Genomic DNA, 56,838 nt, shown 5'->3' with positions numbered 1-56,838 from the left:
TTCTGGCACATCACCCTGCCGCAGGCGATGCGCACGATCATCCCACCGAGCGCCAACCAGTTCATCTCGATGCTCAAGGATTCGTCACTGATCTCGGTGATGGGGGTCTGGGAAGTGATGTTCCTGGCCCAGTCGTATGGGCGCTCGAGCTATCGCTACCTGGAAATGTTGACCACAGCGGCGGTGATCTACTGGGTGCTGTCGATCATGCTCGAACTGATGCAGGCTCGGCTTGAGCGGCATTTTGGCAAGGGTTATCAGCGTTAGGCCCAGCCCTTTCAAGGTATTTTGAATTTGCGCATGGCTTGAGCTCGCTGGGGCCGCTGCGCAGCGGCCCCAGCGAGTTCAAGCCAAGGATAAATTCAGGAGCACTGCGAAGACCTTGAAAGGGCTGAGCGAAGGCTGGATTGCTCTGAGGCTGGCGAGGGCAAAAAAAAGGGGAGCTTATCGCTCCCCAATGAGGTTAACCGCTTGCAGATGAGGGCTTAGCTCAGCCCTCGATCTCGATCAGGATCTCGCCCGGGGTCACTCGGTCGCCCTTGGCCACATGAATGGCCACGACCTTGCCGGCAATGGCCGCCTGGACTTCGGTTTCCATCTTCATGGCTTCGGTGATCAGCACCGCCTGGCCGGCCTTGACCACGTCACCTTCCTTGACCAGCACATCGACGATGTTGCCCGGCATGGTGGTGCTGACATGGCCCGGCGCGCTGGCTTGCTTGCGCTTGCTGCCGCCACCGCCGACGAAGTCGTTGAGCGGCTCGAACACCACTTCTTCCGGCATGCCGTCGATCGACAGGTAGAAGTGACGCTTGCCTTCCGCCTTGACGCCGACACCGGTGATGTCGACCCGGTAGGTCTCGCCGTGCACGTCGATGACGAACTCGGTGGGTACGCCTTCGCCGCCAGGGGCTGCCACAGCACCGGCTTCGGGGATCGGCAGGAGCACTTCAGGGGTCAGGGTGCCGGCTTCGCGTTCTTCGAGGAACTTGCGGCCAATGTCCGGGAACATGGCATAGGTCAGCACGTCTTCTTCGCTGTGCGCCAGCGCGCCGATGTCGCCACGCAGCTTGGTCATCTCGGGCTTGAGCAGGTCGGCCGGGCGGACGTCGATCACCTCTTCGCTGCCGATCGCCTGACGGCGCAGTTGCTCGTTGACCACGCCCGGCGCCTTGCCGTAACCGCCTTGCAGGTAGAGTTTGACCTCGTTGGTGATGGTCTTGTAACGCTCGCCGGCGAGCACGTTGAAGAACGCCTGGGTGCCGACGATCTGCGAGGTCGGGGTGACCAGCGGCGGGAAGCCGAGGTCTTCGCGCACCCGTGGGATCTCCGCCAGCACTTCGCTCATGCGGTTGAGCGCGCCCTGCTCCTTGAGCTGGTTGGCCAGGTTGGAAATCATCCCGCCCGGCACCTGATTGACCTGCACGCGGGTGTCCACCGCGGTGAACTCGCTCTCGAACTGGTGGTACTTCTTGCGCACGGCGTAGAAGTACAGGCCGATCTCCTGCAGCAGCTGCAGGTCCAGGCCGGTGTCGAACTCGCTGCCCTTGAGCGCGGCGACCATCGACTCGGTGCCCGGGTGGCTGGTGCCCCAGGCAAAGCTGGAGATGGCGGTGTCGATGTGGTCGGCACCGTTTTCAACGGCCTTGAGCTGGCACATCGCGGCCAGGCCGGCGGTGTCGTGGGAGTGGATGAACACCGGCAGCGACTGCTCGGCCTTCAGCGCCTTGACCAGCTCGCCGGTGGCAAACGGGGTGAGCAGGCCGGCCATGTCCTTGATCGCCACCGAGTCGCAACCCATGGCTTCCATCTGCTTGGCCTGGGCCACGAACGCGTCGATGGTGTGCACCGGGCTGGTGGTGTAGGCGATGGTGCCCTGGGCATGCTTGCCCGCGGCCTTGACCGCCTCGATCGCCACGCGCAGGTTACGCACGTCGTTCATGGCATCGAAGATGCGGAACACGTCGATGCCATTGACCGCGGCCTTGGCGACGAAGGCTTTGACCACGTCATCGCTGTAGTGGCGGTAGCCGAGCAGGTTCTGCCCGCGCAGGAGCATCTGCAGGCGGGTGTTGGGCAAGGCGGCGCGCAGCTTGCGCAGACGCTCCCACGGGTCTTCCTTGAGGAAGCGCACGCAGGCGTCGAAGGTCGCGCCACCCCAGACTTCCAGCGACCAGTAGCCGACCTTGTCGAGCTTTTCGCAGATCGGCAGCATGTCTTCGGTGCGCATGCGGGTGGCCAGCAGGGACTGGTGGGCGTCGCGCAGGATCGTGTCGGTTACGTGAATTTTCTTGGACATTATGGGGTTCCTCACAGGCCTGCGTGGGCGGCGATGGCGGCGGCGATGGCCAGGGCCAGCTCTTCGGGTTTGCGCTTGATCGAGTAGTTGGTCAGTTCAGGGTGGCTTTCGACAAAGCTGGTATTGAACTGGCCGCTACGGAATTCCGGATTGCGCAGGATCTCCTGGTAATACGCGGCGGTGGTCTTCACCCCTTGCAGGCGCATGTCGTCCAGGGCCCGCAGGCCGCGGTCCATGGCTTCTTCCCAGGTCAACGCCCAGACCACCAGTTTCAGGCACATGGAGTCATAGAACGGTGGAATGGTGTAGCCGGTGTAGATCGCGGTGTCGGTGCGCACGCCCGGGCCGCCCGGGGCGTAGTAACGGGTGATCTTGCCGAAGCTGGGCAGGAAGTTGTTTTTCGGGTCTTCGGCGTTGATCCGGAACTGCAACGCGAAACCGCGGTGCTGGATGTCTTCCTGCTTGACCGACAGTGGCAGGCCGGAGGCGATGCGGATCTGCTCGCGGACGATGTCGATGCCGGTGATTTCCTCGGTGATGGTGTGTTCCACCTGGACCCGGGTGTTCATCTCCATGAAGTACACCTCGCCATCGGCGAGCAGGAACTCCACGGTACCGGCGTTCTCGTAGTTCACCGCCTTGGCCGCACGCACCGACAGGTCGCCGATGTAGGCGCGCTGCTCAGGGGTCAGCTGCGGGCTGGGGGCGATCTCGATGAGCTTCTGGTTGCGGCGCTGGATCGAGCAGTCGCGCTCGAACAGGTGCACCACGTTGCCAAAGCTGTCACCGAGGATCTGCGCCTCGATATGCTTGGGATTGACGATGCACTTTTCCAGGAACACTTCGGCCGAGCCAAAGGCTTTGGTGGCCTCGGAAATCACCCGCGGGAAGGCCTGTTCCAGCTCCTCGCGGCTGTTGCAGCGGCGAATACCTCGGCCGCCGCCACCGGACGTTGCCTTGAGCATCACCGGGTAGCCGATACGCTCGCCTTCGACGAGCGCCTCGTGGATATCCGCCACGTTGCCTTCGGTGCCTGGGGTCACGGGGACCCCGGCCTGGATCATGGTCCGGCGCGCTTCGGTCTTGTCGCCCATGCGGCGAATGACCTCGGCGGACGGGCCGATGAACTTGACCCCGCGCTCGGCGCAGATTTCTGCCAGTTCGGCGTTTTCCGAAAGGAACCCGTAACCGGGATGCAGCGCATCACAGCCGGTTTCCACAGCGAGGTTGACCAGCTTGCGCGGGTTCAGGTACCCGGCCAGTGGCTCGGCACCAATGCTGTAGGCCTCGTCGGCGCGCTTGACGTGCAAGGCATGCCGGTCGGCGTCGGAATAGATCGCCACCGAGCGAATACCCATCTCGGCGCAGGCACGCACGATGCGGACTGCGATTTCACCCCGGTTGGCGATCAGGATTTTTTTTATCACTGGAGTCTTCCCAAAGCCGATGGATCATACGAGCCGGTTCTACCGGTCGGCGCGTGACCCGATGCTGCTGGCCAGTCGCACATCCACCCTAGCGCCAGAGGACGATAAACAAAAATCAATATTTGTTAGAGGCAGCATTAGCAAAAGCTTATAGTTCAGTAACAAGGTTTTGCCGGAGCCCGGAAAATAATGCGTAAGTCATTGATGCGTATGACATTGCGTCAATTGCAGATCTTCAATGAGGTGTGCGATTTACGCTCCTACAGCCGGGCCGCCGAAGAAATGGCGCTGACCCAACCGGCCGTCAGTCTACAGATTCGCCAGCTCGAAGAGCTGGTCGGCCAGCCGCTGTTCGAATACATCGGCAAGAAGCTCTACCTCACCGAGGCGGCCGAAGCCTTGCAGCGCGCCAGCCGCGACATCTTTGGCCGGCTGGAAAACCTCGACATGCAATTGTCGGACATGCAGGGTTCACTGCAAGGTCAGCTGAAGCTGGCGATCGAGTCCAGTGCCAAGTACTTCGTGCCACACCTGTTCGCTGCCTTCAAGCAGCGACACCCGGAGGTCAACCTGACCCTCACGGTGGTCAACCGCGCCCAGGCGATCCGGCGGCTGTCGGATAACCGCGACGACCTGATCATCATGTCCATGGTGCCGCAGGACATGGGCCTGGAGTTCCTGCCGTTTCTGAACAACCCGATCGTCGCCGTGGCGCCGCCGGACCACCCGCTGTGCAAGCTGGAGAAGCTGCGCCTGCAGGACCTCGAGCCTCATACCCTGCTGGTCCGCGAGCAAGGCTCGGGGACGCGCAAGGCCTGCGAGGAGTACTTCAAGGAAAAGCGCGTGCACTTCACCCAGACCCTCGAAGTGGCCTCCGCCGATGCCCAGCGCGAGTGCGTGATCGCCGGCCTGGGGATCGCCCTGCTGACGCGCCATGCGCTGAACCTGGAGCTGGCCACGGGCATGCTCAAGGAGCTGCCGGTCGAGGAGCTGCCGCTGTACCGCAGCTGGTGTGTGGTGCAGGCCAAGGCCAAACGGCAGTCGCCGGTGGCCCTGGCGTTTCTGGCGTTCATCCGCAGCGAACGTGCGATGATCAGCGCGATTGTGGAGCGTTTTTCGGGGAAGCTGCCGCCGATACCTGCCACACCGTGATGTCTCTCAGCTCGGGGTAGTCGACGATATCGCGGAGCAATTGACGTTGCTCGGAGTAGCTTTCGATCGCGCGGCGAAACTCCATCCGGCGCAGATCCTTCTCCTGCTGTTTGCGAGCCTTGGCGTTGGGTTGATACGAGCCATCGAGGTCACGAGCCATGCCTGTCTCCCTGATCGAGTGCGGGGAGTTTCAGACTGGCTCGGGGACTTTACCGTTTCGCTGCCGATGGGTGACAGATCGATGAAACTTGCTATTAGTCGTCCATGGCCTTGATCGACTTGGGCGACAGACGCAGGCTGCGCAAGCTGCGCTTGACGCTCTTCAGGTGGTTGACCAGGCTCGGCCCACGGGCCATGGCCACGCCCATCGCCAGCACGTCGATCACCACCAGGTGAGCGATCCGCGAGGTCAGCGGGGTGTAGATCTCGGTGTCTTCGTGTACATCGATGGCCAGGTTGACCGTGGACAGCTCGGCCAGCGGGGTCTGGCTCGGGCACAGGGTGATCAGGCTGGCGCCACTCTCGCGCACCAGGTTGGCAGTGATCAACAGGTCCTTGGAGCGGCCCGACTGCGAGATGCACACGGCCACGTCGCCTGGCTTCAGGGTCACCGCCGACATCGCCTGCATGTGCGGGTCGGAGTACGCCGCCGCGCTGAGCAGCAGGCGGAAGAACTTGTGCTGGGCATCGGCCGCCACCGCCCCCGAGGCGCCAAACCCATAGAACTCCACCCGCTGGGCCGTGGCCATGGCCGCAACGGCCTGCTGCAAGGCATGCGGATCGAGGTGCTCGCGCACTTCCATCAGGGTATGCAGGGTGGTGTCGAAGATCTTCAGGCTGTAGTCGGCAACCGAGTCATCCTCGTGAATCGCGAACTGGCCGAAACTGGCGCCCGCCGCCAGGCTCTGCGCCAGCTTGAGCTTGAGGTCCTGGAACCCGGAGCAGCCGATCGCCCGGCAGAAGCGCACGATGGTCGGCTCGCTGATACCGACGTTGTGGGCAAGGTCGGCCATGGAGCTGTGCATGACGGCAGCCGGATCAAGCAGCACATGGTCAGCCACCTTCAGTTCCGATTTACGCAGCAGGTGGCGCGATTGGGCGATATGTTGCAACAGATTCACGGGCTGGACTCGGTTATGATCGGCTGGCCGGGGATGTAGCTTTCTTGTAGTTATACTACATGACCGGCGACCCGCCCAGTTAAACGAACGTTGGAGAGTGGTGGCTTGACGATTCCTTGCGACATTCTGGTCTTCGGCGGCACCGGCGACCTGGCCTTGCACAAGCTGCTGCCGGCGCTCTACCACCTGTATCGCGAGGCTCGCCTGCACAACGCCGTGCGGATCATTGCGCTGGCCCGGCGCACCCTGCACCGTGACGACTACCTCAAGCTGGCCGAGCGCCACTGCCGGGTGCAGATCGCCCGCGACGATTTTGACGAGGAGGTCTGGCGACGGTTTTGCGCGCGGCTCGACTACTTCGCCATGGACGCCGCGCAGAGTGCCGATTTCGGTCGCCTGGCACGCTACCTGGGCGAGCCTGGAGGGCTGTCGCGGATCTACTACCTGGCGACCGCGCCCAACCTGTTCGTGCCGATTGCCAACCACCTGCGGATCGCCGGCCTGGCCGACCCCGAGGCGCGCATCGTGCTGGAAAAACCGATCGGCCATTCGCTGGAGTCGGCCACCGCGATCAACCAGGCGATCGGCGCGGTCTTCGACGAGTCGCAGGTGTTTCGCATCGACCACTACCTGGGCAAGGAAACCGTGCAGAACCTGATGGCCCTGCGCTTCGCCAACGCCCTGCTGGAACCGGTGTGGCGCAACGGCCAGGTCGACCATGTGCAGATCAGCGTCTGCGAAACCCTCGGGGTCGAGAACCGTGGTGGATACTATGACCGCGCCGGCGCCACCCGCGACATGCTGCAGAACCACCTGCTGCAGTTGCTGTGCCTGGTGGCCATGGAGCCCCCCGCGCAGTTCGAGGCCGAGGCGGTGCGCGATGAAAAGGTGAAAATACTCCGCGCGCTGAAACCGATCACTGGCCAGGACGTGCAGGACAAGACCGTACGCGGGCAGTACAGCGCCGGGCACATCGGTGGCCAGGAAGTACCGGCCTACTACTTCGAGAAAGACGTCGACAATGACAGCGATACCGAGACCTTCGTCGCCGTCCAGGCACAGGTCGACAACTGGCGCTGGGCCGGGGTGCCGTTCTACCTGCGCACGGGCAAGCGCATGGCGCGGCGCTCATCGCAGATCGTCATCCAGTTCAAGCCGGTGCCCCACGAGTTGTTCAGCGGTGGCCAGGTCAACCAGTTGCTGATCCAGCTGCAACCCGATGAGCGCATCAGCCTGCGCATGATGACCAAGAGCCCGGGCAAGGGCATGCGCCTGGAGCCGGTCGAGCTCAACCTCAACCTGGCCCAGGTGTTCGGCCAGACGCGCCGCTGGGAGGCCTACGAACGCCTGCTGCTGGATGTCCTCGAAGGTGATTCGACGCTGTTCATGCGCCGCGACGAAGTGGAAGCGGCCTGGGCCTGGATCGATCCGATCCTCAATGGCTGGGAGGAACACTTCCAGGCCCCGCGCCCCTATCACGCGGGCAGCAACGGCCCGGAGCAGGCCAACAGCCTGCTGACGCGACAGGGAAGGCATTGGTATAGCTGAAGGCTTTCTGGCTGCGCTGCGACGCGCGCCCAGCGCACTGTGGCGACCCCGGCAACATGACGTTGCCGTTCGCCACCGGAGTCAACCAACATGACCATCGAAACCAAGGGCTGGACTGCGCAAAACGACAAGCTGCCAGGTTCGCCGACCTTCCGTGTACAGGGCACGGTAACCGTCGCACATGGCGGCCTGCAGCCCGTTCTGCAGGTCCGGGCGATGCAGGACAAGTCCATGGCGCTGGCCCTGGAGCTCACCCTGGAAAACCTCGGCGGCATGCATACCCAGGCCGTCTGCGACAAACCTGTGTCCTTCGTGCTGGCGGGTGGCCATGACGGCATCCCCAAAGTGGATATCTTCCATGAGGGTGGGCTGATCGCCCGCATCACCCAGATCAACGTGACCCATTGATCTGAACGGAGCGGGCCAGCCCGCTCCGCTAGGTCATCCGTTGACCCATGGCCGCATCGACCCGTCCAACAAGCCCTTGAAGGTCAGCGCATCGACCGGCCGGCTGATCAGGTAGCCCTGGGCCTCATCGCAGCCCTGCGCCTTGAGGAAGTCGAGCTGCGCCTGGGTTTCTACCCCTTCCGCCACGACCTTGAGGTCGAGGCTCTTGGCCATGGCGATGATGGCCCGCGTGATCGCGGCGTCCTGATTGCCCTCGTGCAGCCCGCGGATGAACGCCTGGTCGATCTTCACGTAGTCCACCGGGAAGCGTTTCAGGTAGCTCAACGACGAATAGCCGGTGCCGAAATCATCGATCGCCAACTTGACCCCCAGCGCGTGCAACTGCTGGAAGGTCGAGATGATGTGTTCGACGCTGTCGAGCAGCTGGCTTTCGGTCAGTTCCAACTCCAGCATTTCCGGCGCCAGGCCAGTCTCCTCGAGCACCTGGCGCACCAGGCTGACCAGCTTGCCCTGGCGCAACTGATACACCGACAGGTTGACCGAAACGCGGATCTGCAAGCCCTCGCGCCGCCATTCACAGGCCTGCCAGCAGGCTTGGCGCAGGACGAATTCGCCCATCGGCGCGATCAGCCCGGTTTCTTCGGCCAGGCCGATGAACTCGCTGGGCGGCACCATGCCCCATTGCGGGTGCTGCCAGCGCACCAGGGCCTCGGCGGCATGCAGCCGGCCGCTTTGCAGGCACAGCTTGGGCTGGTAGTAGACCAACAGCTGGCCCTCGTCGACCGCCTTGCGCAGGTGGTTTTCCAGCTGCAGGCGCTCAAGGGTGCTGGCCCGCAGGCTTTCGGTGTAGAACTGGAAGTTGTCCCCGCCCAGGTGCTTGGCGTGCTGCTTGGCCATGTCGGCCTGGCTGATCAGGGCATTGGCGTCGAACGCGGCATCCGACAACAGGCTGATGCCGACCGACGCGCTGATCACCACTTCATGGCCATCCAGGCGCTGCGGCACGCGCAGTTTGTCCAGCAGCCGAGTGGTCACTCGCACCAGGCTCGAGAGGTTGCTGTAGCCATCGAACAGCACGGCGAATTCATCGCCGGAGAGCCGCGCCACGGTGTCGGCCTCGGGCACGGCGTTGGCGATACGTTTGGCGATCTTCTTCAGCAACTGGTCGGCCAACTCATGGCCCAGGCTTTCATTGAGCAGCTTGAAGCGGTCGAGGTCGATGTGCAGCAACGCCAGGCTGCGGCCATTGAGGCGCACGCGCTGGCCGGCCTCGTGCAGGCGCAGGCGGAACAGCGCGCGGTTGGCCAGGCCGCTCAGTTCGTCATAGTGGGCCAGGTAGCGCAGGCGCTCCTCGGAGGCCCGGCGTGCCGACAGGTCAGTGAAGAAGCCGACCACATTACTCAGGTTACCGTCGCTGTCACGCACCCCGGTGAGCTGCAGCCACTGCGGGTACAGCTCGCCATTCCTGCGCGCCTCGACCAGCTCGCCCTGCCAGTGTCCGTGCTGGTTGAGGGCGTGCTCCATCGACTGGTTGTAGCGCTGCGCATCACTGCTACAAGGCAATTCCAGCAGCGCTTGGGCGATCAGCTCGGCACGCGAGTAGCCGGTCATCTGGCAGTACGCCTGGTTGACGGCCAGCAGGACAAAGTCGGCAGTCAGAATGACGATGCCTTCGTTGCACGCCTCGAACACCGTCGACGCCAGCCGCTCCTGCTCTTCGAGCGCCTTCTGCGCATAGACCCGCTGCAGGTCCTCGCTCAGCGCCTGATTGTGGAAGCGCCGCAGCAGGCTGCGGTCGATCAGCCGGTTGACCTGCCAGGCCACCACCATCAGCGCCCCCAGCAGGATCAGGCCGAGCCAGCCCCAGCCGCGCTGATGGCCGGCCTCGAAGTAGAACAGGAAGGCGATCGGCGGCAGCAGGCAGGGCAAGGCGAAGCTGAGAAACGCCGGCAGGCTCACCGCATAGGCGACGCTGGCGGACAACGCCGCCATCCCCAGCAAGCCGAACACCCACGCCTGCTGGACGAAGTTGTCCACCGGCACCAGGGCAATTGCCGCACAGGCCAGGGTCAGGCCGCTGAAGGCCGAGCCGCCGAGGAACATCCGCCACCAGCTCGGGCTGGCCTGGCGCTGCGCCGGCGCCGCCTCGAACGCCGCGACCTGGATCACCCGCGACGCCACCAGCGCCAGCAGCCAGACCAGCCACACGCTGACCAGCAGGTAGCGCGCAGGGCTCCACAGCAGCCAGGCGCAGAGCAGGCCGTTGAGCAGCATGAACACGGTGGGCAGCAGCGAGCCCTGGTACAACAGGCGGGTACGCTCGATGAAGAGCTGGGTGGCGAATTGCCTGCGCAGATTCCTTGTCGTCTGCGACGATATTCCGATCGCCGTGCAATCCTGGGTCATAGTGCTGATTCTGTTGGTCTTCTTGTTATGGATGAGCGCAATGTTGCGCGGATCTTACACAAGCGGCGGCGTTGGCCAAACTGCTCTGCGTCATGTCGGTGCGTGTGACCCGGATTAACGGGGTCGGACTGATGAACGGCGAGCCTCCAAGGTGAATATTTATACAGTAGAGGTTTGCCCCTCGCCCCCGCGTCGCCCTAGAATGGCCGGATGCACACAGACGACCTCTCCCTCCTGCTGAACTCCCTCAATGATGCCCAACGCCAGGCCGTAGCTGCCAAGGCCGGGCGTCAACTGGTGCTTGCTGGCGCCGGTTCCGGTAAAACCCGCGTGCTGGTGCACCGTATCGCCTGGCTGATCCAGGTCGAACAGGCGTCGCCGCACTCGATCCTGTCGGTGACCTTCACCAACAAGGCGGCGGCAGAAATGCGCCAACGGATCGAGCAGCTGATGGGCATCAACCCGGCCGGCATGTGGGTGGGCACCTTCCACGGCCTGGCCCATCGCCTGCTGCGGGCGCACTGGCAGGAAGCGCGGCTGGCGCAGAACTTCCAGATCCTCGACAGTGACGACCAAGGACGCCTGGTCAAGCGGGTGATCCGCGAACTCGGCCTCGACGAGCAGCGCTGGCCGGTGCGCCAGGCCCAGTGGTTCATCAACGGGCAAAAGGATGAAGGCCTGCGCCCGCAGCACATCCAGCCGGGTGGCGACCTGTTCCTGGCGACCATGCGCAGCATCTATGAAGCCTACGAGCAGGCCTGCGAGCGGGCCGGGGTCATCGACTTCTCCGAACTGCTGCTGCGCGCGCTCGACCTGTGGCGCGACAACCCTGGCCTGCTGCAGCACTACCAGCGGCGCTTCCGCCACCTGCTGGTGGACGAGTTCCAGGACACCAACGCCGTGCAGTACGCCTGGTTGCGCTTGCTCGCCCAGGGCGGCGACAGCCTGATGGCGGTGGGCGACGACGACCAGTCGATCTACGGCTGGCGGGGCGCCAAGATCGAGAACATTCATCAGTACACCGCCGACTTCCCCGACGCCGAGATGATCCGCCTGGAGCAGAACTACCGCTCCACCGGCGGCATCCTCAAGGCCGCCAACGCCCTGATCGCCAACAACACCGATCGGCTGGGCAAGGAGCTGTGGACCGACGTCGGCGAAGGCGAGCCACTGACCCTCTACGCCGCCTACAACGAGCATGACGAAGCGCGTTACGTGGTCGAGTCGATCGAGAGCGTGATCAAGCAGGGCAATGCGCGCAGCGACATTGCCATCCTGTACCGCTCCAACGCCCAGTCGCGGGTGCTCGAAGAAGCCCTGCTGCGCGAACGCATTCCTTACCGCATCTATGGCGGCCAGCGCTTCTTCGAACGCGCCGAGATCAAGAACGCCATGGCCTACCTGCGCCTGCTCGAAGGCCGCGGCAACGATGCGGCGCTGGAGCGGGTGATCAACGTGCCGCCGCGTGGCATCGGTGAAAAGACCGTCGAGGCGATTCGCGACCACGCCCGCCACGCGCAGCTGTCGATGTGGGAGGCCATGTGCCAACTGCTCGCCGCCAAGGCCCTCAAGGGCCGCGCCGCGAGCGCGCTGGGCGCGTTCATCGAGTTGCTCGAGAACCTTGCCGCCAAGGTCTCGGAAATGCCCCTGCACCTGATGACCCAGACGGTCATCGAGCAGTCCGGCCTGATCCTCTATCACCAGGAAGAAAAAGGTGAGAAGGGCCAGGCACGGGTAGAAAACCTTGAGGAACTGGTCAGCGCCGCGCGCAACTTCGAAAGCAGTGAAGAAGACGCCGACCTGTCGCCGTTGTCGGCCTTCCTCGGCCATGCCTCGCTGGAAGCCGGCGACGCCCAGGCCGACGAGCACGAAGACAGCGTGCAGCTGATGACCCTGCACAGCGCCAAGGGCCTGGAGTTCCCGTACGTGTTCCTGGTGGGCATGGAAGAGGGGCTGTTCCCGCACAAGATGAGCCTGGAAGAACCCGGGCGCCTGGCCGAGGAACGCCGCCTCGCCTATGTCGGCATCACCCGGGCCATGCGCCAGCTGTACATGACCTACGCCGAGACCCGGCGTCTGTATGGCAGCGAAACCTATAACAAGGTGTCGCGTTTCGTCCGTGAAATCCCGGCCGGCCTGGTCCAGGAAGTGCGCCTGTCCAACTCGGTCAGCCGCCCGTTCGGCGGCGCGCAGGCACCGGCCAGCAGCCTGTTCGCCAACGCCAGCATTCCGCAGACCGCCTTCTCGCTCGGCCAGCGCGTGCAGCATTCGGTGTTTGGCGAAGGGGTAATCCTCAACTTCGAGGGCTCCGGTGCACAGGCTCGCGTGCAGGTGAACTTCGACGAAGGCAGCAAGTGGCTGATGCTCGGGTATGCCAAACTCGAGGCGATCTGAAGCAGCGCCGGCCTCTTCGCTGAAGCGCGAAGAGGTCGGGCGACTTTTCCTACAGCATTAAATCCAATGCCCTACCGCCCGCCTCGTGTCTTCCTCAGACCGTTCAGGCAAAAGCTGGAAACATTATGGCGCTAGCCATGTCTCCTACAACATGTGCACCATGACGCGCGTGCAATCCACAATTAGGGGATATCCCACTTATGCAACGTTTTCTTAGCATCGCCCTGGCGCTGTGCGTCGGTCTGACGCTGAGCCTGGACGCCAACGCCAAACGCTTCGGCGGCGGCAAGAGCTCGGGCTCCGCGCCTATCCACCAGACTCGCCAGGCCACGCCAACCACGCCTGCCGCCGCAGCGACCACGCCAGGTCGCGCACCGGCTGCCGCCAGCGGTGCTTCGCGCTGGCTGGGCCCACTCGCCGGCCTGGCCGCCGGTGGCCTGCTGGCGTCCATGTTCATGGGTGACGGCTTCCAGGGCATGCAGATCATGGACTTCCTGATCATGGGCCTGATCGCCTTCCTGGTGTTCCGCTTCATCGCCGCGCGCCGTCGTCAGCAACAGCCGCAAGCGGCCGCTGCCGGTCACGCGCCGTTCCAGCGCGAAGCGCACACCCAGCAACCGGCCCAGCCGTCGGTGTTCGGCGGTTCCGCCGGCGCTGCCGCCGCGCCAGCGATCAACGCCCCTGCCTGGTTCAACGAGCAGAGCTTCCTTGCCGCCGCCCGCAGCCACTTCCAGTCGCTGCAGCAGCACTGGGACGCCAACGAGATGGACAAGATCGCCGAGTTCGTCACCCCGCAACTGCTCGAGTTCCTCAAGCGTGAGCGTGCCGACCTGGGTGATGGCTTCCAGTCCACCTACATCGACAACCTCGACGTACAGCTGGAAGGCGTAGACGACCGCGCCGACAAGACCATCGCCACCCTGACCTTCAGCGGTCAGTCGAAGACCTCGCGCTTCGACCAGGGCGAAGTGTTCAGCGAAAGCTGGCACATGGAACGCGCCCAAGGCGAAAACCAGCCTTGGATGCTCGCCGGTATCCGCCAAAACGGCTGATCCTGACGCGCTGCTACAAAAAAACCCCGGGCTTGCCCGGGGTTTTTGCTTTTGCCGCAGTGCCCTACTAGGGTATAACGCGCAGCGTTGTCATCAAGGTAGAGGATCTGAACCGTGGAAGAAGTGATCGAACAACTGCGTGAAGCCAATGAGCCGGTGCCGGTGCCCCTGGAGCTTCCTGACGAAGATCAGCTGGTCGAGATCGAGGAGCAGCTGTTCATCAATATTCCTTTCGTGTTCAAGGAATACCTGCTGACCGTCAGCGATGTGATCTATGGCAGCCTCGAGCCCGTCACCGTCACCGATCCGCAATCGCATACGTACCTGCCAGAAGTGGCCGCCAACGCCTGGGATGCGGGGGTGCCGCGCGAGCTGATCCCGATCTGCCAGAGCGGTGACGACTACTACTGCGTCGAGGAAGACGGCACTGTGGTGCTGTGGTCCGGCGACGAAGAACTGGTCACCGAAGAGAGCTGGGAGTCGGTCTGGCACTGGGTGCGCGACGTCTGGCTGGAAAGCTGAACGCGAACTGCTCTCATAAAGTAATGGCCATTGGCTAGCAATAGCCTTAACATCGCCAGGCTTTCTGCGCCTGGCGACTTCGCTACCGTGTCATCCCCTCGGACTTCGATGAAGGCTCGCGCAGGGAGCATCCCTCTCAATGCGAGGCGTCACGGTTGTTGTCCAGGGTCTCCAGCAACGCGATCTGCATGCGCGTGTGCACCCGGATGAACCAGCGCCAGAGCAGCGCCACCACCACCGCCGCCACTACCACGATCACCAGCAGCAGCTCGTTGGTCGGCAGGATGCTCGCCGACAAGGCCGACAGCAGCAGGAAGATCACCAGCAGCGACAGCAGCGGGATCACCTCGGCAATCACGCGACGCACGCGCTGGGTATGCCGCCCGGCCATCTCCGGCTTGACCCCCATCTCCGCCAGCAGCATCGACAGCGCCTTGAGCTTGCGGTACGCGGCGATCAGGAACGGCAGCGACAACAGCAGCGCCGCACCCCAGATCAGCGCCTTCTGCTGGCTGACATCGCCTACCCACTCGCTGAGCCACGCGCCAATGCGCTCGGCAAAGTAGCCGCCACTGAAGAAGATCGCGATCACCAGCGCCAGGTTGACCCCGACCTGCAGCAGGATCCGCCGGATCATCGCCGCCAGCATCGCACCCTCGCCTTGCGGCTGGATGCTGCGCAGCCATTCGCCGTACAGCGACAACACCCGCGACAGGCGGCTGGGCATGACCTGGCCAAGCTTGATCGACAGCGGATCGGCCGCGCGAATCAGGTACGGCGTGAGCAGCGTGGTGATCGCCGAGACCGCCACGGCGACCGGATAGAGAAAGTCGCTGGTGACCTGCAGGGTCATGCCCAGCGCCGCGATGATGAACGAGAACTCGCCAATCTGCGAAAGCCCCATGCCCACCCGCAGCGAGGTGCGCCCGTCGTTGCCGGCGATAAAGGCGCCCATGCCGCACGAGAGCATCTTGCCCAACACCACCGCCAGGGTGATCACCACGATCGGCCAGGCGTAGTCGATCAGCACCTGCGGGTCGATCATCAGGCCGATGGCCACGAAGAAAATCGCGCTGAACAGGTCGCGGACCGGTTCGATCAGGCGCTCGATCTTCAGCAACTGGCGTGACTCGGCCATGATCGCGCCGATCAGGAAGGCGCCAAGGACCATGCTGTACTCGAGCTTGACCACCAGCAGGCAGAAGCCGAAGCACAGCCCGAGCACGGTGATCAGGAGCATCTCGTTGCTTTCGAACTTGGCCACGTAGGCCAGCAGCCGCGGCACCAGCAGAATGCCGATGACCAGCGCGACGATCATGAACAGCGACAGCTTGCCGACCGTCGAGAACACCTCGCCAGAGCTGACCGAGCCACTCACGGCGATGCCCGACAGCAGGGCGATGATGCCAATGCCGAGGATGTCCTCGACGATCAGCACGCCGAAGATCAGCTGGGCGAAGCGCTCGTTCTTCATCTTCAGGTCGTTGAGCGCCTTGACGATGATGGTGGTCGAGGAGATCGCCAGGATCGCGCCGAGGAACAGCGAGTCCATGGTGCTCCAGCCAAACCAGCGGCCGATCTCGAAGCCGATCCAGATCATCAGGACGATTTCCAGGAACGCCGCGATAAACGCCGTGGCACCGACCTTGAACAACTTGCGCAGGCTGAATTCCAGGCCCAGGCAGAACATCAGAAAGATTACCCCCAGTTCGGCGAGGATCTTGATGGTGTCTTCGTCATGAATAAGGCCGAATGGCGGCGTGTGCGGGCCGATGATGAAGCCGGCGACGATATAGCCGAGCACCACCGGCTGTTTGAGGCGATGAAAAAGGATGGTCACCACCCCCGCCACCAGCATGATCACTGCCAGGTCCTGGATAAAGCTGATCGCATGCATGGCGTGGTACTCCTTTTCACGTGGCCAACGCAGACCGCTCCTCAGCCAGGGGAAACCCGAGCGAACAGCCGGTACATACTGTGTTTGATGCAGGAAAGCCCATGTTGCATGGGCTCGCTCAGGTTAACATCGCGCCTCGGCGCAAAAGCGTTGGTGCAATATGCAGAAACAGATCGGCCATTGTCGGCGCGGCTGTTTTGCTGTGACAGGCTTGGCCGGTGCCCCGGGCAAGCAAAACCACGTGACGATGGAACGCCACGCGACGTCCCGTACCAGGATGGGAAATTTCAACAGGGGAACAAAGAAGTGTCTGCAGATACCGGCCCCGATTCAGCGCAACCTCACCGTGAGCACACTATGGAACCTGGAAACGCCCAGCTGACTATGACCGTCCTGATGACCCCGGACATGGCCAACTTCTCCGGCAACGTACATGGCGGCACCTTGCTCAAGTACCTCGACGAAGTGGCGTATGCGTGCGCCAGCCGCTATGCCGGCACCTACGTGGTGACCCTGTCGGTCGACCAGGTGGTGTTCCGTGAGCCGGTTCATGTCGGCGAGCTGGTGACCTTCCTGGCCTCGGTCAACTTCACCGGCAATACCTCGATGGAAGTCGGCATCAAGGTGGTCACCGAGAACATTCGCGAGCGCTCGGTGCGCCACTCCAACAGCTGCTTCTTCACCATGGTCGCGGTCGACGACAACCGTCGCCCGGTACCGGTACCGGCGCGCCTGCCGCAGAGCAGCGAAGAGAAACGCCGCTTCCTGCAGGGCAAGCAGCGCCGGCAGATCCGCCAGGAGCTGGAAAAGCGCTACCAGGACCTGAAGACCGACGCCATCTAGTCCGCCAGGCGTTGCGCCTCGAAGCGCACGCGGGGGTGAGCGATGCGATCCTGGGCCCGCACCAGCTGCAACTCGTAGCTGGCGCTGGCCTGGGTTTCCAGCAACACCTCATGCACCGCCGCGGCGGTGTACTCGAAGGCCTGCAGCCAGCTGTCGCCGAGCAGCACTCGCGCCAGGAACAGGCCCGAGGTCAGGTCGCCGACGCCGACCGGCTGGCGCGGGAAGCACAGCAGCGGGCGGCGCAGGTGCCAGCTGCCCTCGCGGGTCACCAGGAGCATCTCAAAGGCATCTTCGGCACGCCCGGGATAGCTCAGGTGCTTGACCAGCACCACCTGCGGCCCACGCTCGAGCAGGCCGCGCGCCATCGCCACGCAATCATCGAGCGACTGCGCCCGACGCCCGCTGAAGCTGTCCAGCTCGAGTTGGTTGGGGCAGAGGATGTCGGCCTTGGCGGCTGCCTGCTGGAGCAGGAACTGGCTGACCTCTTCCGGCACGCTGCAGCCCTTTTCGGCGTGGCCCATGACCGGATCGCAGAGGTACAGCGCCTTGGGGTTGACCGCCTTGATCCGCTCGACGCCGGCGAGAATCGCCCGGCCTTGTGCGGCGCTGCCCAGGTAACCGGAGAGCACCGCGTCGCAGTGCCCCAGTTCGCCGATGTTGGCAATGCCTTCCACCAACGCAGGAATTTGCGCTGGAGCAAGCACTTCTCCCGCCCACTGGCCATACTGAGTGTGGTTGGAGAACTGCACGGTATTGAGCGGCCAGACATTGACCCCTATCCGCTGCATGGGAAACACCGCGGCGCTGTTTCCGGCGTGGCCGAAGACCACGTGAGACTGGATAGCGAGCAGGTGCGGGGTTCGTTTCATGCAGAGATTTCCAAAGCTGATTCAGGATGAGAGCGACGCGCAGTATGAACTCGATTGCCACCTGTACGACAGGCCAGGGACGCAGTTAAGCTGGATCTACCTGTTTGGAGCCTATGCACATGTTGACCCTGGAGAACCTCTTCGTCCTGATGGTGCTGGCCGCCGCAGGCGCCTGGCTGTGGCACAACCATGGGCTGCGCGAGAAAGCCCTGGCGCGGGTCAAGCAGCATTGCGCCAAACTGGACCTCGAGCTGCTGGACGACGCTGTCGCGCTCAAACGTATCGGCTTTGTCCGTGACGCCAACGGCCGCAAACGCCTGGCGCGCATCTACAACTTCGAGTTCACCGTCACCGGTGAGCATCGTCATCCGGGCACGGTCACCCAGTTCGGCGCCCACACCCTGCAGATCGAGCTGGCGCCCTACCCGTTCGAGATCAAGCCTACGCCGCGCGCCGATAACGTCATCGAGATGCAGCAGTGGCGCCAGGAGCACAATCGCTGGCGCAACGATCAGCGCTGATTGCGACAGGCTGCCAAGGCAGCCTGCAACGCTTCAGCGGGCTGCTGCTGGTCGGAGATCAGTTCGATCCGTGAATCCCTGCGCCACGCGCTCGGCTGCCAATCCACCGCGCCGCCCGCCAGCCCGTTGAACGACTGCCAACCCGCTTCGCTGTGGATAACTCCCTTGGCCCGACGCCATGCCCACGCCTTGAGAAACCGCTCGACCTGCGCTGAATCGAACTGCTGTGAGGGGTGCCAGCGCCAGCCGATACTCCAACCGCCCTCCCCTTGTTGAGCAAGCACAATCGGCGCCTTGGGATCTGTCCACAGGGTGGCGAGTGACGCAGTAGCGTTGTCCACAGGGAGATCCGTTGTTACCAACGCCACAGGGGCGCTTGTGGAAAACTCCAACAGGCGCTCGAGAGGCAATTTTCCGTGCTCGGTCCAGACTACAGGCTTATTTGAAAACTCTTTATTTATCAACAACCTATGCGATTCATCCACAGCCGACGATTTGTTACCTATCAACAGGCCAGCGGCACCGATTGCCTCCCGTTGCGCCTGGGGCAACGGCTCTCCCCGGGCGAGCGCTTGAGCGTCCAGCACCATGACCAAGGGTTGAACGCTAAGCACTCCCGCCCACGGCGCCTGACCGAGCTGGTTGAGCAACTGCAGTGGGTGACCGAGGCCTGATGGCTCGATAAACAGGCGATCAGGCCGTGCCTTGCGCAGCAGCCGAGCCAAGCCGACCTGGAATGGCGTGCCATTGACGCAGCACAGGCAACCACCGGCCACCTCGCTGATCTCGACGCCGTCCTCATCGCGGCTGAGGAGTGCCGCATCCAGGCCGATCTGGCCGAATTCATTGACCAATACGGCCCAGCGCTGGTTCGCCGGGCGTTGTTCCATCAGCTGACGGATCAGGCTGGTCTTGCCGGCGCCCAAGGGCCCAGCGATGACGTGGGTAGGTATGTTCTGCAACATCGGTAGGCATCTGGCCAGACGAAGGGCCGCAACGCGGCCCAAGGGTGAATGTTGCGACCACTATGCTCCGTCAGGCCAACCAGTCAAGGCTGAGCAACAGCCGCCGTTGACCGGCTGCGGTCAGCGGCGACCTGTGGACAACCCCCGCGCCTTCGTTACCTAGCCAGCGTTCGCCCTTCAACACTGCGACGTCCCCGGCCTGCAAGCGCTGGACCTTATCCACAGGTGGCTGAACCTGCTGCAAACGCAGTCGATCAACATCGCCTTCCTTCAGCCACTCGCTGCCGGCCCCTGAATAAGTCGTCAACAGACGCAGGGCAACTTTATCCACATGGAAGCGCGGGCACATCGCACCCTCCAGTACGCGCAGTCGCAGGCCCACACGCCGGGCACCGACCAGGCAGGTATAGGCGGCCACCAGCCACGAGACATCGGCGACGAAGCTCTCATAGCCGTGCAAGTCTGCCGCACCTGGCAACAAGCCGGGCAGCACGGGCGTTTCCTGCTCGTCCACCTCGATCACCCGCTCATCCGAGAGCAATTGCCCGAGGCTGAGCAGCACTGTGGAAAAGTCTTCGAGCTGCGCCGGCAGGCGACGCTGCCAGACCGCCAGGTTGACCCCGTCCTGCAGCACCTCGGTCAGCACCTGGGGCGATTCTCCCAGCACCTGAAAGATATCCACAACCGTCGGCGCCAGCTTCATGCCGCTATCTCGTCATCGTGCCACTCGCCAAACGGATCCGGCAGATCCAGCCAGCCCGCAGGCCCACTGGCCATCTCCTGATCACTGAGCAAGCAGGCATCGAGTGCTGTGGATAGTTTTCCGAAGTCGATATTCTGCCCAATGAACACCAGCTCCTGTCGGCAATCACCGGTTTCCTCGGTCCACTGCTTGAGAATCGCTGCCGAGTTATCCACATCCTGCGGCCACTGCTCACGCGGCACGAACCGCCACCAGCGGCCCGCAAAACCATGGCGCATCATGCCGCCCGCCTGCGACCAGCTGCCGGCCTCCTGATACTTGCTGGCCAACCAGAAAAAACCCTTCGAGCGCAGCAAGCGGCCATTGCTCCACGGGCTGTGGATAAAGTCGTAGAAGCGCTGTGGGTGCAACGGCCGGCGAGCCTGCCAGGTGCTCGCGGCAATGCCGTACGCTTCGGTCTCCGGCACATGCTCGCCGCGCAGCTCCTGCAGCCAGCCCGGGGCCTGTGCCGCCTGATCGAAGTCGAACAGCCCGGTGTCGAGAATGCGCGCCAGCGGTACCTGGCCCATCACCATCGGCACGATCTGCGCGCGGGCGTTGAGGCTGCGCAGGATCGCCATCAACTCTTCGCGTTGGTCCTGGCCGATCAGGTCGATCTTGCTCAGCAGCAGCACGTCGGCGAACTCGATCTGCTCGATCAGCAGATCACTGATCGAACGCTGGTCCTCCTCGCCGAGGCTCTCTCCGCGGCTCTCCAGGCTGTCGGCGGCCTCGTAGTCCCGCAGAAAGTTCAGGCCGTCGACCACAGTGACCATGGTGTCGAGGCGGGCTATGTCCGACAGGCTACGACCCTGTTCATCGCGGAAGGTAAACGTCTCAGCCACCGGCAACGGTTCGGAGATACCGGTCGACTCGATCAGCAGGTAATCGAAGCGACCGTCCTCGGCCAGGCGCGCGACTTCCTCGAGCAGGTCTTCACGCAGGGTGCAGCAAATGCAGCCGTTGCTCATCTCCACCAGCTTTTCCTGCGCACGGTTGAGGCTGACGTTGCGCTGCACTTCGCTGGCATCGATGTTGATTTCGCTCATGTCGTTGACGATCACGGCGACGCGCAGGTTGTCGCGGTTGCGCAGTACATGGTTGAGCAAGGTGCTCTTGCCAGCACCCAGAAAGCCGGAGAGCACGGTGACAGGGAGACGCTTGGACATGGGTAGACCTCATCAGGCGAAGGCATTCGAAACGATGCATTGCTTAATGTTATATTATAACAATACACTTTAGCCAAGCTGCTCTGCCGAATGGCGCTCACGCAACCGGCTCTGTGCCCTGCCTCAAGACGGAATTTCCATGACCCTCGCGACCCTGCCCGACATCGCCACGCAAACCCACCAGCGAAACCAGCCGCTCGACTGGGTCGGCATGCAAGGCATCGCCCTGCCTGTGCGGTTCGCCGATACACGCTTGAGCGCTAGCGCCAGCGCTGGCGTCAACCTCGATGACGGTCAGTCGCGAGGTATCCATATGTCACGGCTCTACTTAGCACTGGCATGCCTGGAGCAGCAGGAACTGAATCCACAGGCCCTTCGACGTCTGCTTGCGCAGTTCCTCGACAGCCATGAGGGCTTGTCCTCGGCAGCATCTGTGCGCATCGACTTCGAGCTTTTGCTGAAACGCCCCGCCTTGGTAAGCCCCTTGAGTGGGTGGAAAAGCTATCCGGTAACCGTCGAGGCACGCATCAAGAATGAAATGTTCCACGTGGAACTATTTGTGCGAATCCCCTATTCGTCGACCTGCCCGTGCTCGGCTGCCCTGGCTAGACAGCTGATTCAGGCGCAATTTCAGGCGGATTTCGAAGGGGCTGATGTGGATCGGGATTCAGTATTGGCGTGGTTGGGTAGTAGCCAGGGGATCGTTGCAACCCCCCATAGCCAACGCAGCGAGGCACAGATAAAAGTCAGGCTGCTGGACGGTGGTTCAGAACTGCCCGTCATCGACCTGATTGAGCGGGTGGAAGCCGCGTTGGGAACGGCAGTGCAAACCGCCGTGAAACGCGCGGATGAACAGGCGTTTGCATTGGCCAACGGGCAGAACCTGATGTTTTGCGAGGATGCAGCGCGGCGGGTGGATGAGGCTTTAAGAAAGGCCGCGTGGGCCAGTGGCTTTACTCTGCGCGTGGAACATGCCGAGAGCCTGCATGCGCATGATGCGGTGGCAGTCAGTCAGTGGCGCTGGTGATCCGGATGGGGCTGCAGTGCAGCCCCAGACATTTCAGTTAGCGGCCCGTGGCTTGACGGTTCCGCAGTCGTTGCCTAACCACAGCGCTCGCGTGTTCATGCTGCCCTGCTGCTGAACACCCGACGCATTGAACGTCCCGTTGACCTTGGTGGTGAATTCCCGATCACTGAGGAATGTTGCTTCGCCAGTGCCCTGTGCCTTGGGGCAGCTGAACTCGAACTTCCACACATTACCGGTGCGGTCGGTAATCTTCTGGGTGCAACCGGACTTCGGATCGGTCAGCGGAATGTCATCCGACTTGACCTGCTCCGGCGTCAGGCAAGAGCGCACACCATTGCCCGCTACCGTTATGCCCTGCTTGGACAACGCGCCCTCCATCATGGCGCGCTGCTCTGGCGGCAGGTTCTTCAGTTGGCCCAGCATGAAACCCATGTCGGGCAACTGCTTGCCATCGACCTGCATGTTGCTGGTGGTCAGCTCCCACAAGCCGGGTTGCAACATCTGCGCATTGACCAGTGGGCTGGCCATCAGGCCCATGGCGAGGGCGAACAGTGGCAGACGAATCTTCATCGATGGATGCTCCTAGTCATTCCCAGCCACCTGGCTGGACACAGCTTAGACGTCATTTTCCCTCGCGGGTTGCACGCGGCCCCACGAACGTGGTCTGTTAGCAGACGAGGTTTCGTCAAGCAGGATGCGTATGGATTACCACAGCCCCTACTTCTTCGGTTACGTGCTCGGCCTCATTCACCTGCTCGGCATCATCGCCGCGCTGCATGCCGTGTTTACCGTGCGCACTGCACAAGGCGCGATCGCCTGGGCGATGTCGCTGTTGTTCATCCCCTACCTGACGCTGATCCCCTACCTGGTGTTCGGCGCGCGCTCGTTCTATGCCTACATCCAGGCCAGGCGTCAGGCCAACCAGGAGATGCACGTGGCCATGGCCAACCTCAACTGGCGGCCCTGGGTCGAAGAAGCCCTGACCGCCCGGGAGTCGGGCAGTTACGCTGCCCTGCGAGCGATGCCCAAGTTGAGTCGCATGCCGTGCCTGGCCAACAATGACGTGAAGCTGTTGATCGATGGCGAAGCGACCTTCGACGCCATCTTCGCGGCCATCGAGCAGGCCCGTCAGGCGGTACTGATTCAGTTCTTCATCATTCACGACGATGGCATCGGCCGTGCGCTGCAACAGCTGCTGCTGCGCAAGGCCGCCGAAGGCGTGCAGGTCTTCGTCCTCTATGACCGGGTTGGCAGCCATGCCCTGCCGGCCAGCTACAGCCAGGTGCTGCGCGACGGCGGTGTGCAGATCAAAGCCTTCGCCACGCGCCGCGGCTGGTTCAACCGCTTCCAGGTGAACTTCCGCAACCACCGCAAGATCGTCGTGGTCGATGGCGTGCAAGGGTTCCTCGGTGGGCACAACGTCGGCGACGAATACCTGGGCGGCAATCCGCAGCTGTCGCCGTGGCGCGATACCCATGTGCAGGTCAGCGGTCCGGTGGTGGCCTGCCTGCAGGAGTCGTTCGCTGAAGACTGGTACTGGGCTACCCGCGAGCTGCCGCCGCTGATCCTGCCCGACACCTACCCGGACAACGGCGTGCTGTGCCAAGTGCTGGCCAGCGGCCCGGCCGATCCGCAGGAGACCTGCTCGCTGTTCTTCGTCGAGGCGATCCATTCGGCAACCCATCGGGTGTGGATCACCACGCCCTACTTCATCCCTGACGAAGCGGTGTTCGCCGCACTGCGCCTGGCAGTCCTGCGTGGGGTGGATGTGCGCATCCTGCTGCCGGCGCGCCCAGACCACCGCATCGTGTACGCCGCCTCCAGCCTGTTCGCGTTCGAGGCAGTGCGCGCCGGTGTGCGCATGTTCCGTTTCCAGCCCGGCTTCCTCCACCAGAAGGTGGTGCTGGTGGATGACGAGGTCAGCGCAATCGGCAGTGCCAACCTGGACAACCGCTCGTTCCGGCTGAATTTCGAAATCACCTTGTTGACCGTCGACCGGGTATTTGCCGACCAGGTGGAAGCGATGCTGCTCAATGACTTCGCCCAGGCCAGGGAGATTACCGCCGAAGACAGCCGCGATACGCACCGCCTGCAACAACTGGGGATGCGTATCGCGCGGCTGATCTCGCCGATCCTGTAAGCGTGGTTAGCGGTAGAGGTCTTCGCGGGTCCAGGGCAGATCATGGTGGCCATCCGCGTAAGGCTTCACCGCGAGGATCTGGTGCAGGTTGATCCAGCCCTTGCTGAAGGCGTAGGCGCAGCCCGCCAGGTACAGCCGCCAGATGCGCAGGGTCTTCGCCGGGACGAGGGCCGCCGCGCGGTGCAACTGGTGCTCGAGGTTCTCGCTCCAGTGGTGCAGGGTCTTCGCGTAGTGCAGGCGCAGGCTCTCGATATCCACCACTTCCATGCCGGCCGTGCACAGGCTACTGGTGATCATCGCCAGGTGCGGCAGCTCGCCATTGGGGAACACGTAGCGGTCGATGAATGCACCGGCGCCGCGCCCCACCGGGCGCCCGTCGACATGCTTGGCGGTGATGCCGTGGTTCATCACCACGCCCCCTTCACGGACTGCGCCGAACAGCTTCTGGCAGTACAGGTCGAGGTTGGCGTGGCCGACATGTTCGAACATGCCGACGCTGACCACCTTGTCGAAACGGCCATCCTGCGGCAAGTCGCGGTAGTCGAGAATCTGCAGGTCGACACGCTTCGCCAGACCTTCGTCCTTGACCCGCTGGCGGGCCAGCTTGAGCTGCTGCTTGCTGAGGGTGATGCCGAACACCTTGGCACCGTATTCGCGCGCGGCAAAGCGCGCCAGCCCGCCCCAGCCACAGCCGACATCGAGCAGGTAGTCATCCTGCTGCAGGCGGAGCTTGCGGCAAAGGTGATCGAACTTGTCCTGCTGGGCCTGATCGAGGGTGGCATCGGCCTCCTTGAAGTAGGCGCAGGAATACGCCATGTCCTGATCCAGCCACAGTTGGTAGAAGGCGTTGGAGACGTCGTAATGGTAGGAAATCGACTCGGCGTCGGTGCTCTTGTCATGTGGCACACGCTGGGGAGAGGCACCGTCCTGATCCTTGAACAGGGCATCACTGAGTTCATCACACACCCGGATGGCTTCGCCGATATCGCCTTCGAGGTCTAGCTTGCCTTCAACGAAGGCGGCCCCCAGCTCACCCATGCTGGGGTGAGTGAGCTGGCCGATCAGCTGAGGTTCCTTGACCAGGATGGTCACCTGCGGGCAGGGGCCGAGGTCAAAGTGGTTGCCGTCCCAAAGCTTGAGACGCAATGGCAACACCAGGTGCTGCAACGCAGGGGGAAGTTGCGCAAGCATCGAATCACCCTCCTCTGAATTTCGGACGTCTTCGAAAGAGGGTAGTTCATCCCTACGAAGTTTCCGTCTGGAAACGCTCAGCCAGAAACGGCGTGATATCCAGCGGCAACGCCTCGCTGTGGATCACCTTGTCGAGCAGCACCCCGGTAATTGCCGACGTCAGGATCCCGGTGCGGAAATGCCCACAGGCATTGAAGTACCCCGCCACACCGTCTACTGGCCCCAGAATCGGCAGCTCATCCGGAGAGCCCGGACGCAGCCCTGCCCAGGTGCGCTTGAGGTTGGCCTGCGCCAGCGCCGGTACGCAGCGCACAGCGCCCTGCACCAGCCCGCCGATCTCGGGGAAGGTGGTGCTGACATCGAAGCCCTTGTCCTCGGTGGTGCTGCCGATCAGGATCTCGCCGTTGTCCTTCTGCGCCATGTAGCAATCGCTGGTGGTGATGCAACCGTCGAGCAACTTGGGCAAACGCTCGGTGAGGACGATCTGGCCTTTGACCGGCGTGACCGGAATGCGCGTGCCCGTGGCCCACTCGCTCAGCTCCGCCGCCCAGGCGCCCGCGGCATTGATCAGGGTCTGGCAGTGGAACTCACCGGCCTGCTCGGTACGCACGCCTATGATCCGCGCGCCCTCATGCAGCACCTCGGTGATACGGGTGTTCGGGTACAGGTCGACGCCATTCTGCCGCGCCGCCTCCAGGTAGGCGTCCCCCAGGCGAAACGGACTCACCTGGTGATCGCTGAGAAACTCCAGCGCACCGGTGGCCTGCAAGGTCACCGCCGGTTCGGCTTCGCGCAGTGCCCGGCGGTCCAGCCAGCGCACCTGCTCGGCAAGGTGCGGGATCTGTTTGACGATGTGCTCGGCGTACAGCTGGTCCTCTTCATCCTGAATCACGTACTTGAGCCCGGTCCGCTCGAACTTGAAGTCCATGCCATGGCGCGCGATCAGCTCCGCATGCAGCTGTGGATAAAGTGCGTTGGACTGCAGCGCCAGGTCGAAGAAACACGGGGGAAGGATATGCGGCGTACTCGAGTCGACCGCTACCGCCGCACCGTTGGCCTCACGCTTGGCCAATGACGACAGCATGCGAAAGAAGATCACCCCGCAGCCCAGGCCGACCGATTCGCCGATGGCCCACAAGCCGCCCGCCGAAGCGCGGGTGGCATTGCCGGGGCGCTTGTCGTCGATCAGGGCAATGCGCAGGTTGCCGCGTTTGGACAGCTGGTAGGCGCAGGACGCGCCAATCACGCCGCCGCCGGCGATGACGATGTCGTAGGTCTTGCTCATGTTCAGGCCTCGGGGGTCAGTGGCTGGAAGGCGGAAAACGGCACCGGGTCGACCGGAAAACGCGGCCGCAACCAGCCGACATCGACGCGACCGGTCGCGGCGCGCAGGCGGTCGCTGCAGTAGCCGACGCACATCCGTCCCTGGCAATCGCCCATGCTTACCCGGGTGCGCATCTTCAGGCTGGCCATGTCCTGCACGCCTTGCTCGAGCGCCCGGTCGATCGCCCCACGGCTGACCTGCTCACACCGGCAGATCAGTGTGTCGGCCTGCGCCAGCCCAACCTGCCCCGCGCCACGTGCGGTGTAGCGTTCCACGCCGGAGCGGAAGCGCTTGATCGCCGCCAGCTTGCCCAGGTACAGCTCGCGACGCTCGATGGCCTGTTCGGCATCGAGCACCGCCAACTGCTGCAGGATCGACACCGCCGCGATACGCCCGCTGAGCATCGCCGCCTCGCCCCCACGAATACCCGCCATGTCCCCGGCCAGGTGGACATGCGCCTGGCTGCTCTGCTGCCAGACATTGCACTCGGCGCGCAGGTAGCCATCTTCGCTGAAGCCATGCGCCAGCCCCAGTTGCTGGCTGAGCTGGGTACGCGGAATGAAGCCGTAGCCCACCGCCAGGGTCTGCACCGACTCGTGCTGCACGCGGCTCATGTCCGCATTCCAATCATCGTCATAGGGCGCCACGCTCACCTCGCTCAGCTCGCCCTCCCCTTGGGCGCCGACCACACCCCAGCCGTAATGCATGGCGATGCCGTTGAGCTTCATATAAGCGAGCATGCTCAGGCCGGCGAGAAACAGCTGCGGCTGGTTCATCAGGGCCAGGCTTTCGCGCGCGATGCGCTTGAACGCGCAGGCTTCATACACCCCCGCCACCTTCGCCCCGGCAGCGTGCAGCTGGCAGGCCACCAAGGGCAGCAACGGGCCAGTGCCAGCGATCAAGGTGCTACCCAAGGGTTTGACCGCGTTGCTCTTGATCTGTAACTGCAGGCCACCCAGCAGCATCACCCCCGGCAAGGTCCAGCCAGGAAACGGCACATTGCGCTCGTGGCAACCGGCGGCCAGCAGCAGTTGGGCGTAGTCAATCTGCTGCAGTTGCTCGTCGGCATCCAGTAGCATCAGCGACTGCCCGTTCCCGCCGACCACGCGGCTGTTCAGGCGCAGGTCGATCAACTCGCGACACACCGCAAAATCTTCGTGCAGCCGGGTCAAGGCCTTGCTGTAGCGTGCCCCCAGATACCCCAGGTCGACCCCGGCACGCAGCGGGCCACGGAACACCACGCCACCCGGACGCGACGCCTCCTCCAGGACCACGCTGGCAACCCCATGCTCGGCCAGCTCGATAGCCGCTGCCAGGCCTGCCGAGCCACCGCCGACAATCACTGGACGCACACTCATGAGCGCTCCCTCGCATCAGCGTGAGTGTCGATCCGCATGCCGGCCCGGACCACCGTCTGGCAGGCGCGACGCTTGGCTCGCCCGTCGATGGCCACCAGGCAGCAATGGCACACACCCATGCCACAGAAGGCAGCGCCGGCCTGGCCGTGGTCATTACGGGCCAGCGGCCGCAGGCCCACTGCATTGAGCACGCTGAGCACGGTTTCACCGGGGGCGGCGGTCACAGGCTGGCCGTTGAGGTCGAGTGTCAGCAGATCAGCCCCGAGGGGCTGGATATCGAGGATTCTTTCCATCGTCCGTCCTACCTTGTCGTCAGTGTCCAAACAGGCAGTCACGGTAAGGCAGGGGCAAACAAAGAGAATTGATCTGATACGTACGTAGCCTGTAAGAGATTTCCCAAGCATGTGAAAGAAAAAAGCCCCCTTTCGGAGGCTTTGTTCGGAACAGCATCGCTGAAATCTGTTTACTCGACAGTCACCGACTTGGCCAGGTTGCGTGGCTGGTCGACGTCAGTGCCCTTGAGCACTGCCACGTAGTACGACAGCAGCTGCAGCGGGATGGTGTAGAGGATCGGCGCCAGGGCGTCGGCAATGTGCGGCACCTGGATCACGTGGGTGCCTTCGCCATTGGTCATGCCGGCATGCTCGTCGGCGAACACCACCAGCTCGCCACCGCGTGCGCGCACTTCCTGCAGGTTGGACTTGAGCTTCTCCAGCAGTTCGTTGTTCGGCGCCACGGTGACCACCGGCATGTCGCTGTCGACCAGCGCCAGCGGGCCGTGCTTGAGCTCACCGGCGGGGTAGGCTTCAGCGTGGATGTAGGAGATTTCCTTGAGCTTGAGCGCCCCTTCCATCGCCACCGGGTACTGCGCGCCACGGCCGAGGAACAGCGTGTGGTGCTTGTCGGCGAACAGCTCGGCGACTTTTTCGACCGTGCCGTCCATGGCCAGGGCTTCGCCCAGGCGGGTCGGCAGGCGGCGCAGTTCTTCGACCAGCTCGGCTTCTACGCCGGCCTCGAGGGTACCGCGCACGCGGCCCAGGGCCAGGGTCAGGAGCATCAGCGACACCAGCTGGGTGGTGAACGCCTTGGTGGAGGCGACGCCGATTTCCGGGCCGGCCAGGGTCAGCAGGGTCAGGTCGGATTCACGCACCAGCGAGCTGATGCCGACGTTGCAGATCGCCAGGCTGCCGAGGAAGCCGAGCTCCTTGGCGTTGCGCAGGGCGGCCAGGGTGTCGGCGGTTTCGCCAGACTGCGAGATCGACACGAACAGGGTGTCGGGCTGCACCACCACCTTGCGGTAGCGGAACTCGCTGGCGACTTCGACCTGGCAAGGGATACCCGCCAGGCTTTCGAGCCAGTAACGGGCGACCATGCCGGCATGGTAGCTGGTGCCACAGGCGACGATCTGCACATTGCGCACCTTGGCGAACAGGTCGGCGGCTTGCGGGCCGAACGCCTGGACCAGCACATGATCGTTGCCCAGGCGGCCTTCGAGGGTGCGCTGGACCACGGTCGGCTGCTCGTGGATCTCCTTGAGCATGAAGTGGCGGTAGGCGCCCTTGTCGGCGGCTTCGGCGCCTTCGTGGTATTGCACCGTCTCGCGCTGGACCTGGGTGCCGGCCTGGTCCCAGATGGTGATCTGGTCACGGCGGATCTCGGCGATGTCGCCCTCTTCCAGGTACATGAAGCGGTCGGTGACCTGACGCAGCGCCAGCTGGTCGGAAGCGAGGAAGTTCTCGCCATGGCCCAGGCCGATCACCAGTGGGCTGCCACTGCGGGCAGCGACCAGGCGATCGGGCTGCTGCACGCTGATCAGTGCCAGGCCATAGGCGCCATGCAGGCGCTTGACCGCGACCTTGAGGGCGGCGGCCAGGTCAGGCGTGCTCTTCAGGGTGTGGTGGATCAGGTGGACGATGACCTCGGTGTCGGTCTGCGAGGCGAACACATAGCCCAGGCCCTTGAGCTCTTCACGCAGCTCTTCGTGGTTCTCGATGATGCCGTTGTGCACCACCGCCACGTCGCTGGCGGAGAAATGCGGGTGGGCATTGCTCTCGGTCGGTGCGCCATGGGTGGCCCAGCGGGTGTGGGCGATGCCCAACTGGCCGGCCAGCGGGTCGGCGGCGACGGCGGCTTCCAGCTCGCTGACCTTGCCGATGCGACGACGGCGCTGCAGGCTGCCGTCCTGGGTGTAGACCGCCAGGCCGGCGCTGTCATAGCCGCGGTATTCGAGGCGCTTGAGGCCTTCGATGAGGATGGTCGTGATGTTGCGTTCGGCTACGGCACCGACAATTCCACACATGATTATTGCTCCTGGCTGATCGCGGCGCAGATCAGGTTGATGCCGCGGGCTTTGAATGCTTCGCGTGCCGCAGGGGGCAGGCGGTCATCGGTAATAAGGGTATTGATGCTGCTCCAGGGCAGCTCGAGGTTGGGGATCTTGCGCCCGACCTTGTCCGACTCGACCATGACGATCACTTCCCGCGCCACGTCGGCCATCACCCGGCTGAGGCCCAGCAGTTCGTTGAACGTGGTGGTGCCCCGCTCCAGGTCGATACCGTCGGCGCCGATGAACAGCTGGTCGAAATCGTATGAGCGTAGTACCTGCTCGGCAACCTGGCCCTGGAACGACTCGGAGTGCGGGTCCCAGGTGCCGCCGGTCATCAGCAGCACCGGCTCGTGCTCGAGGTCGCTGATGGCACGGGCGACATTCAGCGAGTTGGTCATCACCACCAGCCCCGGCTGGCGACCCAGCTCCGGGATCATCGCGGCAGTGGTGCTGCCACTGTCGATGATGATCCGCGCGTGTTCGCGGATGCGCTCGACGGCTGCGCGGGCGATCGCCTGCTTGTAGCGCGACACCGGCTGCACGGTCTCACTGAGCAGCTCTTGCGGCACCGGTACGGCACCGCCGTAACGGCGCAGCAGCAGGCCGTTGGTCTCGAGGGCAGCGAGGTCCTTGCGGATGGTCACTTCCGAGGTTTCGAAACGCTTGGCCAGGTTATCCACACTGACCTCGCCCTGCTCGGCGAGCAAGGCGAGGATATTGTGCCGGCGTTGGGGCGTGTTTCGTTTCGACATGACAGGTTAAGTTTCGATTCGAAAGATAATGAAGGCAATCAAAACCTATGTTGGCCAATCCGTCAAGCCCGAACCACCCTGTGGATAAAAAATCGCGGGGCAAGCCCGCTCCCACGTGACACCCCTGAATGGCGTCATACGTGGGAGCGGGTTCGCCCCGCGATGAGGTCTGTGGATAACCCGCTGTGGATCACTCAGCCTTTTTGATTTTCTCGGGCCGCTTCCAACCGTCGATGTTGCGCTGGCGGGCACGGGCAACGCCCAACTGCTTTTCTTCGACGGTCTGGGTAATGGTCGAGCCGGCTGCCGTGGTGGCGCCGTCCTTGATTTCCAGCGGCGCGACCAACGAATTGTTCGAGCCAATGAAGACGTCTTCGCCCATCAACGTCTTGAACTTGTTGGCGCCGTCATAGTTGCAGGTAATAGTACCGGCACCGATGTTGGTCCGCGCGCCGACCTCGGCGTCGCCCAGGTACGTCAGGTGACCGACCTTGGCGCCCTCGCCCAGGTGCGCGTTCTTCAGTTCGACGAAGTTACCCACATGGGCCTTGGCCTCCAGCACGCTGCCCGGGCGCAGGCGGGCGAACGGGCCGGCATCGCTGCCCTCGCCCAGCACCGCACCTTCAAGGTGGCTGTTGGCCTTGACCACCGCGCCCTTGCGCAGGGTGCTGTTCTTGATCACGCAGTTGGGGCCGATCTGCACGTCGTCCTCGATCACCACCTTGCCTTCGAGAATCACGTTGACGTCGATCAGCACATCGCGACCCACGGTCACTTCACCGCGCACATCGAAACGCGCCGGGTCACGCAGGGTCACGCCCAGCGCCATCAACCGGCGGCCTTCACGCAACTGGTAGTGGCGCTCGAGCTCGGCCAGCTGGCGCCGGTCATTGGCGCCCTGCACTTCCATCGGGTCGTGCGGCTGCTCGGTGGCCACCACCAGGCCGTCGGCCACGGCCATGGCAATCACGTCGGTGAGGTAATACTCGCCCTGGGCATTGTTGTTCGACAAGCGCCCCATCCAGTCGGCCAGGCGCGCCGCCGGCAGGGCGAGGATGCCGGTGTTGCCTTCGTTGATCGCCTTCTGCGCGTCGCTGGCATCCTTGTGCTCGACGATCGCCGTCACCTGGCCCTGGCCATCGCGGACGATGCGCCCGTACCCGGTGGGGTCGTCGAGGTTGACGGTGAGCAGACCGAGCTGTTGTTCGCTGACCTTGGCCAGCAGGCGCTGCAAGGTCTCGACTTCAATCAGCGGTACATCGCCGTAGAGCACCAACACGGTGTCGGCGGTCAGGGCCGGGATCGCCTGGGCAACCGCATGACCGGTACCGAGCTGCTGGTCCTGGAGGATAAAGTTGAGGTCGTCCGCGGCCAGCTGCTCGCGCACCCGCTCGGCACCATGGCCAATGACCACGTGGATGCCTTGCGGCTGAAGCTGGCGCGCGCTGTGGATAACGTGGCCAAGCATGGAGTTGCCAGCGACCGGGTGCAGCACCTTGGGCAGCGCCGAGCGCATGCGGGTGCCTTGGCCTGCGGCGAGAATAACGATATCGAGTGACATTGACTGGCTACCAATCCGGGGCGGTCAGCGCTGTGACCGAAGGGAAATTCGGAAAAAGAAAAAGGGTAGCCGAGGCTACCCTTTTACTCAATCGCAACAGCAGTGATCGGCCAGGCCGATTACTTGCCCTTGCGCATTTGCTGGACGGTACGCAGCTGGGCTGCGGCCTCGGCCAGACGTGCGGCAGCGGCGCCGTAGTCGAAATCAGCGCTTTTGCTGTTCAGGGCGTTTTCAGCAGCCTTGAGGGCTTCCTGAGCCTGAGCTTCGTCCAGGTCTGCAGCACGTTGCACGGTATCGGCAAGCACCTTGACCATGTTCGGCTGGACCTCGAGGAAACCACCAGAGATGTAGAACACCTCTTGGGTGCCACCCTGCTTGGTCAGCGTGATCGGACCTGGCTTCAGATTGGTGATCAGCGGCGCGTGGCCTGGAGCGATACCAAGATCACCCAGGTTACCGTGCGCAACCACCATCTCGACCAGACCGGAGAAAATCTCTCCTTCCGCGCTGACGATATCGCAATGGACTGTCATAGCCATCTGCTTGCCTCAACCTGATAGCGCCCCTTGCGGGGCGCAGGAATTACAGTTTCTTGGCTTTCTCGATCGCTTCGTCGATGCTGCCGACCATGTAGAACGCTTGTTCTGGCAGGTGGTCGTAGTCACCTTTGAGGATGCCGCTGAAGCCAGCGATGGTGTCTTTCAGAGACACGTACTTGCCTGGCGAACCGGTGAAGACTTCGGCCACGAAGAACGGCTGCGACAGGAAGCGCTGGATCTTACGAGCGCGGGCTACCAGTTGCTTGTCGGTCTCGGACAGTTCGTCCATACCCAGGATCGCGATGATGTCCTTCAGCTCTTTGTAGCGCTGCAGAACATACTGAACGCCACGCGCGGTGTCGTAGTGCTCGTTGCCGATCACGTTCGGGTCCAGCTGGCGCGAAGTCGAGTCCAGTGGATCGACCGCTGGGTAGATACCCAGGGAGGCGATGTCACGGGACAGAACGACGGTGGCGTCCAAGTGGGCGAAGGTGGTCGCTGGCGACGGGTCGGTCAAGTCGTCCGCAGGTACGTATACGGCCTGGACGGAGGTGATCGAACCTTCCTTGGTGGAGGTGATGCGCTCTTGCAGAACGCCCATCTCTTCAGCCAGGGTCGGCTGGTAACCTACTGCCGAAGGCATACGGCCCAGCAGTGCGGATACTTCGGTACCGGCCAGGGTGTAACGATAGATGTTGTCGACGAACAGCAGAACGTCGTTACCTTCGTCACGGAACTTCTCGGCCATGGTCAGGCCGGTCAGCGCTACGCGCAGACGGTTGCCTGGTGGCTCGTTCATCTGACCGTAGACCAGCGCTACCTTGTCGAGAACGTTGGAGTCCTTCATCTCGTGGTAGAAGTCGTTACCCTCACGGGTACGCTCGCCCACACCAGCGAACACGGAGTAACCGCTGTGTTCCATGGCGATGTTACGGATCAGTTCCATCATGTTTACGGTTTTGCCAACACCGGCACCACCGAACAGACCAACCTTACCACCCTTGGCGAACGGGCAAACCAGGTCGATAACCTTGATGCCGGTTTCCAGCAGGTCGTTGCCGCCTGCCTGGTCAGCGAACGAAGGCGCTGGCTGGTGGATACCGCGACGCTCTTCTTCGCCGATCGGGCCGGCTTCGTCGATCGGGTTGCCCAGTACGTCCATGATACGGCCGAGGGTGGCCTTACCAACTGGAACGGAAATGGCAGCGCCGGTGTCGACGACATCCAGACCGCGCTTCAAGCCTTCGGTCGAACCCATGGCAATGGTACGAACCACGCCGTCGCCCAGCTGCTGCTGAACTTCGAGGGTGGTTTCCGCGCCTTGTACTTTCAGCGCGTTGTATACACTCGGCACGCCGTCACGTGGGAATTCCACGTCAATGACGGCGCCGATGATTTGAACGATACGTCCGCTACTCATAGCTGGATCCTCTGAATATGTGAACCGTTAAACCGCGGCAGCGCCGCCGACGATTTCCGAGATCTCCTGGGTGATCGCAGCCTGACGCGCCTTGTTGTAGATCAGCTGGAGCTCTTTGATCAAATCACCGGCGTTATCTGTGGCGTTCTTCATGGCGATCATCCGGGCCGCTTGCTCAGCAGCGTTGTTCTCGACCACCGCCTGGTAGACCTGCGACTCCACGTAACGGACCATCAAGCCGTCCAGCAGCTCTTTGGCATCGGGTTCGTAGAGGTAGTCCCAGTGGTGCTTGAGTTCTTGATCCGGGGTTGCCACCAACGGTACCAACTGCTCGACCGTCGGAGTTTGGGTCATGGTATTGACGAACTTGTTCGACACCACGGAGAGGCGATCGATACGGCCATCCAGGTAGGCGTCCAGCATGACTTTGACGGAACCGATCAGATCGTTGATCGACGGTTCTTCGCCCAAGTGGCTGATTGCAGCTACCACGTTGCCGCCAAAGATGCGGAAGAAAGTCGCACCCTTGCTACCGATCACGCACAGGTCGATTTCGACGCCCTGCTCGCGATTGACGTTCATGTCCTTGACCAAGGCCTTGAACAGGTTGGTATTCAAGCCACCGCACAGACCACGGTCACTGCTCACCACGATATAACCGACGCGCTTTACAGGGCGCTCGATCATGAACGGGTGGCGGTATTCCGGGTTGGCGTTGGCCAGATGACCGATCACCTGGCGGATACGCTCCGCGTAAGGACGGCTAGCAGACATGCGCATTTGTGCCCTGCGCATCTTGCTGACCGCCACTTTCTCCATGGCGCTGGTAATCTTTTGCGTGCTTTTGATGCTCGCAATCTTACTGCGAATCTCTTTTGCGCCTGCCATGTATCACCTATCAGGTTAGCAAGCGGGGGCCTGAGCCCCCGCTGCGGCTTACCAGGTCTGGGTGGCCTTGAACTTCTCGATACCGGCTTTGAGGCCTGCGTCGATTTCGTCGTTGAAGTCACCCTTCACGTTGATCTTCGCCATCAGTTCAGCGTGATCACGGTTGAAGAAGGCGATCAGTGCTTGCTCGAAGCTGCCGATCTTGGAGACTTCTACGTCAGTCAGGAAGCCACGCTCAGCGGCGTACAGCGACAGGGCCATGTCCGCGATGGACATCGGCGCGTACTGCTTCTGCTTCATCAGCTCGGTAACGCGCTGACCATGCTCCAGCTGCTTGCGGGTCGCTTCGTCCAGATCGGACGCGAACTGGGCGAATGCAGCCAGTTCACGGTACTGAGCCAGTGCGGTACGAATACCACCGGACAGCTTCTTGATGATCTTGGTCTGAGCGGCACCACCTACGCGGGATACCGAAACACCGGCGTTCACTGCAGGGCGGATGCCCGAGTTGAACATGGCCGATTCCAGGAAGATCTGACCGTCGGTGATCGAGATCACGTTGGTCGGAACGAACGCGGAAACGTCGCCAGCCTGGGTTTCGATGATCGGCAGCGCGGTCAGGGAACCGGTTTTGCCAGTCACAGCACCGTTGGTGAACTTCTCGACGTACTCTTCCGAAACGCGCGATGCACGCTCCAGCAGACGGGAGTGGAGATAGAACACGTCGCCTGGGTATGCTTCGCGGCCCGGTGGACGGCGCAGCAGCAGGGAGATCTGACGGTAGGCAACAGCCTGCTTGGACAGGTCATCGTAAACGATCAGTGCGTCTTCACCGCGGTCACGGAAGAACTCGCCCATGGTGCAACCGGCGTATGGCGCCAGGAATTGCAGTGCGGCGGATTCCGAAGCACTGGCAACCACCACGATGGTGTTGGCCAGGGCGCCGTTTTCTTCCAGCTTGCGAACGATGTTGGCAACGGTGGAACGCTTCTGGCCGACAGCAACATAAACACAGAAAATACCGGAGTCTTTCTGGTTGATGATGGCGTCGATGGCCATGGCGGTCTTGCCGATCTGACGGTCACCGATGATCAGCTCACGCTGGCCACGGCCGACTGGGATCATGGCGTCGACGGATTTGTAGCCAGTCTGTACAGGCTGGTCTACCGACTTACGCCAGATCACGCCTGGAGCAACTTTCTCGACCGCGTCGGTCTCGGTGTTGCCCAGAGGACCTTTGCCGTCGATCGGGTTGCCCAGTGCGTCGACGACGCGACCCAGCAGTTCCTTACCAACCGGAACTTCCAGGATGCGGCCGGTGCACTTGGCGCTCATGCCTTCGGCGAGGGTGTCATAGGCACCCAGGACCACTGCACCCACGGAGTCTTGCTCCAGGTTCAGGGCCATACCGTAGACGCCGCCAGGGAACTCGATCATTTCGCCGTACATGACGTCGGCCAGACCGTGGATCCGCACGATACCGTCGGAAACCGAAACGACGGTACCTTCGTTACGGGCTTGGGAGCTCACATCGAGGTTGTCGATGCGGCCCTTGATGATTTCACTAATTTCGGAAGGATTGAGTTGCTGCATTGCTCTGCTGCCCCTTCAAACTCAAGATTTCAATGCTTCGGCCAGTTTCGCGATTTTGCCGCGAACAGAGCCATCGATTACCAGGTCGCCTGCGCGGATGAGGACGCCGCCGATCAGGCTGGCATCCTCCGACGCGTGCAGGCGAACTTCCTGGCCGAGCCGTGCACTGAGAACCTTGGCGAGTTTGTCTTGCTGTTCTTGGTTCAACGCAAAAGCACTGGTGACTTCCACGTCCACGGATTTTTCCAGCTCGGCCTTGTACAGCTCGAACAGGTCGGCAATTTCCGGCAGGAGCAGGAGACGGCCATTTTCCGCGGCAACATGAATGAAATTCTGTGCCTGTGCATTGAACTTGTCACCGCACACTTCAATAAAAGTGGCGGCCTTTTGTGCGCTCGTCAGTCGCGGGGCCTTGAGCAGGCGCTGCATGGTGTCGTCTTGCGACACAGCAGCAGCCAGGCCGAGCATGGCTGACCAATTGGCCAGTTGCTGATGGGCCTGGGCGTGCTCAAAGGCAGCCTTAGCGTAAGGTCGGGCCAACGTGGTCAGTTCTGCCATGATCGCCCTCGCTTAAATTTCAGCGGCCAGTTTGTTAACCAGCTCCGCATGCGCGTTTTGATCGATTGTGGCGCCAAGGATCTTCGCAGCACCGCCAACAGCCAGGGCACCCACTTGGGCACGCAGGGCGTCTTTGACGCTGTTCAGTTCCTGTTCGATCTCGGCCTGAGCCTGAGCCTTCACACGGTCAGCTTCGACGCGGGCCTGGTCACGGGCTTCCTCGACAAGCTGAGCAGCGCGTTTCTTGGCCTGCTCAATGATTTCAGCTGCCTGTGCTTTAGCTTCACGCAGTTGCTGACCCGCTTTCTCTTGGGCCAGCTCCAGGTCGCGAGCTGCGCGGTTGGCAGCGTCCAAACCATCGGCAATCTTCTTCTGACGCTCTTGCAGAGCAGCGATGACCGGAGGCCATACGTACTTCATGCAGAAAACGACAAAAATCAGGAAAGCAACGGATTGGCCAATCAGGGTTGCATTAATGTTCACGCCAACACCTCGCTCGGTCTTTGTTCATCACAGCCATACCACTCGTGGAAACGAGTGATTAGCCGGCGATTTGACCAACGAACGGGTTTGCGAAGGTGAAGAACAGAGCAATACCAACACCGATCATGGTTACGGCGTCGAGCAGACCGGCGACGATGAACATTTTGACCTGCAGCATCGGGACCATCTCAGGCTGACGAGCAGCGCCTTCGAGGAACTTGCCGCCCAGCAGGCCGAAACCAATGGCGGTGCCCAGTGCGCCCAGACCGATCAGCAGAGCAACAGCGATAGCGGTAAGACCAACTACAGTTTCCATCTTTCCTCCCGACTTTTACGTCGTATTGGTTAGGTTTTTTAGTTTGAAGCGGTAAAACAAATCGTTTGGTACAACTGCCCTTGCGGACTTTTTACAGCCTGCCCCCCAAACGGGCAGGGCAGGCTATCAGACACGCCAGGCGGTCTTAATGGTTATCTTCGTGAGCCATCGACAGGTAGACGATGGTAAGCATCATGAAGATGAAGGCTTGCAGGGTGATGATCAGGATGTGGAACACAGCCCACGCCCATTGCAGCACGATGCCCAGGCCGCTGAGCCAGAGCAGGCCGCTGCCGAACATCACCGCGATCAGGATGAACACCAGCTCGCCGGCATACATGTTGCCGAACAGACGCAGGGCCAGCGAGATCGGCTTGGCGATCAGGGTGACGAATTCCAGCAGGAAGTTCACCGGGATCAGCAGCGCCTGAACGAACAGGTTCTTGCTGCCGAACGGGTGCAGGGTCAGCTCGCCGATGAAGCCGCCGATGCCCTTGACCTTGATGCTGTAGAAAATGATCAGTGCGAACACGCTCAGGGCCATGCCCAGGGTCGCGTTCGGGTCGGTGGTCGGCACAGCGCGGAACGCAATGTGCGGATCACCCGAGATCTTGGCAGCCAGCACCGGGATCCAGTCGACCGGGATCAAGTCGATGGCGTTCATCAGGAACACCCAGACGAAGATGGTCAGCGCCAGCGGTGCGATCACCGGGCTACGGCCGTGGAAGGAGTCCTTCACGCTGCCGTGCACGAAGTCGACCATCACCTCGACGAAGTTCTGCAGACCGCCAGGTTGGCCGGAAGTGGCCTTCTTGGCTGCCATGCGGAAGATGAAGAGGAAGATCAGACCCAACGCAACGGACCAACCCAGGGTGTCCAGGTGGAATGCCCAGAAGCCCATAGCCTTGGCTTCAGCAGCCGAATGGGCCAAGCCCCAGCTGCCGTCTGGTAGTTGACCGTAGGTCAGGTTCTGCAAGTGGTGCTGGATATAGCCCGAAGCGGTTTCTGCTGCCATGGTTGCCTCAAACGCCCTTAGGTCTCGAAAGTCTTTTATTCATTAGCAGGGGCGCGAACCAGCTGACCAGTTGGGTCAGCACGAAGACGCCGAAGACTGCTAGCGGCGCCAATGGCTTCACTCCTGCGAAGGTCAGTGCAAACAACACTGCCGTCAAAATCAATTTGCCTGCCTCGCCCGCGTAAAACGACTTGACGATGGCCTGCGCTGCCCGAGCGCCGCTGAAGCGAAACGCCTTCCAGGCAAAATACACATTGGGCAACCAGGCAATCAGCCCTCCACAGAGGCCTGAATATCCACTGACTGCTCCTTTCCACTGCCACAACAGCAAAGTTGCCAGCAGGACGACGACAAATTGCGCCAGCAGGACCGGAAAAACAGCCCAGCGATGGAAAGGCAACCGGTTTGGCGTGCGGATTTCCATCACATCTACTCCTGGAAAGTCGACCATCAAGTCAGCAACGACTTGGCATAATTTGTGCCGACAAAATGCGCGCAGAGTATAGGGGTGGATTAACCCCTATTCAACTCTTGGGTAGTGATTTCCGACTGCGCGCTACAACGGGAATTGTTTCAGCGGATGTGAGCGAGGACACCTTGCAACTCGTCGAGCGAGTTGTAACGAATCACCAACTGGCCTTTGCCCTTGTTTCCGTGGCGGATCTGCACCGCCGAGCCCAAGCGCTCTGCGAGACGCTGTTCAAGGCGAGCGATATCCGGATCAGGTTTGCTCGGTTCGACCGGATCAGGTTTGTCGCTCAGCCACTGGCGTACCAGTGCCTCGGTTTGGCGCACGGTGAGTCCACGTGCGACAACATGACGCGCCCCTTCTTCCTGGCGATCTTCGCCCAGGCCGAGCAAAGCGCGGGCGTGGCCCATCTCCAGGTCACCATGGGCGAGCATGGTCTTGATCGCTTCCGGCAGCGAGATCAGGCGCAGCAGGTTGGCCACGGTCACCCGTGACTTGCCCACGGCGTCGGCGACCTGCTGCTGGGTCAGCTCGAACTCCTGCTGCAGGCGCTGCAGGGCAATCGCCTCTTCCAGCGGGTTGAGGTCTTCACGCTGGATGTTCTCGATCAGCGCCATGGCAATGGCGGCATCGTCGGGCACATCGCGGACCATCGACGGGATGGTGTCGAGCCCGGCCAGCTGGGTGGCGCGCCAGCGGCGCTCACCGGCGATGATCTCGAAGCGGTTGTCGCCGATCGGACGGACCACGATCGGTTGCATGACGCCCTGGCTACGAATCGAGGCGGCCAGCTCTTCCAGCGCCTCCGGGTCCATGTCACGGCGCGGCTGGTACTTGCCACGCTGGATCAGTTCGACCGGCAGGTGTTGCAGTTCTTTCTGGTCGACCTTGACAGCCTGCTCTTCGAGCGAGCTGACGGTAGGACCACTGAGCAGTGCATCCAACCCACGTCCGAGACCCCGTTTCTTAACGGCCATACGGATTCCTTAAGTTGTTTGTGCAGTGCGTGATTGACGGCGTTGGCGGCGCACCAGTTCCCCGGCCAGGGCCAGGTAGGCGAGAGCGCCCCGCGATTGCTTGTCGTAGGCCAGCGCCGGCATGCCGAAGCTTGGCGCCTCGGCCAGGCGAATGTTGCGCGGGATCACCGTGTCGTACAGCTGCTCGCCGAAGTGTTCCTTGAGCTGCGCCGAAACGTCGTTGTTCAGGCTCAGGCGCGGGTCGAACATGGTCCGCAGCAGGCCTTCGATCTTCAGCTCAGGGTTCAGCCGGGCGGCGATGCGCTTGATGTTATCCACAAGGTCGCTGAGACCTTCGAGTGCGTAGTACTCGCACTGCATCGGGATGATCACGCCATCGGAGGCGACCAGCGCGTTGAGCGTCAGCATCGACAGCGACGGTGGGCAGTCGATGAGGATGTAGTCGTAGCTCTCGCGGATCGGTGCCAGCGCGTTGCGCAGACGGCTTTCCTTGACCTGCATTTCCAGCAGGACCACCTCGGCGGCGGTCAGGTCGCGGTTGGCCGGCAGGAGCTGGAAGCCACCGTGCTCGGAAAAGCGCATCGCCTGGGCCAGGTCGCATTCCCCGATCAACAGGTCGTAGACCGAGTGCTCGAGCTCGTGCTTGTCCACCCCGCTGCCCATGGTCGCGTTGCCCTGCGGATCGAGGTCGATCAGCAGCACACGACGCTTGGTCGCAGCCAGCGATGCGGCGAGATTGATACAGGTGGTGGTCTTACCCACACCCCCTTTCTGGTTCGCGATTGCGAATACCTTAGCCATTGTTGCGTGCGTTCCCAGTCATGCCTTGCGGCGCAGTATCAGCAGATGGCGTTGGCCCTGGCAACCCGGAACGGTCAGGGCCTGCTCGCTTTCCACTGTGAAGTCTGCGGGCAATGCTACCAGTTCATCGGCAGGATGCAGCCCTTTCATTGCAAGCCACTGCGTCCGCGTGTCGCCCAGATGGCGGGTCCAGCCTGTGAAGTTCTCCATGCTGCTGAACGCCCGCGAGATGATCCCGCTGAACGGCTGCGCAGGTTGGTACTCTTCGACCCGGCTGTGGATAACCTCGAGGTTGTCCAGTTTCAGCTCCATCTTCACCTGGGTGAGGAAGCGAGTCTTCTTGCCATTGCTGTCCAGCAGCGTCACCTGCTTGTGCGGGTGCAGGATAGCCAAAGGAATGCCCGGCATGCCACCGCCGCTGCCGACATCCAGCCAGCTGTGCAGGTCGCTGTGGATAAACGGCATGACGCTGAGGCTGTCGAGCAGGTGACGCGAAACCATTTCGTCGGGGTCGCGCACCGCGGTCAGGTTGTAGGCCTTGTTCCATTTGATCAACAGGGCCAGGTAGCCCAGCAGCTGCTCGTGCTGCTGCGGGCTGAGCTCGACACCGAGCTGGCGCGCGCCTGTGGACAACTCTTCTGCGTGTTGCGGGGTGACCAGGGAACTCAAGCGCTTTGCTCCAATTCGCGGCCTGCGCCGCGTTTTTTCAGATGAATCAGCAACAGGGAAATCGCCGCCGGGGTCACGCCGGGGATGCGCGACGCCTGGCCGAGGGTCTGCGGACGGGTCTGGCCGAGCTTGCCCTGGATCTCCTTGGACAGGCCGGAAATCGTCGTGTAGTCGATATCCACAGGCAGGGCGGTGTCTTCGCTGGCGCGCAGGCGGGCGATCTCGTCCTGCTGGCGGTCGATGTAACCGGCGTACTTGGTCTTGATCTCGACCTGTTCGGCGACCTGCGGGTCGAGGATCTCGCCCCCGGTGGCCTCGATCAGGCCGACATAGTCGATTTCTGGCCGCGCCAGCAGGTTGAGCAGGCTGTACTCGTGGCTCAGCGGCGTGCCGAACTTATCCACAACGGCTTGGCCTTGCGGGGTGTTCGGGCGGACCCAGGTCGACTTCAGGCGCTGCTCTTCGCGCTCGATGCCTTCGCGCTTGGCACAGAACGCCGCCCAGCGCTGGTCATCGATCAGACCCAGCTCGCGGCCCTTCTCGGTCAGGCGCAGGTCGGCGTTGTCTTCACGCAGGATCAGGCGGTACTCGGCACGCGAGGTGAACATCCGGTACGGCTCCTGGGTACCCAGGGTAATCAGGTCGTCGACCAGCACGCCGAGGTACGCCTCGTCGCGGCGCGGGCACCAGCTGTCGCGGCCCTGGGCACGCAGTGCGGCGTTGGTCCCGGCCAGCAGGCCTTGCGCACCGGCCTCTTCGTAACCGGTGGTGCCGTTGATCTGGCCCGCGAAGAACAGCCCGCCGATGACTTTGGTCTCGAGGCTGTACTTGAGATCGCGCGGGTCGAAGTAGTCGTACTCGATGGCGTAACCGGGACGCACGATGTGGGCGTTTTCCATGCCACGGATCGACCGCACCAACTCCAGCTGCACGTCGAACGGCAGCGAAGTTGAAATACCGTTGGGGTACAGCTCATGGGTGTTCAGGCCCTCGGGCTCGATGAACACCTGGTGGCTCTGCTTGTCGGCGAAGCGGTGGATCTTGTCTTCGATCGACGGGCAATAGCGCGGGCCGACCCCTTCGATGACCCCGGAGTACATCGGCGAACGGTCGAGGTTCGAGGCAATGATCTCGTGGGTGCGGGCGTTGGTGTGGGTAATCCAGCAGCTGACCTGGCGCGGGTGCATCTGCGCGTTGCCCATGAACGACATCACCGGGATCGGCGTGTCGCCTGGCTGTTCGGTCATCACCGAGAAGTCCACCGAGCGCCCATCGATACGCGGCGGGGTGCCGGTTTTCAGGCGGCCGACGCGCAGCGGCAGTTCACGCATGCGGTGCGCCAGGGCGATCGCGGGCGGATCGCCGGCGCGGCCGCCGGTGTAGTTCTGCATCCCGATGTGGATAAGTCCGGCAAGGAAGGTGCCGGTGGTCAGTACCACCGAATCGGCCATGAACCGCAGACCCATCTGCGTGACCACGCCCTTGACCTGGTCCTGCTCGACGATCAGGTCATCGCAGGACTGCTGGAATATCCACAGGTTCGGCTGGTTTTCCAGGATTTCGCGGACCACTGCCTTGTAGATGGCGCGGTCAGCCTGCGCACGGGTTGCACGTACGGCCGGGCCCTTGCGGTTGTTCAACACGCGGAACTGGATGCCGCTCTTGTCGGTGGCCAGCGCCATGACGCCGCCGAGCGCATCGATCTCTTTGACCAGATGGCTCTTGCCGATGCCACCGATCGCCGGGTTGCAGCTCATGTGACCGAGGGTTTCCACGTTGTGGGTCAGCAGCAGGGTTTTCACACCCATGCGTGCAGACGCAAGCGCAGCCTCGGTACCGGCATGGCCGCCGCCGATGACGATCACTTCAAAACGGGAAGGGAAATCCACCACGCACCTCGTGCCTGTTTTGCAAATAGAGAAGTTAAGCGGACAAGTATGAGACTTCCTGCCTTCTAAAGAAACCTTCTGAGCAAATTTTGACCAGGCTGTGGATGAACGGGATAACAGAAATTAAAGAGGAAGAAATTAAAGAAGCTTTGTTTTTATGTTTATTCTTACACAGGCACTTTTCTGTGGATAGAACGCTACAGGCTATGATCCATGGTATGTACAGAGAAATTAAACCCTGTGTTCTAGTGCCTCTGAGGGCTCTGGATAACGCCCTTTAGACTGTGGATAGAACGCCTACTTATCAACAGGCGGGTTTATCCTCAGCTCAGGAGGCCAGTTATCAACCGAGCTGATGGTGAGTTTTCCACAGGGCTTATCCGCGCGAAAAACCGCCTGTTGAGCAAATCAGCGGCGCATCGAGGCAGGATTTTTTTTCAAGGAGGGGGAAAACGAGGGGGCAAAATCGAACATTGCGTCCGATCGAGGCGCGGCCCAGAACCTCGTAAGCAGAGTCGGGTCCCCTGAAGAGACCCGCCAAGCGGTCACCTGTGGATCAAATTCTCAGCGTCCGCAGGCTCAAAGGTGAGTGCAAGAGGGCCGTCAAAGGCCCTGTGGATCACTTGCCGATGCAGAAGCTCGAGAAGATCCGCCCCAGCAGGTCATCCGAGCTGAACGCCCCGGTGATTTCGCCCAGGGCCTGTTGAGCCTGGCGCAAGTCTTCTGCGAGGAGCTCACCCGCGCCCGCCAAGGTCAGCTGGGCACGCCCGTGCTCAAGATGGCTACTGGCGATGTTCAGGGCTTCGAGATGGCGCCGGCGGGCGCTGAAGCTGCTCTCTGAGGTCTGTTCATAGCCCATGCAGGCCTTGAGGTGGTCGCGCAGCAACTCGAGCCCCAGGTCATCGCCCTTGGCGCTCAGGGTCAGGGTCACGTGGCCATCCTCGCACTGCTCCACCGCCACCGCTTCACCGCTGAGGTCGGCCTTGTTACGGATCAAGGTGACCTTGGCCGGGTCCGGGCGCTGGTCGAGGAATTCTGGCCACAGGGCGAACGGGTCGCTGGCCTCGGGCGCGGTACTGTCCACGACCAGGAGCACCCGGTCAGCCTCGCTGATGGCCTTCAGGGCGCGTTCCACGCCGATCTTTTCCACTTGGTCGTCGGTGTCGCGCAGGCCTGCGGTGTCGACCACGTGCAGCGGCATGCCATCGATGTGGATATGTTCGCGGAGGATATCCCGGGTGGTGCCGGCGATGTCGGTGACAATCGCGGCCTCGCGGCCGGCCAGGCGGTTGAGCAGGCTCGACTTGCCGGCATTCGGTCGACCGGCGATCACCACGTTCATGCCGTCCCGCAGCAAGGCGCCCTGCCCGGCTTCCTTCTGCACTGTGGACAACTCGCCGCGCACGGCATCGAGCATCGACAAGACATGGCCATCGGCAAGGAAGTCGATTTCTTCTTCGGGGAAGTCGATGGCTGCCTCGACGTAGATGCGCAGCGCGATCAGCGCCTCGGTCAGGCTGTGCACACGCTTGGAAAACTCACCCTGCAGCGAGCGCAAGGCGTTGCGCGCGGCCTGGGTCGAGCTGGCTTCGATAAGGTCAGCGATCGCTTCGGCCTGGGCCAGGTCGAGCTTGTCGTTGAGGAACGCGCGCTCGCTGAACTCGCCCGGCCGAGCCAGGCGACAGCCCAGCTGCAGGCAGCGCTGCAGGAGCATGTCCATCACCACCGGGCCGCCATGGCCCTGCAGCTCGAGCACGTCTTCGCCAGTAAACGAGTTGGGCCCCGGGAAGAACAGCACGATCCCCTCATCGAGGACCAGGCCGTCCTGGTCGCGGAATGGCCCGTAGTGAGCATGCCGTGGGGTCAGGTTGCGGCCGGTGATGGCCTGCCCGGCCTGGCTCGCCAACGGGCCGGACAGTCTGACGATACCGACCCCACCGCGGCCTTGGGCGGTGGCAATGGCGGCGATGGTTTCACGCACAGTGTTCATGCTGGCAAGCCTCTACGACGAAATTCAAAAGGACAGATAGCAAAAACGCCCCACTAGGGGGCGTTTTTATTCACAGGCTAGCTTAGCAGCCCGTCACGCAGCAGCCTTCTTGGCCGCGGCTTCGATACTGCGAGTGATGTACCACTGCTGCGAGATCGACAGGCAGTTGTTCACAACCCAGTACAGCACCAGGCCAGCCGGGAACCACAGGAAGAAGAAGGTGAAGATGATCGGCATCATTTTCATCACCTTGGCCTGCATCGGATCCGGCGGGGTCGGGTTCAGACGCTGCTGGATGAACATGGTCGCGCCCATGATGATCGGCAGGATGAAGAACGGATCCTTGATCGACAGGTCGGTGATCCACAGCATCCAGGGGGTCTGGCGCATCTCGACGCTTTCCAGCAGTACCCAGTACAGGGCCAGGAACACCGGCATCTGGACCAGGATCGGCAGGCAGCCGCCCAGCGGGTTGATCTTCTCTTTCTTGTACAGCTCCATCATCGCCTGGGACATCTTCTGGCGATCGTCACCGAAGCGTTCCTTCAGCGCGGCCAGTTTCGGCGATACGGCACGCATGCGCGCCATCGAACGGTAGCTGGCAGCCGACAGCGGGAAGAACAGGCCCTTGATGAGCATGGTCAGGACGATGATCGACCAACCCCAGTTGCCCAGCAGGCTGTGGATATGTTGCAGCAGCCAGAAGATCGGCTGGGCAATGAACCACAGGAAGCCGTAGTCGACGGTCAGTTCCAGGCCTGGGGACAACTCCTTGAGCTTGGACTGGATCTTCGGACCGGCATACAGCATGGCGCCGGTTTCGACTTTACCGCCGGCAGGCACGCTGAGCGCCGGGCCGGTGTAGCCGATGATGTAGTTGCCTTGGCTGTCCTTGCGGGTCTGCAGGACGTTGTTGTCCGACTTGGCCGGGATCCAGGCAGTCACGAAGTAGTGCTGCAGCCAGGCGACCCAACCACCCGAAACGGTTTCTTTCAGGCTGCCTTTGTCGATGTCTTTCATCGACACTTTCTTGTACGGCTCGGACGGCGTCCACAGGGCGGCGCCCAGGTAGGTCGCGGTACCGGTGGCCGTGCTCGACGACGGATCGGAGCTGGCGTCACGCTTGAGCTGGGCGAACATGTTGCCCGACCAGGCCTGGTCGCTCTGGTTGTCGATCAGGTAGCTGACGTTGAGGTCGTACTCACCGCGCTTGAAGCTGAAGCGCTTGATGTAGTTGACGCCGTTCTCGCTGAACTTCAGGTCGACGACCAGCTGCTCCTGGCCATCGGCCAGTTGGAAGCTCTTCTGCTCGGCGGCGTACAGCGGACGACCCGACGAACGGGCATCCGGGCCGTTGGCGCCGGTCAGGCCGCTCTGGGCCAGGTAGGTACGCTCGTTGCCATTGTCGAACAGCTGGAACGGGATGTCCGGATGGTCTTGGCGACGTGGGTACTCAGGCAACGACAACTGGACGATGTCACCACCCACCGGGTCGATAGCCAGTTCAAGGACGTCGGTCTTGACCCGGATCAGGTCCTTGCTGACAGCGACCGGAGCCAGTTCGGCTGGGCTGGCATCAGCATTGGCGCTCGGCACATCGGCGCTGGCGCCGGAATTGCCAGCGGCCGGCACGGTATCCGGCAGGGCCGGGTTAGCGTTGCTGGCAGCAGCATGCTGAGTCGGCAGAGCAGCCTGACCGTAATCCTGGTTCCATTTGAGGACCAGAACGTAGGCCACGATTGCCAGGGCGACGATCAGGATCGTGCGTTTAATATCCATGATTACTCGGCTATCGAAGAAGTTCGGGAGGAGGGAGCGGGTGGGACGGGATCGAAACCGCCGTCGTTCCACGGATGACAACGCCCCAGGCGACGAACGGCTAGCCACCCACCACGCCAGAGGCCATGGTTTTCAATGGCTTCGTAGGCGTAACAGGAGCAGCTGGGGTAGAAACGACAGTGACTGGCCATCAGGGGGCTAATGGCGTAACGGTAAAACTGGATCGGAACGAGGGCCAGTTTACGCATCGTGACTGTCTACCCCTGCAGAGTCGGCAGGTACCGCTGGAGAGGGCCGACTACGAGCGAGGCGCTTCCAGAGCTTGCCAAAATGTTGGTGCAATTCTGGGTTTTCTATCTCGCCCAAGCCCTTGCGCGCGACGATCACGATGTCCAGGCCAGCAATCATCTGCTGGTTCAGGCGAAAGGAATCGCGCATCAAGCGTTTGAGCCGATTTCGCTGAACGGCGAGCTTGACGCTCTTCTTGCCGATCACCAAGCCGAGGCGCGGGTGATCGAGGCCGTTCTCGCGGGCAAGGATAAGCAGGCTTTTACCTGGAACCTTGCCGGTAGGCGAGTCGAAGACCGCTTTGAAATGCCGGGGTGTAAGCAGTCGCTTTTCCCGACTGAAGTCCTGACTCACCACCTGTGCCGAAAAATCAAACGGCCAGACGCTTACGGCCTTTGGCACGACGACGCGACAGAACAGCGCGGCCGTTCTTGGTGGCCATACGGGCACGGAAGCCGTGGGTGCGCGCGCGCTTGATGGTGCTTGGTTGGAAAGTACGTTTCATGGCGTGTTACCTGGGTTCGTCGACTACGGGCCGGAATGGCCCCCGTTTTAAGAGATCGGCGATTCTAGAGAAAGCAAGCCAATAGGTCAATTTCCAACCAGCGTTTCCTTATGGATGGCATCACGTCCTGCTGACTTCTAGAGGAAGGAATCGGGCGCGTGATCGACAGGCTTGAGCGGATCGCGAGATGTGGACAATATGAAAAAATAAAAGAGGCATATAAAAAGCTTTTCTGAATAACTTATAGATCTTATACAAGCCATTTTCTGTGGATAACATCCTGTAGCCCTTTAACCATGGACTGTACAGAGATCAGAAAGGTTGTCCACAAGGCGTGCTGCGCCTGTGCTGCGCATGGTCGAAACCTGTGGATGGAACACGTCTTTATCCACAGGCTAGTTATCAACAGGCTTTAACCCAGGGTTGTGCATAGCCCTTATGGGCGGTTATCCACAGGGCTTATCCACCGCCCTTGGATGGCTTTTTGGGCAGTATTTGGCAGCTTTGTCATGGTTCAAGTCGTTGTCTCATGTGGATAAGTAGCCGCCGCCCCGGTACAATGGCGGTTTGCTTTTGCCTCATCCGGCTTTCAACTCAGGGGATATCCGTGTCAGTGGAACTTTGGCAGCAGTGCGTGGAGCTTCTGCGCGACGAACTGCCTGCCCAGCAATTCAACACCTGGATCCGTCCGCTACAGGTCGAAGCTGAAGGCGACGAGTTGCGCGTGTATGCGCCCAACCGTTTCGTTCTTGATTGGGTCAATGAGAAATACCTGGGTCGTCTGCTCGAACTGCTGGGTGAGAACGGCAGCGGCATCGCGCCAGCCCTTTCCTTGTTAATAGGCAGCCGCCGCAGCTCAGCGCCGCGCGCCGCGCCCAACGCACCGGTCAGTGCCGCCATGGCCCAGGCTCAGGCCCAGCAGCCGGCTGCGGTCGCCGCGCACAGCGAGCGGGCCGTGGCCCCAGCAGCCGAGCCGGTGCTGGTCAACGAGGTGGAAGAGCCGACTTCGCGGCACACCTTCGACTCCATGGGCGATACGCCGGTGGCGCCGAGCGCCCCGGGGCGTACCGAGCAACGTACCGTGCAGGTCGAAGGTGCGCTCAAGCACACCAGCTACCTGAACCGCACCTTTACCTTCGACACCTTTGTCGAAGGCAAGTCGAACCAGTTGGCCCGTGCGGCCGCCTGGCAGGTCGCGGACAACCCCAAGCATGGCTACAACCCACTATTCCTGTATGGCGGCGTGGGCCTGGGCAAGACTCACCTGATGCACGCTGTGGGTAACCACCTGCTGAAGAAGAACCCCAATGCCAAGGTGGTGTACCTGCACTCCGAGCGCTTCGTGGCCGACATGGTCAAGGCGCTGCAGCTGAACGCGATCAACGAATTCAAGCGTTTCTACCGTTCGGTCGACGCGCTGCTGATCGATGACATCCAGTTCTTTGCGCGCAAGGAGCGTTCCCAGGAAGAGTTTTTCCACACCTTCAACGCCTTGCTCGAGGGCGGTCAGCAGGTGATTCTCACCAGCGACCGCTACCCGAAAGAGATCGAAGGCCTGGAAGAGCGCCTGAAGTCGCGCTTCGGCTGGGGCCTGACGGTTGCCGTCGAGCCGCCCGAGCTGGAAACCCGTGTGGCGATCCTGATGAAAAAGGCCGACCAGGCCAAGGTTGAGCTGCCGCACGATGCGGCGTTCTTCATCGCCCAGCGCATCCGCTCCAACGTGCGTGAGCTTGAAGGCGCGCTCAAGCGCGTCATCGCTCACTCGCACTTCATGGGCCGCGACATCACCATCGAGCTGATCCGTGAGTCGCTGAAGGACCTGCTGGCGCTGCAAGACAAGCTGGTGAGTGTGGATAACATCCAGCGCACCGTGGCCGAGTACTACAAGATCAAGATCTCCGACTTGCTCTCCAAGCGGCGTTCGCGCTCGGTAGCGCGACCGCGTCAGGTGGCCATGGCGTTGTCCAAGGAGCTGACCAACCACAGCTTGCCGGAAATCGGCGACATGTTTGGCGGCCGCGACCACACCACCGTGCTGCACGCCTGCCGCAAGATCAATGAACTGAAGGAATCCGACGCGGACATCCGCGAGGACTACAAGAACCTGCTGCGCACGCTGACGACCTGATGGGCGTCGGCGCAGCTATTTGAAGGCAAGGGACTAGACCATGCATTTCACCATTCAACGCGAAGCCCTGTTGAAACCCCTGCAACTGGTCGCAGGTGTCGTCGAGCGTCGCCAGACCTTGCCGGTCCTGTCCAACGTCCTGCTGGTCGTACAAGGCCAGCAGCTGTCGTTGACCGGTACCGACCTGGAAGTCGAACTGGTTGGCCGTGTGCAGCTTGAAGAACCGGCCGAGCCGGGCGAGATCACTGTCCCGGCGCGCAAGCTGATGGACATCTGCAAAAGCCTGCCGAGCGACGTGCTGATCGACATCAAGGTCGACGAGCAGAAGTTGCTGGTCAAGGCTGGTCGCAGCCGTTTCACCCTGTCGACCCTGCCTGCCAACGACTTCCCGACCGTGGAAGAAGGCCCAGGCTCGCTGACCTGCAACCTGGAGCAGAGCAAGCTGCGTCGCTTGATCGAGCGCACCAGCTTCGCCATGGCCCAGCAGGACGTTCGCTACTACCTCAACGGCATGCTGCTGGAAGTCTCTACCGACACGCTGCGCGCCGTTGCCACCGACGGCCACCGCTTGGCCCTGTGCTCGATGCAGGCCGCGATCGGCCAGGCTGAGCGCCACCAGGTGATCGTGCCGCGCAAAGGTATCCTTGAGCTGGCGCGCCTGCTCACCGATCCGGAAGGCATGGTCAGCATCGTCCTCGGTCAGCACCACATCCGCGCCACCACCGGCGAGTTCACCTTCACCTCGAAGCTGGTCGATGGCAAGTTCCCCGACTACGAGCGCGTGCTGCCCAAGGGTGGCGACAAGCTGGTGATCGGTGATCGTCAGGCGCTGCGTGAGGCGTTCAGCCGTACTGCGATCCTGTCGAACGAGAAGTACCGCGGTATCCGTCTGCAACTCGCGGCTGGCCAACTGAAGATCCAGGCCAACAACCCGGAGCAGGAAGAAGCGGAAGAAGAGATCAGCGTCGACTACAACGGCAACTCACTGGAGATCGGCTTCAACGTGAGTTACCTGCTGGACGTGCTGGGTGTAATGACTACGGAGCAGGTTCGTCTGATTCTGTCCGACTCCAACAGCAGTGCCCTGCTGCAGGAAGCCGGCAACGATGACTCCTCCTACGTTGTCATGCCGATGCGTCTGTAATCTGTAGCAGCGCTAATGTCCCTTAGACGTATCATGGTCACTGCGGTGCGCAACCTGCACCCAGTGACCCTCTCCCCCTCCCCCCGCATCAACATCCTTTATGGCGACAACGGCAGCGGCAAGACCAGCGTGCTGGAAGCCGTCTACCTGTTGGGCCTGGCCCGCTCCTTCCGCAGCACTCGGTTGAACCCGGTTATCCAATACGAGCAGACCACCTGCACGGTGTTTGGCGAGGTTCAGTTGGCGGAAGGTGGCAGCAGTAACCTGGGTGTCTCACGGGAACGCCAGGGGGAATTCACCATCCGCATCGACGGCCAGAACGCGCGCAGCGCTGCGCAATTGGCTGAATTGCTGCCCCTGCAATTGATCAATCCGGACAGCTTCCGGCTGTTGGAAGGCGCGCCGAAAATTCGTCGACAGTTCCTCGATTGGGGAGTGTTCCACGTGGAACCTCGGTTCATGGCGGCCTGGCAACGTCTGCAGAAGGCGCTGCGGCAGCGGAACTCATGGTTGCGGCATGGTACACTTGACCCAGCTTCGCAAGCCGCCTGGGACCGGGAATTATGCCTGGCCAGCGCGGAGATAGATGAATACCGTCGCAACTACATCAAGGCCTTGAAGCCCGTCTTCGAGCGAACCCTGAGCGAACTGGTCGAGCTGGACGGATTGACCTTGAGCTACTATCGCGGCTGGGACAAGGACCGGGAACTCAACGAAGTACTCGCCTCTTCTCTTCATCGTGATCAGCAGATGGGCCACACCCAGGCCGGTCCGCAGCGTGCCGATTTACGCCTTCGTATTGGGGTAAACAACGCAGCGGATATCTTGTCCCGTGGGCAGCAGAAACTTGTGGTCTGCGCGCTGCGCATCGCCCAAGGGCACCTGGTCAGCCAGGCTCGCCGCGGTCTCTGTATCTATCTTGTGGATGACTTGCCGTCTGAGTTGGACGAGCAGCACCGCCGCGCACTTTGCCGCTTGCTAGAAGAACTACGCTGCCAGGTGTTTATCACCTGTGTAGATCACGAATTACTGAGGGAAGGCTGGCAGACGGAAACGCCAGTTGCTTTGTTCCACGTGGAACAGGGCCGTATCACCCAGACCCACGACCATCGGGAGTGAAGGCATGAGCGAAAATCAAACGTACGACTCCTCCAGCATTAAAGTGTTGAAAGGGCTGGATGCCGTGCGCAAACGTCCCGGCATGTACATTGGCGACACCGATGATGGTAGCGGCCTGCACCACATGGTCTTCGAGGTGGTCGACAACTCGATCGACGAAGCCCTCGCCGGTCACTGCGATGACATCACCGTCATCATCCACCCTGATGAATCCATCAGTGTCCGCGACAACGGTCGCGGCATCCCGGTCGACGTGCACAAAGAAGAAGGTGTATCGGCGGCCGAGGTCATCATGACCGTCCTGCACGCAGGCGGTAAGTTCGATGACAACTCCTACAAGGTTTCTGGCGGTCTGCACGGTGTTGGTGTTTCCGTAGTAAACGCCTTGTCCGAGCAACTGATTCTGACTGTTCGCCGTAGTGGCAAAGTCTGGGAACAGACCTACGTGCATGGCGTGCCACAGGCGCCGATGGCGGTTGTCGGCGAAAGCGAAAGCACCGGTACCCACATCCACTTCAAGCCTTCGGCTGAAACCTTCAAGAACATCCACTTCAGCTGGGACATCCTGGCCAAGCGGATTCGTGAACTGTCCTTCCTCAACTCCGGCGTCGGCATCCTGCTCAAGGACGAACGCAGCGGCAAAGAGGAGTTCTTCAAGTACGAAGGTGGCCTGCGCGCGTTCGTTGAATACCTGAACACCAACAAGACCCCGGTCAATCAGGTGTTCCATTTCAACATCCAGCGTGAAGACGGTGTCGGTGTCGAAGTCGCCCTGCAGTGGAACGACAGCTTCAACGAAAACCTGCTGTGCTTCACCAACAACATTCCGCAGCGCGACGGTGGTACTCACCTGGTCGGCTTCCGTTCTTCGCTGACCCGCAGCCTCAACGCTTACATCGAGCAAGAAGGCCTGGCCAAGAAGAACAAGGTGGCGACCACCGGCGACGACGCCCGTGAAGGCCTGACCGCGATCATCTCGGTCAAGGTACCGGATCCCAAGTTCAGCTCGCAGACCAAGGACAAGCTGGTTTCCTCGGAGGTGAAGACCGCCGTGGAGCAGGAGATGAACAAGTACTTCTCCGACTTCCTGCTGGAAAACCCCAACGAAGCCAAAGCGGTGGTCGGCAAGATGATCGACGCCGCGCGTGCCCGCGAAGCGGCGCGTAAGGCCCGTGAGATGACCCGCCGTAAAGGTGCGTTGGACATCGCCGGCCTGCCGGGCAAGTTGGCCGACTGCCAAGAGAAGGACCCTGCCCTCTCCGAACTGTACCTGGTGGAGGGTGACTCTGCAGGCGGCTCGGCCAAGCAAGGCCGTAACCGTCGTACCCAGGCCATCCTGCCGCTCAAGGGCAAGATCCTCAACGTCGAGAAAGCACGCTTCGACAAGATGATCTCGTCCCAGGAAGTCGGCACGCTGATCACCGCGCTGGGCTGTGGCATCGGCCGCGATGAGTACAACATCGCCAAGCTGCGTTATCACAACATCATCATCATGACCGATGCTGACGTCGACGGTTCGCACATCCGTACCCTGTTGCTGACCTTCTTCTTCCGTCAGCTGCCGGAGCTGGTCGAGCGTGGCTACATCTATATCGCCCAGCCACCGCTGTACAAGGTCAAGCGAGGCAAGCAAGAGCAGTACATCAAAGACGACGACGCCATGGAAGAATACATGACGCAGTCGGCCCTCGATGATGCCAGCCTGCACCTGGACGAGGCGGCGCCAGCGGTATCGGGCGTTCAGCTGGAAAGCCTGGTGAACGAGTTCCGCGGTGTAATGAAAACCCTCAAGCGTCTGTCGCGCCTGTACCCGCTGGAGCTGACCGAGCACTTCATCTACATGGATGAAATCACCCTCGAGCAGCTGGGTGACCACGCGCACATGCAAGCCTGGCTGGGCAAGTTCCAGCAGCGTCTGACCAGCAACCAGAAGTCTGGCCTGGCTTACACTGCCAGCCTGCGTGAAGACAAAGAGCGCAACGTCTGGCTGCCAGAAGTGGAAATCACCTCGCACGGCCTGGCCAGCTACATCACCTTCAACCGTGACTTCTTCGGCAGCAACGACTACCGCACGGTGGTCAACCTGGGCGCCAAGCTCAGCTCGCTGTTCGGTGAAGGTGCCTACGTGCAACGCGGCGAGCGTCGCAAGGCGGTCACCGAGTTCAAGGAAGCCCTCGACTGGTTGATGAACGAGACGGCCAAGCGTCACACCATCCAGCGCTACAAAGGTCTGGGTGAGATGAACCCGGAGCAGCTGTGGGAAACCACCATGGACCCAACCGTGCGCCGCATGCTCAAGGTCACCATCGAAGACGCGATTGCCGCTGACCAGATCTTCAACACCCTGATGGGCGACGCGGTGGAACCACGCCGCGAGTTCATCGAAAGCAACGCCTTGTCGGTGTCCAACCTGGACTTCTGACCTGCGCGTCGCTGCTTTGACAGGGGCCTGTTAGCCCTGTCGAAGCCAGCTCCTGAAAAAGCCCGATTGCCTATTTGGCGTCGGGCTTTTTCATTTCAGCCGCTGCAGCTGCAACCGTTCCCTCTCCCTGCCCTCCCACCCCCCCGATAGATTGGGGCTTCTTCTGAGGCAGGTGCCTCGGATATCCAGAGAGGGATCAAGAATGGACCGCACATGTTGATTCACGCTCACCGACTCCGAATCAAGCCGGCTAGCCACTGAGCTGGGCAGAATCAGCTATGACCCACAAGGCGGTCAGATCTATATCACTGACCTGCGCATCATGGCGGCGGCGGTTTTGCCCCGGCGCATCGTCGACGCATTGGCACTGCAGCGTGCCTCTCTAGCGCCACGTCCGTACTTGGTGTTCGAAAACCTACCGGTCGACGAACACGTGTTCACGACCCCAGACCCACAGGTATACACACCCTCGTGCAAGAGCGGCGGCGTCAGCGAGAACCTGATAATGGCCTTCGCCTCGCAAATCGGTGAACCGTATTCGATCTTTTTTGAAGGGTCCGATATCGTCAACAACCTCATCCCCAGCCCCGATACCAAACGGCAGTACACCGGATTGGGCTCGGCGGTAGAGTTGGACTTCCACATAGAGAATGCTGCGCTGAAGTGCATGGACGACTTCGACTTCTCGCCGCTGGGGTTACTGCTCACCGGTGTGCGGCATGACCTTCAAGGCCCTTCGACGCGCATTGCCGATGCACGCGCTGCGCTCAAGCTGCTGACGGCCGAGGATATCCACTGCCTGCGCCAGCCGCTGTTTCGTATCAAGGTGCCT

52 protein-coding genes (2 of these 52 cut by a window edge) are annotated in these 56,838 nt (G+C 61.9%); 16 read left to right on the top strand and 36 right to left on the bottom strand.

Going from position 1 to position 56,838, the window contains the following annotated elements:
* On the top strand, positions 1 to 267 hold the final stretch of the coding sequence (locus CCOS865_RS00905; RefSeq protein ID WP_119137117.1) for an amino acid ABC transporter permease. It extends 555 nt beyond the left edge of the window; the window shows 267 of its 822 coding nt (coding positions 556-822); its start codon lies off the left edge, out of view; its stop codon occupies positions 265 to 267.
* Between the two features lie 223 nt (positions 268 to 490).
* Here CCOS865_RS00905 and oadA read toward each other — a convergent pair whose 3' ends face one another.
* Both oadA and CCOS865_RS00895 read right to left on the bottom strand, forming a co-directional pair.
* The gene (oadA, locus tag CCOS865_RS00900) at positions 491 to 2,299 is read right to left on the bottom strand and encodes a sodium-extruding oxaloacetate decarboxylase subunit alpha (RefSeq protein ID WP_119137116.1); all 1,809 of its coding nucleotides are present in this window, start codon (positions 2,297 to 2,299) and stop codon (positions 491 to 493) included.
* A gap of 11 nt (positions 2,300 to 2,310) precedes the next feature.
* A complete protein-coding gene (locus CCOS865_RS00895; RefSeq protein ID WP_119137115.1) occupies positions 2,311 to 3,726 on the bottom strand; it encodes an acetyl-CoA carboxylase biotin carboxylase subunit in 1,416 nt (471 codons plus the stop codon).
* 189 nt (positions 3,727 to 3,915) lie between these two features.
* Here CCOS865_RS00895 and CCOS865_RS00890 point away from each other — a divergent pair, with 189 nt between their 5' ends.
* Positions 3,916 to 4,878, top strand: coding sequence for a LysR family transcriptional regulator (locus tag CCOS865_RS00890; protein WP_119137114.1), 963 nt, complete (start codon positions 3,916 to 3,918; stop codon positions 4,876 to 4,878).
* Here the strand turns inward: CCOS865_RS00890 and CCOS865_RS00885 are convergent.
* Together CCOS865_RS00885 and hexR are read right to left on the bottom strand one after the other, a co-directional pair.
* Positions 4,820 to 5,038 (bottom strand): PA3496 family putative envelope integrity protein, encoded by a 219-nt coding sequence (locus CCOS865_RS00885; RefSeq protein WP_119137113.1) that lies wholly within the window; start codon positions 5,036 to 5,038, stop codon positions 4,820 to 4,822. The genes CCOS865_RS00890 and CCOS865_RS00885 overlap by 59 nt on opposite strands.
* A 94-nt stretch (positions 5,039 to 5,132) precedes the next feature.
* Complete coding sequence (gene hexR / locus CCOS865_RS00880) at positions 5,133 to 5,999, bottom strand: transcriptional regulator HexR (RefSeq protein ID WP_119137112.1); 867 nt, start codon at positions 5,997 to 5,999, stop codon at positions 5,133 to 5,135.
* A gap of 105 nt (positions 6,000 to 6,104) precedes the next feature.
* On the opposite strand from hexR, the gene zwf reads away from it, so the two are divergent.
* Together zwf and CCOS865_RS00870 are read left to right on the top strand one after the other, a co-directional pair.
* Entirely contained in the window at positions 6,105 to 7,547 is a 1,443-nt protein-coding gene (gene zwf, locus CCOS865_RS00875; protein ID WP_119137111.1) for a glucose-6-phosphate dehydrogenase, read from the top strand.
* A 90-nt stretch (positions 7,548 to 7,637) separates the two neighbouring features.
* Positions 7,638 to 7,955 carry a hypothetical protein gene (locus tag CCOS865_RS00870; protein ID WP_119137110.1) on the top strand — a complete coding sequence of 106 codons (318 nt, stop codon included), beginning with the start codon at positions 7,638 to 7,640 and terminating at the stop codon, positions 7,953 to 7,955.
* Positions 7,956 to 7,988: 33 nt separating this feature from the next.
* Here CCOS865_RS00870 and CCOS865_RS00865 read toward each other — a convergent pair whose 3' ends face one another.
* Complete coding sequence (locus CCOS865_RS00865) at positions 7,989 to 10,229, bottom strand: putative bifunctional diguanylate cyclase/phosphodiesterase (RefSeq protein WP_415842585.1); 2,241 nt, start codon at positions 10,227 to 10,229, stop codon at positions 7,989 to 7,991.
* 342 nt (positions 10,230 to 10,571) lie between these two features.
* Between CCOS865_RS00865 and uvrD the strand changes: the two genes are divergently transcribed.
* The 3 genes from uvrD (at position 10,572) to CCOS865_RS00850 (ending at position 14,329) form a co-directional block, all read left to right on the top strand.
* Positions 10,572 to 12,755, top strand: coding sequence for a DNA helicase II (gene uvrD / locus CCOS865_RS00860; protein WP_119137108.1), 2,184 nt, complete (start codon positions 10,572 to 10,574; stop codon positions 12,753 to 12,755).
* 200 nt (positions 12,756 to 12,955) lie between these two features.
* Positions 12,956 to 13,807 carry a Tim44 domain-containing protein gene (locus CCOS865_RS00855; RefSeq protein ID WP_119137107.1) on the top strand — a complete coding sequence of 284 codons (852 nt, stop codon included), beginning with the start codon at positions 12,956 to 12,958 and terminating at the stop codon, positions 13,805 to 13,807.
* 114 nt (positions 13,808 to 13,921) lie between these two features.
* The gene (locus CCOS865_RS00850) at positions 13,922 to 14,329 is read left to right on the top strand and encodes an SMI1/KNR4 family protein (protein WP_119137106.1); all 408 of its coding nucleotides are present in this window, start codon (positions 13,922 to 13,924) and stop codon (positions 14,327 to 14,329) included.
* A 136-nt stretch (positions 14,330 to 14,465) separates the two neighbouring features.
* Here the strand turns inward: CCOS865_RS00850 and CCOS865_RS00845 are convergent, their stop codons facing one another.
* Positions 14,466 to 16,226: a cation:proton antiporter gene (locus CCOS865_RS00845; protein ID WP_119137105.1), complete on the bottom strand. Its 1,761-nt coding sequence runs from the start codon at positions 16,224 to 16,226 to the stop codon at positions 14,466 to 14,468.
* 357 nt (positions 16,227 to 16,583) lie between these two features.
* Here CCOS865_RS00845 and CCOS865_RS00840 point away from each other — a divergent pair, with 357 nt between their 5' ends.
* On the top strand, positions 16,584 to 17,069 hold the full coding sequence (locus CCOS865_RS00840; RefSeq protein ID WP_119137104.1) for an acyl-CoA thioesterase: 486 nt from the start codon (positions 16,584 to 16,586) through the stop codon (positions 17,067 to 17,069).
* Here CCOS865_RS00840 and pdxY read toward each other — a convergent pair.
* Positions 17,066 to 17,938, bottom strand: a complete 873-nt coding sequence (pdxY, locus tag CCOS865_RS00835) for a pyridoxal kinase PdxY (protein WP_119137103.1) — start codon at positions 17,936 to 17,938, stop codon at positions 17,066 to 17,068. The genes CCOS865_RS00840 and pdxY overlap by 4 nt on opposite strands.
* A gap of 119 nt (positions 17,939 to 18,057) precedes the next feature.
* Here pdxY and CCOS865_RS00830 point away from each other — a divergent pair, with 119 nt between their 5' ends.
* Positions 18,058 to 18,459: a DUF3301 domain-containing protein gene (locus CCOS865_RS00830; RefSeq protein ID WP_119137102.1), complete on the top strand. Its 402-nt coding sequence runs from the start codon at positions 18,058 to 18,060 to the stop codon at positions 18,457 to 18,459.
* Here CCOS865_RS00830 and CCOS865_RS00825 read toward each other — a convergent pair.
* From CCOS865_RS00825 to zigA, 3 genes are all read right to left on the bottom strand, one after another.
* The gene (locus CCOS865_RS00825) at positions 18,450 to 19,424 is read right to left on the bottom strand and encodes a CobW family GTP-binding protein (RefSeq protein ID WP_119137101.1); all 975 of its coding nucleotides are present in this window, start codon (positions 19,422 to 19,424) and stop codon (positions 18,450 to 18,452) included. The genes CCOS865_RS00830 and CCOS865_RS00825 overlap by 10 nt on opposite strands.
* Before the next feature lie 70 nt (positions 19,425 to 19,494).
* Positions 19,495 to 20,127 carry a DUF1826 domain-containing protein gene (locus tag CCOS865_RS00820; RefSeq protein WP_119137100.1) on the bottom strand — a complete coding sequence of 211 codons (633 nt, stop codon included), beginning with the start codon at positions 20,125 to 20,127 and terminating at the stop codon, positions 19,495 to 19,497.
* Positions 20,124 to 21,335, bottom strand: coding sequence for a zinc metallochaperone GTPase ZigA (zigA, locus tag CCOS865_RS00815; RefSeq protein ID WP_119137099.1), 1,212 nt, complete (start codon positions 21,333 to 21,335; stop codon positions 20,124 to 20,126). The genes CCOS865_RS00820 and zigA overlap by 4 nt, the downstream gene beginning before the upstream one ends.
* 139 nt (positions 21,336 to 21,474) lie before the next feature.
* Here zigA and folE2 point away from each other — a divergent pair, with 139 nt between their 5' ends.
* Positions 21,475 to 22,362 carry a GTP cyclohydrolase FolE2 gene (gene folE2 / locus CCOS865_RS00810; RefSeq protein WP_119137098.1) on the top strand — a complete coding sequence of 296 codons (888 nt, stop codon included), beginning with the start codon at positions 21,475 to 21,477 and terminating at the stop codon, positions 22,360 to 22,362.
* A 33-nt stretch (positions 22,363 to 22,395) separates the two neighbouring features.
* Here folE2 and CCOS865_RS00805 read toward each other — a convergent pair whose 3' ends face one another.
* Positions 22,396 to 22,932: a DUF3617 domain-containing protein gene (locus CCOS865_RS00805; protein WP_119137097.1), complete on the bottom strand. Its 537-nt coding sequence runs from the start codon at positions 22,930 to 22,932 to the stop codon at positions 22,396 to 22,398.
* 130 nt (positions 22,933 to 23,062) lie between these two features.
* Between CCOS865_RS00805 and cls the strand changes: the two genes are divergently transcribed.
* Positions 23,063 to 24,502 carry a cardiolipin synthase gene (gene cls / locus CCOS865_RS00800; RefSeq protein ID WP_119137096.1) on the top strand — a complete coding sequence of 480 codons (1,440 nt, stop codon included), beginning with the start codon at positions 23,063 to 23,065 and terminating at the stop codon, positions 24,500 to 24,502.
* Between the two features lie 6 nt (positions 24,503 to 24,508).
* Here the strand turns inward: cls and cfaB are convergent, their stop codons facing one another.
* The 25 genes from cfaB to rpmH all read right to left on the bottom strand — a co-directional run bounded on the left by cfaB (position 24,509) and on the right by rpmH (position 49,193).
* Positions 24,509 to 25,693 carry a C17 cyclopropane fatty acid synthase CfaB gene (gene cfaB, locus CCOS865_RS00795; RefSeq protein ID WP_119137095.1) on the bottom strand — a complete coding sequence of 395 codons (1,185 nt, stop codon included), beginning with the start codon at positions 25,691 to 25,693 and terminating at the stop codon, positions 24,509 to 24,511.
* A 52-nt stretch (positions 25,694 to 25,745) separates the two neighbouring features.
* Complete coding sequence (gene hcnC / locus CCOS865_RS00790; RefSeq protein ID WP_119137094.1) at positions 25,746 to 26,978, bottom strand: cyanide-forming glycine dehydrogenase subunit HcnC; 1,233 nt, start codon at positions 26,976 to 26,978, stop codon at positions 25,746 to 25,748.
* Between the two features lie 2 nt (positions 26,979 to 26,980).
* Positions 26,981 to 28,375, bottom strand: a complete 1,395-nt coding sequence (gene hcnB, locus CCOS865_RS00785; RefSeq protein ID WP_119137093.1) for a cyanide-forming glycine dehydrogenase subunit HcnB — start codon at positions 28,373 to 28,375, stop codon at positions 26,981 to 26,983.
* The gene (locus CCOS865_RS00780) at positions 28,372 to 28,668 is read right to left on the bottom strand and encodes a (2Fe-2S)-binding protein (protein ID WP_119137092.1); all 297 of its coding nucleotides are present in this window, start codon (positions 28,666 to 28,668) and stop codon (positions 28,372 to 28,374) included. Before CCOS865_RS00780 ends, hcnB begins: the two co-directional genes overlap by 4 nt.
* Before the next feature lie 170 nt (positions 28,669 to 28,838).
* Positions 28,839 to 30,674, bottom strand: a complete 1,836-nt coding sequence (gene glmS, locus CCOS865_RS00775; RefSeq protein WP_119137091.1) for a glutamine--fructose-6-phosphate transaminase (isomerizing) — start codon at positions 30,672 to 30,674, stop codon at positions 28,839 to 28,841.
* A 2-nt stretch (positions 30,675 to 30,676) separates the two neighbouring features.
* A complete protein-coding gene (locus CCOS865_RS00770; RefSeq protein WP_119137090.1) occupies positions 30,677 to 31,453 on the bottom strand; it encodes a DeoR/GlpR family DNA-binding transcription regulator in 777 nt (258 codons plus the stop codon).
* Between the two features lie 190 nt (positions 31,454 to 31,643).
* The gene (glmU, locus tag CCOS865_RS00765; RefSeq protein ID WP_119137089.1) at positions 31,644 to 33,014 is read right to left on the bottom strand and encodes a bifunctional UDP-N-acetylglucosamine diphosphorylase/glucosamine-1-phosphate N-acetyltransferase GlmU; all 1,371 of its coding nucleotides are present in this window, start codon (positions 33,012 to 33,014) and stop codon (positions 31,644 to 31,646) included.
* A gap of 119 nt (positions 33,015 to 33,133) precedes the next feature.
* The gene (locus tag CCOS865_RS00760) at positions 33,134 to 33,553 is read right to left on the bottom strand and encodes a F0F1 ATP synthase subunit epsilon (RefSeq protein WP_119137088.1); all 420 of its coding nucleotides are present in this window, start codon (positions 33,551 to 33,553) and stop codon (positions 33,134 to 33,136) included.
* A gap of 43 nt (positions 33,554 to 33,596) precedes the next feature.
* The gene (atpD, locus tag CCOS865_RS00755) at positions 33,597 to 34,973 is read right to left on the bottom strand and encodes a F0F1 ATP synthase subunit beta (protein ID WP_043199911.1); all 1,377 of its coding nucleotides are present in this window, start codon (positions 34,971 to 34,973) and stop codon (positions 33,597 to 33,599) included.
* A gap of 27 nt (positions 34,974 to 35,000) precedes the next feature.
* Positions 35,001 to 35,861 (bottom strand): F0F1 ATP synthase subunit gamma, encoded by an 861-nt coding sequence (atpG, locus tag CCOS865_RS00750; protein WP_119137087.1) that lies wholly within the window; start codon positions 35,859 to 35,861, stop codon positions 35,001 to 35,003.
* Between the two features lie 48 nt (positions 35,862 to 35,909).
* Positions 35,910 to 37,454 (bottom strand): F0F1 ATP synthase subunit alpha, encoded by a 1,545-nt coding sequence (gene atpA / locus CCOS865_RS00745; protein ID WP_119137086.1) that lies wholly within the window; start codon positions 37,452 to 37,454, stop codon positions 35,910 to 35,912.
* Between the two features lie 21 nt (positions 37,455 to 37,475).
* Complete coding sequence (locus tag CCOS865_RS00740) at positions 37,476 to 38,012, bottom strand: F0F1 ATP synthase subunit delta (RefSeq protein ID WP_119137085.1); 537 nt, start codon at positions 38,010 to 38,012, stop codon at positions 37,476 to 37,478.
* Between the two features lie 12 nt (positions 38,013 to 38,024).
* Positions 38,025 to 38,495: a F0F1 ATP synthase subunit B gene (locus CCOS865_RS00735; RefSeq protein ID WP_119137084.1), complete on the bottom strand. Its 471-nt coding sequence runs from the start codon at positions 38,493 to 38,495 to the stop codon at positions 38,025 to 38,027.
* A gap of 58 nt (positions 38,496 to 38,553) precedes the next feature.
* On the bottom strand, positions 38,554 to 38,811 hold the full coding sequence (gene atpE, locus CCOS865_RS00730) for a F0F1 ATP synthase subunit C (RefSeq protein ID WP_003097235.1): 258 nt from the start codon (positions 38,809 to 38,811) through the stop codon (positions 38,554 to 38,556).
* A gap of 145 nt (positions 38,812 to 38,956) precedes the next feature.
* The gene (gene atpB / locus CCOS865_RS00725; RefSeq protein WP_119137083.1) at positions 38,957 to 39,826 is read right to left on the bottom strand and encodes a F0F1 ATP synthase subunit A; all 870 of its coding nucleotides are present in this window, start codon (positions 39,824 to 39,826) and stop codon (positions 38,957 to 38,959) included.
* 7 nt (positions 39,827 to 39,833) lie between these two features.
* Positions 39,834 to 40,250 carry a F0F1 ATP synthase subunit I gene (locus tag CCOS865_RS00720; RefSeq protein ID WP_119137082.1) on the bottom strand — a complete coding sequence of 139 codons (417 nt, stop codon included), beginning with the start codon at positions 40,248 to 40,250 and terminating at the stop codon, positions 39,834 to 39,836.
* Between the two features lie 149 nt (positions 40,251 to 40,399).
* The gene (locus CCOS865_RS00715; RefSeq protein WP_119137081.1) at positions 40,400 to 41,272 is read right to left on the bottom strand and encodes a ParB/RepB/Spo0J family partition protein; all 873 of its coding nucleotides are present in this window, start codon (positions 41,270 to 41,272) and stop codon (positions 40,400 to 40,402) included.
* 9 nt (positions 41,273 to 41,281) lie between these two features.
* A complete protein-coding gene (locus CCOS865_RS00710; RefSeq protein ID WP_119137080.1) occupies positions 41,282 to 42,073 on the bottom strand; it encodes a ParA family protein in 792 nt (263 codons plus the stop codon).
* Between the two features lie 18 nt (positions 42,074 to 42,091).
* A complete protein-coding gene (gene rsmG, locus CCOS865_RS00705) occupies positions 42,092 to 42,742 on the bottom strand; it encodes a 16S rRNA (guanine(527)-N(7))-methyltransferase RsmG (RefSeq protein ID WP_119137079.1) in 651 nt (216 codons plus the stop codon).
* The gene (mnmG, locus tag CCOS865_RS00700) at positions 42,739 to 44,631 is read right to left on the bottom strand and encodes a tRNA uridine-5-carboxymethylaminomethyl(34) synthesis enzyme MnmG (RefSeq protein WP_119137078.1); all 1,893 of its coding nucleotides are present in this window, start codon (positions 44,629 to 44,631) and stop codon (positions 42,739 to 42,741) included. The genes rsmG and mnmG overlap by 4 nt, the downstream gene beginning before the upstream one ends.
* 619 nt (positions 44,632 to 45,250) lie before the next feature.
* A complete protein-coding gene (mnmE, locus tag CCOS865_RS00695) occupies positions 45,251 to 46,621 on the bottom strand; it encodes a tRNA uridine-5-carboxymethylaminomethyl(34) synthesis GTPase MnmE (RefSeq protein ID WP_119137077.1) in 1,371 nt (456 codons plus the stop codon).
* Between the two features lie 93 nt (positions 46,622 to 46,714).
* Complete coding sequence (gene yidC / locus CCOS865_RS00690) at positions 46,715 to 48,400, bottom strand: membrane protein insertase YidC (protein WP_119137076.1); 1,686 nt, start codon at positions 48,398 to 48,400, stop codon at positions 46,715 to 46,717.
* 2 nt (positions 48,401 to 48,402) lie between these two features.
* Entirely contained in the window at positions 48,403 to 48,648 is a 246-nt protein-coding gene (gene yidD, locus CCOS865_RS00685; RefSeq protein ID WP_078477749.1) for a membrane protein insertion efficiency factor YidD, read from the bottom strand.
* The gene (gene rnpA / locus CCOS865_RS00680; protein WP_119137075.1) at positions 48,641 to 49,045 is read right to left on the bottom strand and encodes a ribonuclease P protein component; all 405 of its coding nucleotides are present in this window, start codon (positions 49,043 to 49,045) and stop codon (positions 48,641 to 48,643) included. The genes yidD and rnpA overlap by 8 nt, the downstream gene beginning before the upstream one ends.
* A 13-nt stretch (positions 49,046 to 49,058) precedes the next feature.
* Positions 49,059 to 49,193, bottom strand: coding sequence for a 50S ribosomal protein L34 (gene rpmH, locus CCOS865_RS00675; protein WP_002551315.1), 135 nt, complete (start codon positions 49,191 to 49,193; stop codon positions 49,059 to 49,061).
* Between the two features lie 607 nt (positions 49,194 to 49,800).
* Here rpmH and dnaA point away from each other — a divergent pair.
* From dnaA to CCOS865_RS00650, 5 genes are all read left to right on the top strand, one after another.
* Positions 49,801 to 51,321 carry a chromosomal replication initiator protein DnaA gene (gene dnaA, locus CCOS865_RS00670; RefSeq protein ID WP_119137074.1) on the top strand — a complete coding sequence of 507 codons (1,521 nt, stop codon included), beginning with the start codon at positions 49,801 to 49,803 and terminating at the stop codon, positions 51,319 to 51,321.
* A gap of 40 nt (positions 51,322 to 51,361) precedes the next feature.
* Positions 51,362 to 52,465 (top strand): DNA polymerase III subunit beta, encoded by a 1,104-nt coding sequence (dnaN, locus tag CCOS865_RS00665; RefSeq protein WP_119137073.1) that lies wholly within the window; start codon positions 51,362 to 51,364, stop codon positions 52,463 to 52,465.
* A 15-nt stretch (positions 52,466 to 52,480) separates the two neighbouring features.
* Positions 52,481 to 53,584 (top strand): DNA replication/repair protein RecF, encoded by a 1,104-nt coding sequence (recF, locus tag CCOS865_RS00660; protein WP_119137072.1) that lies wholly within the window; start codon positions 52,481 to 52,483, stop codon positions 53,582 to 53,584.
* Positions 53,585 to 53,588: 4 nt separating this feature from the next.
* Complete coding sequence (gene gyrB, locus CCOS865_RS00655; RefSeq protein ID WP_119137071.1) at positions 53,589 to 56,006, top strand: DNA topoisomerase (ATP-hydrolyzing) subunit B; 2,418 nt, start codon at positions 53,589 to 53,591, stop codon at positions 56,004 to 56,006.
* Between the two features lie 322 nt (positions 56,007 to 56,328).
* Positions 56,329 to 56,838, top strand: the 5' portion of a protein-coding gene (locus CCOS865_RS00650; protein ID WP_208644485.1) for a TauD/TfdA family dioxygenase. It continues 384 nt past the right edge of the window; the window shows 510 of its 894 coding nt (coding positions 1-510); the start codon lies at positions 56,329 to 56,331; the stop codon falls past the right edge of the window.

It is taken from the genome of Pseudomonas reidholzensis (assembly GCF_900536025.1).
GTDB lineage: Bacteria > Pseudomonadota > Gammaproteobacteria > Pseudomonadales > Pseudomonadaceae > Aquipseudomonas > Aquipseudomonas reidholzensis.
The sequence above is the reverse complement of the archived record's forward strand: the minus strand, read 5'-3'. Positions and strand labels throughout refer to the sequence as shown.

Bases quoted from the DNA above. Each gene is read 5' to 3' on its own strand.
- oadA (WP_119137116.1), bottom strand. From the start codon at position 2,299: ATGTCCAAGAAAATTCACGTAACCGACACGATCCTGCGCGACGCCCAC.
- CCOS865_RS00890 (WP_119137114.1), top strand. From the start codon at position 3,916: ATGCGTAAGTCATTGATGCGTATGACATTGCGTCAATTGCAGATCTTC.
- CCOS865_RS00885 (WP_119137113.1), bottom strand. From the start codon at position 5,038: ATGGCTCGTGACCTCGATGGCTCGTATCAACCCAACGCCAAGGCTCGC.
- CCOS865_RS00870 (WP_119137110.1), top strand. From the start codon at position 7,638: ATGACCATCGAAACCAAGGGCTGGACTGCGCAAAACGACAAGCTGCCA.
- CCOS865_RS00865 (WP_415842585.1), bottom strand. From the start codon at position 10,229: ATGCTGCTCAACGGCCTGCTCTGCGCCTGGCTGCTGTGGAGCCCTGCG.
- uvrD (WP_119137108.1), top strand. From the start codon at position 10,572: ATGCACACAGACGACCTCTCCCTCCTGCTGAACTCCCTCAATGATGCC.
- CCOS865_RS00855 (WP_119137107.1), top strand. From the start codon at position 12,956: ATGCAACGTTTTCTTAGCATCGCCCTGGCGCTGTGCGTCGGTCTGACG.
- CCOS865_RS00845 (WP_119137105.1), bottom strand. From the start codon at position 16,226: ATGCATGCGATCAGCTTTATCCAGGACCTGGCAGTGATCATGCTGGTG.
- CCOS865_RS00840 (WP_119137104.1), top strand. From the start codon at position 16,584: ATGGAACCTGGAAACGCCCAGCTGACTATGACCGTCCTGATGACCCCG.
- pdxY (WP_119137103.1), bottom strand. From the start codon at position 17,938: ATGAAACGAACCCCGCACCTGCTCGCTATCCAGTCTCACGTGGTCTTC.
- CCOS865_RS00830 (WP_119137102.1), top strand. From the start codon at position 18,058: ATGTTGACCCTGGAGAACCTCTTCGTCCTGATGGTGCTGGCCGCCGCA.
- CCOS865_RS00825 (WP_119137101.1), bottom strand. From the start codon at position 19,424: ATGTTGCAGAACATACCTACCCACGTCATCGCTGGGCCCTTGGGCGCC.
- CCOS865_RS00820 (WP_119137100.1), bottom strand. From the start codon at position 20,127: ATGAAGCTGGCGCCGACGGTTGTGGATATCTTTCAGGTGCTGGGAGAA.
- zigA (WP_119137099.1), bottom strand. From the start codon at position 21,335: ATGTCCAAGCGTCTCCCTGTCACCGTGCTCTCCGGCTTTCTGGGTGCT.
- folE2 (WP_119137098.1), top strand. From the start codon at position 21,475: ATGACCCTCGCGACCCTGCCCGACATCGCCACGCAAACCCACCAGCGA.
- CCOS865_RS00805 (WP_119137097.1), bottom strand. From the start codon at position 22,932: ATGAAGATTCGTCTGCCACTGTTCGCCCTCGCCATGGGCCTGATGGCC.
- cls (WP_119137096.1), top strand. From the start codon at position 23,063: ATGGATTACCACAGCCCCTACTTCTTCGGTTACGTGCTCGGCCTCATT.
- cfaB (WP_119137095.1), bottom strand. From the start codon at position 25,693: ATGCTTGCGCAACTTCCCCCTGCGTTGCAGCACCTGGTGTTGCCATTG.
- hcnC (WP_119137094.1), bottom strand. From the start codon at position 26,978: ATGAGCAAGACCTACGACATCGTCATCGCCGGCGGCGGCGTGATTGGC.
- hcnB (WP_119137093.1), bottom strand. From the start codon at position 28,375: ATGAGTGTGCGTCCAGTGATTGTCGGCGGTGGCTCGGCAGGCCTGGCA.
- CCOS865_RS00780 (WP_119137092.1), bottom strand. From the start codon at position 28,668: ATGGAAAGAATCCTCGATATCCAGCCCCTCGGGGCTGATCTGCTGACA.
- glmS (WP_119137091.1), bottom strand. From the start codon at position 30,674: ATGTGTGGAATTGTCGGTGCCGTAGCCGAACGCAACATCACGACCATC.
- CCOS865_RS00770 (WP_119137090.1), bottom strand. From the start codon at position 31,453: ATGTCGAAACGAAACACGCCCCAACGCCGGCACAATATCCTCGCCTTG.
- glmU (WP_119137089.1), bottom strand. From the start codon at position 33,014: ATGTCACTCGATATCGTTATTCTCGCCGCAGGCCAAGGCACCCGCATG.
- CCOS865_RS00760 (WP_119137088.1), bottom strand. From the start codon at position 33,553: ATGGCTATGACAGTCCATTGCGATATCGTCAGCGCGGAAGGAGAGATT.
- atpD (WP_043199911.1), bottom strand. From the start codon at position 34,973: ATGAGTAGCGGACGTATCGTTCAAATCATCGGCGCCGTCATTGACGTG.
- atpG (WP_119137087.1), bottom strand. From the start codon at position 35,861: ATGGCAGGCGCAAAAGAGATTCGCAGTAAGATTGCGAGCATCAAAAGC.
- atpA (WP_119137086.1), bottom strand. From the start codon at position 37,454: ATGCAGCAACTCAATCCTTCCGAAATTAGTGAAATCATCAAGGGCCGC.
- CCOS865_RS00740 (WP_119137085.1), bottom strand. From the start codon at position 38,012: ATGGCAGAACTGACCACGTTGGCCCGACCTTACGCTAAGGCTGCCTTT.
- atpE (WP_003097235.1), bottom strand. From the start codon at position 38,811: ATGGAAACTGTAGTTGGTCTTACCGCTATCGCTGTTGCTCTGCTGATC.
- atpB (WP_119137083.1), bottom strand. From the start codon at position 39,826: ATGGCAGCAGAAACCGCTTCGGGCTATATCCAGCACCACTTGCAGAAC.
- CCOS865_RS00720 (WP_119137082.1), bottom strand. From the start codon at position 40,250: ATGGAAATCCGCACGCCAAACCGGTTGCCTTTCCATCGCTGGGCTGTT.
- CCOS865_RS00715 (WP_119137081.1), bottom strand. From the start codon at position 41,272: ATGGCCGTTAAGAAACGGGGTCTCGGACGTGGGTTGGATGCACTGCTC.
- CCOS865_RS00710 (WP_119137080.1), bottom strand. From the start codon at position 42,073: ATGGCTAAGGTATTCGCAATCGCGAACCAGAAAGGGGGTGTGGGTAAG.
- mnmE (WP_119137077.1), bottom strand. From the start codon at position 46,621: ATGAACACTGTGCGTGAAACCATCGCCGCCATTGCCACCGCCCAAGGC.
- yidC (WP_119137076.1), bottom strand. From the start codon at position 48,400: ATGGATATTAAACGCACGATCCTGATCGTCGCCCTGGCAATCGTGGCC.
- yidD (WP_078477749.1), bottom strand. From the start codon at position 48,648: ATGCGTAAACTGGCCCTCGTTCCGATCCAGTTTTACCGTTACGCCATT.
- rpmH (WP_002551315.1), bottom strand. From the start codon at position 49,193: ATGAAACGTACTTTCCAACCAAGCACCATCAAGCGCGCGCGCACCCAC.
- dnaN (WP_119137073.1), top strand. From the start codon at position 51,362: ATGCATTTCACCATTCAACGCGAAGCCCTGTTGAAACCCCTGCAACTG.
- recF (WP_119137072.1), top strand. From the start codon at position 52,481: ATGTCCCTTAGACGTATCATGGTCACTGCGGTGCGCAACCTGCACCCA.
- gyrB (WP_119137071.1), top strand. From the start codon at position 53,589: ATGAGCGAAAATCAAACGTACGACTCCTCCAGCATTAAAGTGTTGAAA.